Raw genomic sequence first — 57,671 nt, forward strand, 5'->3', positions numbered from 1 at the left:
AGACCAAGATAAAAGAGGGCGAGAGCGGCAGCAATACCGTTGCCAAGACAGCGGTATACCGAATCCGCATTGATTTTAATGTGGCGACAGTTACCTATACGGAAATCAAAAGCATGGGTGTTTATTTCTCACCTTCCGGAGCAGTAGTACTGGATCTTCCTTATCAGGGTAAGGGTATTTGGTCAGCGACGGGTGTCATCAATTTTAAGCAGGAAAGCTGGGGGCGCGACCAACGGTATAAGTTCCAGATGGAAACGGTCAGGGCAGGAAAGGCAGAGACCATACAATTGGGAACCCAAAATGGTACCGATAGCCCACCAAACGGTTCATCAGCTCCATCGTATTACTTTGTGCGTATATTACCAAATCTTTCGCAATGGGATGACAAATGGAAATTTGTGGATGCTGTAGATGGACGTCCGACCAAAATCTCCATGATTTTGCAGGGAGACAAAGATTATACACATACCGTTGTTCCAAATTAAAGGGAAGAAATAATGAAGAAAATAGTGATGATCTCATCCATGCTGTTTTTACTGTTTGGGTGTACAAAAGTAGAAGATACCTATCTCTACGATGATACGATTCAGGAATCCTGGGCGGAAGTGGCTACGCAGGTATCCGATAAAATGATCTCCGGTTTCTGGAATGATGCGGGGTATTTCAACAACGCTATCAATCAGTCAGATCAGGGATTTCAATACTGGCCCAACGCCCATGCGATGGACGTCGTTATCGATGCCTACCTACGGACGAAGGACGCCAAATACAGTGCCTATTTCAGCAAATGGTTTGAAGGTGTCAAAGTGAAAAATGGCAACAGCTACTACAATGTGTTCTACGATGATATGGAGTGGAATGCACTGACCATGCTGCGGTTATACGAGACCACTAAGGAACAGAAATATCTCGATGCCGTACTGCTTTTATGGACCGATATCACCAAAGCCTGGAATGAGCAATATGCTGGTGGAGGGCTGGCTTGGCGCAAAGACATGTTATACAGCAAGAATGCCTGCTCTAACGGACCCGCCAGTATCCTCGCAGCTAGGCTTTATAATTTAACAAAAAATGAAAATTATCTGACCTGGGCCAAAAAGATCTATGAATGGCAGAAAGCAACCTTATATAACCCCTCATCGGGTGCTGTGTACGATAATGTTAATGGGGAGACAGATGCGGTGGACCTCACCACGTTGACCTATAATCAGGGAACCTTTCTTGGCACAGCCGTAGAGCTTTTTAAGATTACCAATGATCAGATTTATCTGGTTGATGCCCAGAAAATCAGTTACTACACCATTACCCGCTGTATCGATGTAGGGAATAATATTCTGCGCGATGAGGGAAATGGCGATGGCGCACTGTTTAAGGGCATATTTATCCGGTATTTTATTGAATATCTCAACCTGGAAGGGATCGATGCAGCTTATCGCGCCAAGTTTGAGAAGTTTTTGGTCAATAATGGCAAAATTGCCTGGACCAAGGGAACCCACCTTCCGACGCTATTGTTCGGTTCTTCCTGGGCACAGCCACCGATCGGTAATAGTGAGATTTCAGCCTACGCCAGTGCAGCGATGCTTTTTGAAGGACTGGCGCGCTATCAACCTAAATCAAAATAATACATTGGAAATCCTGAAGCCATTGGACGCGCATTTGTATCCGATGGCTTCCTATAAAATAATAGATGCAGATGAAACAAATAAATTGGATACGGACGATATCTCTATTGACAGGATTATATTGTCTGACGGTACAGGCACAGGTTAAAAAAGAAACGTTTTCTGATCGGGCGCAAAAGAGCCTAGATGTGATCTATGAAAAATATGGATCCACTGAGAACAAATTATTAATAGAAAAATACCCCTTTGACGAAAATTTTAAAGCAGACTATCTGAATAATAACGAGCAAGCGGCACAGCAGAAAAAATATGCCTATCTCTGGCCTTTCTCGGGCAGCTTCTCCGCAGTAAATGCGTTGATGGAACTGTCAGCGGATAAAACCGGACAACAGAAGGTATTGGATCAACAGGTGCTAGTAGGACTACAGGCCTATAGGGACGACAGACGCTCACCGGTGGGCTACGCCTCTTATATCAATTCAGCACCGGCGTCAGACCGTTTTTACGACGATAATATATGGTTGGGTATTGATTTTACCGACAGCTATTTGCAGACAAAAAAAGCCGATTATTTACGACATGCAAAGGAGATCTGGGATTTTGTGAAGAGCGGTGAAGACGATAAGCTTGGCGGTGGAATCTATTGGTGTGAGCAGAAAAAAGAATCCAAGAATACCTGTTCCAATGCTCCGGCAGCCGTGTTTGCCTTAAAACTGTTTGAAGCGACCAAGCAGCAGCATTACCTCAATGAAGGCCGGCGTTTATATGAATGGACAAAAGCAGGCCTGCAAGATCCGGATGACAAGCTGTACTGGGATAATATACAGTTAAATGGCGGGATAGGCAAAGCCAAATATTCCTATAATTCGGGGCAGATGCTGCAAGCTGCGGTATTGCTTTATAAACTGACGAAAGAAAAAAAGTATCTGATAGATGCGCAGCAGTTGGCTGAGGCCTGCTTAAGTTACTTTTTTCAGCGCAGGGAGGGAATAGATTTTCCAGTATTAAAGAATAGTAATGTATGGTTCCACGCTGTGATGATGCGGGGCTATATCAGTTTGTTCGAACAAACTGGCGATAAAAGATATATGGACATTTTTGCGAAGAATCTTGAATGGGCATGGCACAAAATGCGTGATCAGGATGGATTGTTTGATGCAGATTGGACATTGGAGAAACCTAAAAAATCCAAGTGGTTACTGGACCAATGTGCTTTTGTGGAGATGTATGCGCGCTTGGCAAAATTTGGATATTAAATGTTCTTAGCTTGATCAGCAATGCAATAACAGGGATGGCGCTTAACTTTTCTTGTCCTATGGCAATTGCCAAAACATGATTAATCCATAATTTTATTTTCATCGAATTACTGGGGGATAGGCGTGCTCACTCTTATCCAAAGGTTGTACATTATAGGGAGTATGTTATGAGAAAGATCATTGTCTTAAACTGGGTTTCACTGGATGGTTTTATTGCAGGTAATCAGGGGGAAACAGATTGGTTTCCCTGGGATAGCGAGATTGAAGATTATTACGAAGAGCGGCAGGATAGGGCTGATACTGCTATTTTTGGTAGGGAGACTTATGAGGTAATGTCCCAATACTGGCCTGATCCAACCCTGACCATATCTGACCGACCCGGAATTATTGATTTCATGAATAATGCGACAAAGATTGTTTTTTCAACATCACTTGTAAAGGCCGACTGGAACAATAGCCGTATTGTCAACGCGATTGATAGGTCGGAGGTGGAACGGTGGAAGCATTCCCCGGGTAAGGATCTTCTTATCTATGGCAGTGGGACTATTGTTTCGCAATTCTCCGAATTAAAATTAATCGATGAATATGCATTGATGCTTTATCCTATTGTTCTAGGCTCCGGCAAACCTTTGTTTCCCAATATCTCGGAAAGGATCAAACTCAATTTGATAAGCAGCAGACTATTTGCCTGTGGAAGTATACTGCATACCTATTATCCGGAAAACTAATTTTGAATAGGTTTGATCTTTTACAGCTAATATTGTGTTGTAATCCCGCTATTACATTTAGTCCAAGACACCTGATTTTTTAGGGTTGCAATGCATAATGCAGGAGAGGATGGGGCAGCTATATGATCGCTACTGATTTTCGGTCTTTGTGTCCGGAGGAAATGCTTTTGAATTTGCGCTCGAAGGAAATGCTTTGAAGCGGAAAAGACAATATGTACAACCGTCGTTTGGGGATAATTGTTATTTTCGTATAAAGGAGAAAAGCATGAGTATAGCATTGATACTGAATAGTGGTCGGGCGGAGGAGTGGAAAGCCGAAATCAATAAACATTTGCCGGAAATTAAGGTCGAGGTCTACCCGCAGATTGAAAATTATGATGAGATAGAGTTTGCACTTTGTTGGAAACCTGAGGAAGATTATTATGCCCATTTCCCCAATTTAAAAGTTATCCAGTCTGCAGGTGCAGGGATAGATCATTTATTTCCCAAATCCATACCAGCACATATCCGTACCTGCAGGATCGTGGATCCCATGCTTAAAAGCGATATGTTTGAGCATGTTTTGACCTGTCTGATGCATTCAATGAAGAATTTTTCAGCTTATGCAACCGACAAAGCGAAAAAACATTGGGAGCCGCTCGTCTATAAATCCATTGCCCAGACCAGTGTCACAATTTTGGGATTAGGTGAAATTGGCGGTTATGTGGCCGAGCGATTGGTGCAGTTGGGATTCAAGGTAAACGGCTGGTCCAGTTCGCCCAAAAGTCTTCAAGGCGTAAACGCTTTTACGGGAATTGGAGGACTTGGTTCAGCAGTTGAAAACACGGACTTTATAGTGAATGTTTTACCATTGACAGATTCGACGAGAGGAATTCTAAACCATGAGCTTTTCAATCTGTGCGCGAAGGGAACTGTTTTGGTTAATGTGGGGCGAGGTGAACATCTCGTCGAAGAGCATCTGTTGGCAGCAATCGCTAGAAAACAAATTGCTCATGCCTATCTCGATGTATTTCATCAGGAGCCGTTGCCCGTAGATCACCCATTCTGGAATTGCAGCGCTATTTTTATAACACCCCATGTTGCCAGTAGGACAAACATTGGTTCTTCAGTGATGCAGGTGGTGGACAATTATAGCAGAATGGCTGCGGGCCGGCCATTACTTAACGAAGTTTCTTTGGAAAAAGGGTATTAGAAATCTGTGCTGGGGGAGAATTATGTGCCAGAAAGAAACATCTTAGGGCTTAGTAAATCGCATTGTTTTCCCTGTATTTAGTTGGGCCTAAATCTCTATGATGTTATCAACGGTAAACAAATTATTGCGATTTTCGGTATTCCTTTCTTACCGCCTATTTAAATATTTTAATGCAATTCCTTTATCGCTTTATCAGATAAATTTGTTCCAGGAACTTTCTCATCAGCCTAATTAAGCAGGTTATGAAGTAAAAGTGAATGTTTATAAATTTTGAAAAGCCTTCTGCTTGTTGCTGTATCAGATGTAGAGAATACGATATAAGAAAACTCAGTGGTTAATGCTTTCATAGAACGGCCCGCATAAAAATAGACGATCAAAAATAGGTGTTTTCAAAATAGTTGTTTAAAAAAATGGATCAACATGGAACGATTAGATATTTTAGAAAAATTAGTTATTCCCGTTGTCACGGGGATTGGTGGTTATTTTGTTGGGAGACCTAAACAGAAGGCGGAAGTTGAGGCGACCAATGTTGAAAATGCTGGAAAGGTGATCGATAAGTGGGCAGCCTATGCTGAAAGACTGGAGAAAACTATAGAACAATTCGGTATTGTCATAGAAGATTTGAACGATGCGCTCCAACTTGCCAATAACGAACGACTAGCTTGTGAGAAAACCTTGGCCAAATTGAAGACTAAGTATCATGATTTAATGCAACTCTATAATGAATTACTGCTCGAACTTCAGGAACTCAAAGGCAGGCAACATAAAAAATGGATAGGATAATATTGTTCGCCAATGATGGTTATATGAAGTCAGGAAGCCTTATTATTCCCATTGAGGTTTTTTCTTGGTACTAATTATCAAAAGATTCCTGCCGTAAAATAAACAAATTGACTCAAAGAGTCCAGTATTTTTATACTGGGCTCTTTTTATTAATTAGCCTTACGTTTCCCTTCCTACATAAGTTTCTTGAGACTTTTCGGTAGATCATAGATACCGAGAGAAAAGGGCTTTTTTCTCACCAAAACCCATGCTTTCCAAATGTAATTTTGTCTTGTTCCCTTTTGAAATATATGTGCCACAGCAGTTTTAAGCCCTTTTTTTAAGGTTTTTGGAGGCTGCTTGGCAAAGGCTAATTAAGAGAACAACGGGTTCGAACACCGTGAAAAGATAGATGTCGTATTACAATAAAAAGAAGATGAAAAATGAAAAGAATAAACGAAAATAATATAAACCATAAAGTTGCAGGAATTGGATTTGCAGCAAAAATAAAACCTGTAGTAAACAAGGTGAATCCAGATGATCCCGCTGGGAGACGAAGAAGCTTTACGAGAGATTACAAGCAGAAAGCAAAGATTAAAGATAACGCCGTTCAGCAATTGATGGATTAAAATTTATAAACTAAAGAATAACGTTATGTCACAAAATACATGTATACAGACCAGCAGGTTTGGCATTGGTGGTGAAACTCTTTTCCCGGGCACAGCTTTTCAATTTGAAATTCAATTTGCCAGTCCTGAATTAATGGCTTCTGACGTACTTGCCTGTGAATGGTTTCTCGATGGTATACTGGTTGATAGTATCAATAGCTTGGAATTCACTGGACAAGGGTACTGTGGTGATCATATTGTCGCCGTGCGAATATTGACTGCGGATGGATGGTCTGGGCTTAAGACAATGGCTTTTGCTAATTGTAAATCCATATTGGCTTCACAGATTGACTGGCCCACATCTTTAAAGGAAGGGAGTTCGTCACCATTCAACGTGTTTAGGACTTTTACCGATGGGACTAAGTTTGATATTTCGGCTTCCTGTACCTTCACCGTTAGCGACGGTGGATATTTTGAAGGCAATATCCTCCACGTCGATTATAGCCCAAGTTTGGCCCCGGTAAAAATGGTCGAGGTTACAGCTCACACTGCTGACGGTGAAGTGCTTGGACCGAAGCAGGTTGCTATTACAAATATTGATAAACCTGTGATTTTCATTGAAGACTTTGATTACATGGTCGTTCGCTATAGCTGGCAGCATGGTACCACCTTGGGGCTGGATGTTGCGGTGGGGTTTGAAAATACCGATTCCGACGTCAATAACCAATATGTTGGCTATGGTCAATTGGGTGCCTCTGTTCCTTTCGGGCGGAATCTGCAAGATGCCTATCTGTATTGGCCAAATGATAATACAAAGGATTCTGGTGAAGAATCTGTACTGATCAATTTGAAAAAATTTACACAAGATTTTGCCGCAAATGACATAAAAGGAGATTTCTCCTACATTGATTTTGCAAGGTCAGATTTTAGTGTGGATGATGTCAAAAATCTCGGCGATATAGGACTATACGCTATTTGGCGGGGCAAATCGGGGCAATCGGAGCTTTTTAAAGTACAGGTGACGACCTATAAGGGGGGTACTATGCAGCTACAGGGATCGCAATTTGTGAATCAAACCGGGGTAATGCTTTACAATGATGAGTATACCTTCTCCACAAAAAGAACAAATAGCAATCAGCTCGACGCATATTATCGTCTTGGTAAGCTTCGCTTCAATAAAGCTACTAAACGGTCAACCATCGAACTCTATGATGGGGTCTCTAATTAATTTTAAACGAATAGCAAATATTATATGTCAACAAATAGCATAAACAAACGTTACTATCCGTCGCTAGCGGAAGTAATTACTGTAGATGACTTGCCTGAGTTCTTGCAATTTGCAGAGGAGGGGCTGGGTGGTTTGCTGGATCGCATCCATTATAAAAATCTGCAGTATTCGAGATCACCGCGGGGCGATTCAGCTTATTATAGCCTGGATGTCATCGCCAATAATATTGGGCTTGGCTTGCCATTCGGTATGCGGCTTGTCCTGAATCCAGATGAAGATGGCAACAGTAGCATCTCCTCTTTTCCTGTGTCGCTGCAGTATCAATGGGAGATGCTCGCTTATCTCAGGTCTTTCAGTACGCAGCAGTTTGCCTTTACGCCACAGGCATTTTTCGATCTGGGACTCCAGATTTTTAAGATCAATGAAGACGAGGCAATCGCGCATATCATCAACAATTTTATCGTGTCGGACACTGGTATTCAGAACAAATTTGTTCAGCTCGTGAACGTAATTAATATCGCTTTCCCTGAAGCTAATTTGGTCTTACCTGCAGATGAGGAACCTACAGCGGCAAGCCTCGCCGAACTGATTAATAGCAATAGTCATATCGATCAATCTGTATCAGCTGTTCTGTTTGATACTTACATCAGTGCTGATCCAAGCCGTGCCAAGGAAAACCTGGATAGGTTTTATCAGGATATTATACCAGTGGGTATAGAGGAGTATATCCGCGGTTTGATGATACCCAAGGTAAGGGCAACGGTAAAGCTTGCTGCAGGAATTGAATTCCCGAATAACATTCTTAAACCTGTAGATGCTCGCGGTGTGGAGCTACCGGATCGACGGGCGCTTTTTAAATTTGCCGAAGCAACTTTCTATGCCGATACCGAAGCTGGTATTGGTTCGGATATCGAATTGGTAGGTTCGTTGGAGCCCGGTCCATGTATGATCGGCAATACTGGATTTATTGTTGAATTTGACCGTGCTAAATTGGATCTCAGCAAACAGCGAAATATTCCCGAGGCGGATTTGGCTGGCTATGGCCCTGATTTTAACGGTTTATACATCAGACGGGCGGGTATCAAATATATGGGGCTTGGAGAGGGCGATGCTGGATCCCTGGCCATTGTAGGGGATGAACTCTTTATCGGTTCGGGAGGTCTTTCCGGTCGTATCGCACTTGAATCAGATGGTGTTCTCAGGCGCAAGTTTGGTAGCTTCTCCCTTGCATTGGATCGTTTTGCCGTAGATTTCAATAGAGGCAAAATACGGCAATCAGCTATCTCGGGTACCTTGACCATAGATAAATTTCGACAAGGTTCGGATGCATTTGTCATTGCTGTTGACGCTCAGATTGAAGATGACGGCAACTTTAGGGTGCTGGCGAGAACAGCGGAAGAGCCAATAAAAATTACGATGCCCAATGTGCTTGAAATTAAGATCCGCAGCTTGAAGTTAGGCCGGGAGGATCGCGGTTTCTATGTGGAACTAGCCGGCACTTTGGATTTTTTAGCCGATGTTCCCGGATTGGGCAAAGTGTTGCCCAGAAATATTGAGGTCCAGCGATTCCGTATTTGGCAAGATGGTGATCTTGAATTTGAAGGCGGAAGCTTTATGGTTCCTCAGGCTATTTCCCTCAAAGTAGGCCCTGTAAACATGGAGATCAAAGAGATCAGCTTGGGGTTCTACGCAAGGCAGCATCGCGGTATTGAACGCAGGTATCGGTATTTTGGGTTTGATGGGATGATCAATACCGGCCGTGCTGGAGTGAAGGCCACTGGAGATGGGATTAAATATTATTTTACTGTCGATCACAATGATACAGATAAGCCATTTGACAGCTTTACAAGCGTTGACGGTATCGGTATTGATCTGACTATTCCGGGCAATGTGAGCAAGGAGAATGCTGCATTTATCCTGAACGGGTATCTGAGCATGAACAATCCCGATCCGAATATTGAGGCATCCAATGCGGGGACAGAATATACCGGGGCTGTGAGCTTTGCTTTACCGAAGTTGCGGCTGAGTGGTTCCGCCGCTATGCGTCTTAATCCCAAAGTCCCTGCATTTATTGTTGATATTGGATTGGATCTTCCTTCTCCAATTCCGCTGGGGCCAACCGGTTTGGGGATCTATGGCTTCCGCGGTTTGATCGGGCAGCATTATATGCCATCGAAAAAGGCTGTTACGCCGGCGCTGTCGGAGGAAGCAACCTGGTGGGATTATTACAAAGCTAAAAGTAAGATTACAGGCCGCGAGGGCATTGAAATCGATAAGTTTGCTAACGAACCGGGCTTCTCGGTTGGGGCTGGGGCGAGTATAGCGACGACCTTCGATGGTGGTTATACGTTCTCTTCCAAGTTATTTCTGATGCTGGGACTGCCCGATGTATTTTTATTGCAGGGACAGGCAGGTATACTGCGCAAGCGTCTTGGACTTAATCAGGATGTTGATCCACCATTTAGCGCCATGATTTCCATTGATAGCAAATCTGTCATGGCCAGCTTGGGTGTAAACTATAGATTACCTGAAGGTGGACCACTGGATGGAAAAATCCTCAGTGTACAGGGTAAGATGGATATGGCGTTTTTCTTCAACAATGCCTCAGGTTGGTACATCAACCTCGGTAAGGACCAACCCGAGTCTGAACGTGTGCGGGCAAAGGTGCTCACGCTGTTTGAGGGACATTCCTATATGATGCTCTCAGCCAAAGGCTTTAAGGTGGGCGCGGGTGCCAGATTTGATTTTCAGAAAAAGTTTGGCCCAGTGGCCGTAGGCTTGGGTGCTTATATTGACCTGGCAGGCTCAGTCAGTTTCCGCCCGATCCAATTAGGGGCGCAGGCTAGGTTTGGCGGCTATGCATACCTGAAGGTCTGGAAGTTTAAGTTCGGACTATCTGTGGATATTGTGCTGGGTATAGATGCGCCCAATCCATTCCGAATTTATGGCGCCTTGGGTGTCAAGCTCAATCTGCCTTGGCCGATCCCAGATATCAAGTTTAAACTCGCTGTTGAGTGGACATTCAATAATAATAGACAACCCTTAGAAGAGCCTATTGAGATCCTTAGGTTGCCAAGTGAAACGGAAAACTATATGCCAGCTGCGGCGATTAATATGTTATCCGAGGAGAGCTTTCCGATCAACTTTGTCGACCGGATTACAAGCGGTGTGATTGCCGAAATTCCGGCACCGGGAGCTTCAGGTTGGCGCTACAATTTTACTTCCGAGCAGGAGGCCAAGAAGGTGACCATTCCATTGGATAGTTTTATTGATATCGATTTGTTGAGTCCCGTAAAGCCATATGCGGCGGCGCGTCTTGGAGGGGCAATGAATCAGCTCCCCGAGGGTTACCTGCAGATGGTACCGCCCGAACGTGGACTGAGTGACCAGGTGAAACATGAACTGTTGCTGACAGGCTTTGATATTTTCTGCTGGGCCGACAATAGCTGGAAGCCTTATCGGGTCTACGATGCTGTTACCGCAATTGTCGAAGCCAACAATGGTGTCGTTGACCTGGGGACACTAAAAGATGGTTATTGGCAATTTGAGGAACCTAATAAGTATAAGAAGATCCGTCTACTCTCCCAGCATATGTTTTCAATGGCTAAAGAGGAGGTATCAGTAGCTCGGGATATGGACGCACTGAATTTCAAACGCAAAGACCTGTTCTGCTTTGAAGATGCGGTAAAGAAATACCAGGTTGATTGGAAATATTTGCCATCCGGGCTTATTTACAGTTCAGGTCGCACTTTCGAACGTGAGGGATTTAAATTTTCGCTCCAGGGTATTTCCGCTGTTATTGCTTCTGATATCAGCACGGTGAACAACAATTTCCGTTTGCGCGAAAATGGGGGAAGCCTGATCATTCGGCTACCAGAACCGCTGACTTACTTTCAGTTACGGGTTGCAAAAAGTGAGAATACAGGAGAGGTTCAATTTGTAAGCCATCAGCCTATGCCGACAACATTCGGTGAGACAATTGTTGAGCCAATTGTGGTTCAAACGATAACACTGGAGCGGACTGATGATGTGCAAGAACTTGTTTACGAAAATCTGGGACAACCGATTCATGAGGTTATTATTAAGCTCCATGCTAAACGTGTACTTGGGTTTGAAGGTAACCTAAAGATCGGTGGTTACGAAAGATTGCCATTATCAGCAGGTATAACCACAGTGCATCAATACGAAACCAAGAAAACCATTGCAGATGTTGTCCTTTTGAATCGGGCGCTTGAACCAGCGGAACTACTTACATCCGATCTGGAGATATTGCCCGGTGCAGTGGGTAATTGGAACGGTTACGAACGTTTGGATCATATTGGTGGTCATCATGCTGTTCTCAGCAATGCACCGATCCTCATGGATACCCTATGGCTGAAGCCTGCTTCTGATTCATTGATGAAGCTTTCGCGCAACTTTACCTATCTCGCTAATGCAGATAGTCTGCAAGTGATGGCTTCTCCAGATTTGAACGTAGAGGAAGGTGATTTTTCGATCGCAGTAACAGCGATGTTCAGTGCCCTGGAAACAGGCGTCAGTACGTTGGTATCCAAAGTATTTACACATCCTGAAAGTGGCGATAAAAAAGGTTATGCCATTCATTTGGTACGTCAGGAACGGATTGTGTCCGATCATGATTATCGGGGTGATCAGGCCTTGCCAGTTTACGATGTTGTTTTTACAAGTTATCATGACCAGCAGGCCGGCAGTATTGTTGCAAGCGCTGAGATGACAATGGATTGCAGTAGTGGCATTATTCCGGTGACACAGTATGCACAGGTGGTCGTCACCGTATCGAGAGCTCAAAATCAGGTCAAGATCTATGTGGATAAAGAACTCAAGGCAACAGCTCCCATTCCCGCGGAGTTACAGCTCGATCCGCCGCGTAATTTTGCAACTGATATTGCCGAATTGATTTACATGACCGAAGCAGTACATCGCCGTGTTGAGGAAAGTGAGATGACACGTGAAGGGTTCATTGAAGAAAACAGGGCCATTAGCGCCAATTTGAATCAGACCATTCAACCTGTATGGCGACCAGATACAATGTATGCTATCGTTGTAAAAACCAAGGATGTTGTGAATGACGATGTCGCAGGTGCTGCAGAACAGGCTTTTATTTATGGTTTTAAGACAGCTGGCCCGATCGGACATTTCCACAAAGAGAGTGCGGTATATGAAACATTGGCAAGTCAGGATCAAACAGCATCGTTCAAGCTGGCTAATCTGAGACATTACATCGACTACGAGCGCTCATTCCCGGATGCGATGGGAAGACAAGACCGGAGCAAACCCCTCTTTTATGAAGAGGCCAAAGTTCGATTGCTCTTTAACAAAGACTATCTCAATGCGATGTATAGTGATTGGGACAATTATCAGGGACGACCCGCTGTTCAGAGCCGTTTGGATGTCAAGCTGGTAGATCCGTATGGACAGATTTATCAGCAGCAACTGGTCTGGGAAGAGCTGCCGGAGCAATCCATTGATGATAGCAACTTCCGCAATTTGCCCCCTGACCAACAGCGGATTTACCTTCTTAACCGTGCCGCATTTCAGGATGCTTGCAATGCGAGTGACATCGCTATTGTTCGCAAGCGTAAGCGAGGAGAATATCAATTTCCACATTTACTGCCCAATCGATTGTATACAGCATTGTTTGAATCTGTTTACAAGCCCGACGGCCGTCCTGCCCAGCAGGCTGAGGTACACCGCTTTGGCGTCATGACCTCGCGTTATGCAAATTTTCACGATCAGGTTAGCAAAGGGTGGTCTGTCGATCCAATTGTGCTTGAAATGGCCGACACGGAGGTGAATGGTCTGCTCAAAGATCTTTGGAATGGAAATTATCAGGGCGATGATGCCCATATTCTCCGGTATACCGACAGTTTTGAGCGGGTGGTCTACGGAGGTTTGCAGATCAGACAGTTACAGCAGTATCAACATACTGTTGTTCAGCCAATCGTACAGCAGGATCCGGCTACCAAGATGCAAAAGATTATTGCGGTGCTGGTGCGTAATCCAGAACCGTTCAATCACCCCAATCTGCCTAAAGAGCAGCTGTTGGATACCTTGCAATGGGGTCAGCTACGGGAGGATGGCCAGTTTGAAGCCAATGACGCTATCAAAGCCCTTCATTCCGGCAACCTTTCCGCTGCCTTGCTCAGCAATACGGATCTGTCGATCGTCCCGGCGGACATCCATTTGCGCTTTGTTTTCAAGGAATTTGATGGACAGGATTATGTGGCTTCAGCGGAAGTTATCCTGCCGCTGAGCTTGACCGATCAGATCGATAATGGGACTACATCAAGTTATAATTCAAGAATCAATCTTTAGATAAAATAAAAATGACCAAAGTAATAAATTACCATGCTTACCATGCAGATTATAGCGCTATCGCTGACTGCCTGGATGCCATTTACCAGCTCGAAGGAGCTGGTAAATTTGACAACAATGGTGCATTGTTGCAGCAACTGCGCCGGTTGGAAAGTGAAGTACTGAAAAAATTGTACACCCGGGCAATCTATCTTTATGCCGAGCTTTCTGGAGTGGCTCCCGAGTCCTCACCATTGCCAGACGATTATTTTCACGGCGATTTTGACCAGGAGGATTTTCTCTTTGACGACTTTTACGTAGGTTATGTGGATTTTGACAGTACTTCATACCATGTGCTTTTCCGTACGATCCTGCTTATTTTTCAAGAAATAAAAAACCGTGGGTTTAAACTTGACGAAGAGACCCAACTGCCTTTGGTGGATGCCGATCTTGTTGCTTTTCTGACCGCTTTTTGGCAGATTCAGGCGAGTATAAAGGCAATGGGAATAGCTGTCTGTATTGACGGGGAAAGTAGTCCCTTTAACAATGCTGTCGGGCTGATGCTCCAAACGTCAGGTGCAGATGGAACCCAAGGGATCGTCCCAGGGGTACACCTACGTTGGAGCTTTACGGGCGATCTTGGACATCAGCATCTGCCCAAGGGCAATTATTTTGACCACAGGAACGTTCCCCTACAGGGATACAATCAGGCCGATGACTTTGTCCATATCTATCGTACCCCCTATTCGGCGGACAACACACTGTTTGTGGATTTTCTTATCCATCGTCCTGTGGTGCTCGCAGCAGAAAGGACCTGGATCTATACCATCAACGAAACAATAGGTAATCAATTAAGGACAAGTCACCTACGTATTGTTTTTGAAGATGAGGAAAATTATGATCAGCTTTTGGGACCTTACGACCCTGTTGGGGATCCGCAGGGATTTATCGATCAGTATCAAGGAGTCTTGCGCGTTGATGTCTATGGTAAATCTTATTTCCAGCTTGGATTAGCGGTTTCCAATAGCAGTGATGCTGCGCAGCCCATTAAATTGGAAGGCATTTCGGGGCTTACCACTGGGAATATGGCAGCAACTGGAGACCTAAGCAGCTATGCGACCGAAATCATTGATGCTGAGCGAAGCCGTACGGTGCTGTTTATGGCAGAAAACCTCAAATATGTACGGATCAGAAAGGCGCAGCAGATTATCCTAAAGGGACTACAGGTGGACACTTACGAAGGACTGTTGGCAGATCGTCAACCGGAGGACTGGACTGAGGTGGGCGAGGGCTTTGCATTGTCATTGGATGATGTGGAAGTACTTGCCCGGCTGGAAAGCCCCCAAAAGCCTATCGACAATCTCTGGCCACATTTTAACGAAGGAACCCGGCTCCGTGCGGCCAATTATGTCGATAAATGGCAATATGGCGATGCCGACGATCCCGCCCTGCGCAATCTTGTAAGCAAATTTCTAACGCTGTCGGAGACAGATCCGCGTGCCATGGAAGAACTGCAACGTGATGAATCCGTAACCGAAGAAGTGGAGACAGTGCGGGTGAGCTACCTCGATGTCATCAATCTGATCGCTATGGATTATCATTTCGCAAGGATGTTGGGTTTGGGGCATATTGATCAGGATCTGGAGACAGATTTAGGTAAAAAATACATCTATCAGGCACGCTACAGCAACAAAGTGGCTGAGACAGGTGTCATACAGGAGTATCGGTATACCAGTATTCCTGCATCCCGGCTTGACGACCGTAAACCCGAAAAGCCGCTGATGCGCCCATTGACCTATACCTTCCCCAATAGCATGGGGACACTCAACGATATGCTGGATACCCAAGGTTACCATAAAACCGAGCGTATGCGGGTAATCAATATCGGCCGTGAAAAATATTATGCGGAGGAGCAAGGGCATAACTTCTTTGCAGACCTCCATGCCCGGGTCAATCACAATCCAGCTTTGCAGCCAAAGCCCGTTTATTACGGTATCGAATACCGTAAATGGACTGACGAGCACTATGTCAAACCAGAGATTACCTATTCGCTTGAATTGGGGGGTAAAGATTATTATGACTATGATGACAGCCATTCGGAGGGCGTATTGGAGACTGTTCCCGTTTTGGACAATGCCGAAAGTCTATATACCCACTTTATCACAGCGAATGGAAAGCATGTCTACGCTATTTATGGGATAGACTGGTTTGGCCGGGTGTCAGAAGTCAGTACAGAAGTATCGTCAGATGAGACTGTTTTTCCTGCGATCAATAAGCTGCAGCCACCGAGCAATGTTGCAGTACAGTACCTACAGGAAGAAGACCCCCTTATTTTCACGACACAAACCGAGCAAGATTGGTTACGGGGTCGTAAGCAGGCTTTCCCTGGAGGCGACATCGGGATCACGCGTGTCACCTTTGATTGGTTGGATATGGTCGATGTTTCGGATCTCTCCTCAACTACGACGGATGAACTGGGCAGTATCATCAAAGCAGATAAAGCACAGCCGCTTTTTTTGGATCGCATGCCGCTACAGCTAATTGGCCAGATCAAGTCAGTAGAAGAAGTCGAAGGGGAGCCCACATTGTCGCGCATGACCACGGCACCACATATCCTGATTGATGGTAGCCAAGTTGTGCCCCAGCTTCCTGCAGCAGACTTTGATCGCTTTCGGGATAGTATTCTTACAACTGCTGATGGCAATTTCAGGATACATTCCCTCTTGAGTGGACAGCAAGGGGTAGATATTATACTTTATAAAAGAAGGTCAGAGAGCATTGTTTCCGATGAGGAGGAGATTCCGGCTTACGGTACAGCAGTACAATGGCAGTTGCCAAAAAGTGGCGATAAGTTTACCACGGTCGAAAATTTGGGGCAGCACAGCAACTGGACACCGGTACAAGCCACGGTATCATTGGTCGATTTTGCAAACCCCCAGCAGCCGGTAATTGAAACTACAGTGGACATTGAAGGCAATCGCAGTCAGGTCTGGGTAGGAGGCATTACCGAGGAAGCTCAGGTCAGACCATTATTTGGGCCACAGGTGGGGACTGACGAGCAGCTGCTCGGTTATTACGAGGTCAGCATACCACATTATACCTTACAGGCCCACCCGCAGGTGAATATCCCTTATCAGGCCGGTCAGCCTACAGGTAATTCTCCAGATCAGGTCAATCCGGCCCACGTGGAATGGTACCGGGGGATTATCCGTATGCCGTTGGCCGGGGATACGGACCAAAAATACAAAGAACTGCAGGTTGTGCGGATTGAATCGCAGGATCCTTTATTGCTGTATGTGGTCGATCCCGGTTTTGCAGATAGACCGATCGCGGTGCCAGCTGTTCCTGGGGATACTGTGAAGGTCAACTTTCACCCGGGATATCGGGCTTACTTCTTTAATGAGCCAATGCCGGGAGAGTTTCATAAAGCCACTATTGAACCCGCTGAAGGAGCCAATGACCGCAAGACGCTCCTGACCTTGTACAGTCAGGATACGGTACATGAAGGTTTTACATCAGGAATTGCTACCCCAGCAGTGCTATTGGCTTTGCGGCATGATGAGCCGCAGGATCTTGAACCTCCGGTTGCATTGGGTGAGGGTGGTGCCGCAGCACAAGGGCGGGCAAGATTCAGTCGTGCTTTCGCACAACCGATGGGGGCGCAGAAAGTTCGTCCGGATTCGACTGGTATGGGAGCCTTTACATTTGATCTAAAAATTGCCCCCGACACAAGTGGAAAGGCGCGCAATCCTTTTGGCCATGTTTTCTATCGTACAGATGAGGACGAACTGCTGGAGGCCTTGTATAAACCGGAGACGGTACAGGCGATTCGGACCTCGCTTTCCGCGCTGACCGCCGATCCCTATTATTATCAGCGGTTCCATGAGCTGGCCAACCAGATTTTTCCGTCTGCAGATGCGGCAGCCTACAATGTGTTTGAGGCAACACCACAGCCCTATGGTTTCCCTGTCCCTGATAAATCGGGCTTGAATTTAAGTTCAGATCCGCTGGCAGTCAAAAAGCTTAAATATATCGGAGCAATCCAGTCTGTGCTGATGCCGATAACCGAACAACCTGTGATTTTTAATTACGTTAAGGAGGGGCAGCGTACAGAGCATACAGTTCCTGTTATCCGAAATATAGATGGACAGCTATTGGATCCCAATGATGCGACGTTCAATCCGTTTCCCATGGTACGCAAATTTACCGATCCGCAGTTGCCGGATACCTGGTTCCTACGTTTTACGGATTACAACCTGAATAGCAATTCACAGAAACTCTATTTCTATGCTGCGGTAGAGATCAATGCTAAACTGCAACCAGGCAACCTAAGTCCTTTTGCGGGTCCTGTTGTGGTGATGCAGACAGTAGCAACAGAGGCGCCCAAGATCAAAGGGTATGAGTTACTGCGCAATGAAACCATGGAGTCCAGGTTGCGGGGCATTAGTCTTACCATTGGTGGTTTTTCGGAGGTTGATAAAATCGCGAAGATCCGTCTCTATCGCTTTGCAACATCCGAACAAGCGGGACGACTTTCGGGCTATCAGGCGGAGATTGAAGAGCTCGTGGAGGGGACAAGCCAGCAGGTTTACAGTGTTGTCGATACATTTTCAGCTGTAGACGGAGCGGCTTTTTCCGGAACGACCTACTATTACCGTGCTGTTGGCGTGCGTACAATTGTCAATGAACAGGGGGGATTGGAAGAGGTGTTGACAGTTCCATCCGAAATTATTGCGGTAACGATTCCTGATGTGAGGAAGGTGGCATCACCTGTATTGAACTATGATCAGACAGCATCCAAATTGACCTGGCAGCCCATAGGTACTGATTACGGTTATTACCTTTTCCGACTGAACAATCAGGGAAATTGGATCAAAGTCGCTGGATTTGAAGCACCCGAATCCAATCAGGAGATGAGTTATCATCTTAGGACCAGTGATTATCCAAAACAGGATGGAGATGGCAGTCCATTGTACTACCGATTTAAGCTCACTGCCGCCAACACCTTGGGTGAGTATAGTATACAAGAAAGTGAATTAACAGTGTAAATAAATTTTAAGAACAATTTAAAAATTACAATTATGGCAGATATTATTAGCAAAGATCCCATTAGCAATGAATATGTGGATCGGGTTATCAAGGCAAATGAAATCCTTGATGAAAATTCGGCGAATACCCAGGGTGTACAGCTTAGGCAATTAGTGAAAGACCTTCGTGACCGGCTTGAGACAGAGGTAGAAAAAAGCAATGCGGCTATTACTGGCAAAGTGGACGCTGTAGCAGGCAAGGGATTGTCGACATTAGACTTTACACAGGCGGATAAAGATACCATCGACAATTTTAACAATTGGTCCGATGATATTGCGTCGAAAAATTATGTCGATCTTAAGATTGCACCACTACAGAGTAGTATTGACAATCTTAACACTACTACCAATGGTATCGTTAAACTCTTGGACGCTCCTTTTGGTAAATTATTCAATAATCAAAGCGTAAATGAATTTGCTTATCTCCGTTATGAGGGATCAAACGGAGCCCAGGCTTATCAGATAAACATACCTGCAGAATTCTATTCCGACTTGAATGGAAAGGGATTTGTACGCCTTAAATTTTTCCTAAAAATAGTACCTAAAGAGAATGGCATTGTGAATGTTAAGACAAATTTCTTTGGAAATGGTGCACGTGGTTTTGGGATTGTATCAGAGATGATGTTAGCATTTCAGAAAAAAGAATATCTCATGGAACTTTTGGTGAAAAGGGGGATAGATGGTACTGAAATATTTGTTTTAAGGGACGCCCAACAAATTTTGGATCAGCATTCGACGACTGATGACGGTACGGTGGAAATAGAGTGGGCAGATTTTCCAAAACGAATTGACTATATGATGTTCTCAAGCTCCGCGGGTACAGGTCGTGCAGATGTGACGATCTCAGGCTTGACCGTGGAAATTGCAAGTCTGACGAACTAATCATTTTTGATAAAATACATAATAAAAATTAGGTGAAAAATAATCAAATAACGGATCAATACATCCAGGATGTCATTAAATCCAATCATATTATACAATCCCAATCTCAATAAGACAGATGGGGAAAATTGCGGGAACTCATTAAGTTTTAAATTTTGATTGTCATATTCTTCGGAGCTCCAGGTACGATATCTGGGGCTTCGTTGTTTTTGAGCCGATTTTTGAGCAGCTTCTTTCTCATAAGAGACAGGATTGATGCAAAAAAAAATTACTGATGGGGAAGCTCAAATTACTTAGAAAATATTCTCACCGGCTTTATGCCTTTCGATACGGCTATAAATATGACCGGATAACGTTTCTGCTACTTTAAAATTCCAGTCGGGATAGGCTCCATCTGTTCCTTCGTATACTCCGCCATATACGGCAGGGTCATCACCTTCATCCAGGCAGACATAAAAGGCCTGAATTCCTCCATACAAGTCGATCGCGAAAAACGGTCGGCCAATATCGCGATTATAATCGGCAAGTTTCTCCCGCACATACTCCTGCATTTCATCCATCGAATCAAAAACACTATAATCGAACACATAGCAAGACTCACCTGCCAAATAGAGCAACTCGCGTAGCACTTTAGGAAATGGCTTACTGTTGTTATACTTTTGTTCTAAAGTTTCGATTTCTTCCAAATTTAAAGGCCTAATTTCATATTTAAACTTACTATTAGGATAAGCCTCCGGATTATCCCTTAAATGTTGCAAATATTGTATTTCCATGTTTTTATTTTTTTAAGTCTTCTAAAAATCCATATTTATAGCTTTCGGATTCGATATAATTTCATATTCAATTTTAACACAGCTTGTTCCGGTTACAAACAGATTATACAGAACGAACTGCAAATAAAATTATTGTTTTTTGGAATAAAGAAGGAAAGAGGGAATGTAAATTGATTGAAATAAAAAATTCCCAACATGGTACCGTTGGGGAAGCTCAAATTACTTAGAAAATATTCTCACCTTTTTTAGATCGTTCTATACGGCTATAGATATGAGCGGATAACGTTTCAGCCACTTTAAAATTCCAGTCGGGATATGCTCCACGTGTTCCGTGGTATACTCCGCCGTATACGGCAGGGTCATCACCTTCATCCAGGCAGACATAAAAGGCCTGAATTCCTCCATACAAGTCGATCGCGAAAAACGGTCGGCCAATATTGCGATTATAATCAACAAGTTTCTCCCGCACATACTCCTGCATTTCGTCCATAGAATCAAAAACACTATAATCGAACACATAGCAATCCTTACCCGCCAGGTAAAGCAACTCTCGTAATGCTTTAGGGAATTGTTTACCATTATTATATTTTTGCTCTAATGACTCAATTTCTTCTAAACTCATAGGTTTAATTCTGAATTGATATTTGCTTTCTGCGTGCGGATTCCGCATTGGGTTATCCTGTAAATGTTTTAAATATTGTATTTCCATGTTGTAATCGTATTTTTATTTCAAATTTTTAATATCCCCGACTGTAATCATATTAGGGGTTGCTATAATTTCATATTCTAATTTAACACAGCTTGTTCCGCCTAGCAACAGATTGCACTGATCGAACAACAAATAAAATTATTGTTTTTATGGAATAAAGAAAAGGAAAAGGGGAAACGTAAAATTGATTGAAATAAAAAATCCCCAACAGGGGACTGCTGGGGAAGTTTTAAATATTCCTAGAAAATATTCTCACCTTTCTTAGACCGTTCTATACGGCTATAGATATGTGAGGATAATGTTTCTGCTACTTTAAAATTCCAATCTGGATAGGCTCCATCTGTTCCTTCGTATACTCCGCCATATACGGCAGGGTCATCACCTTCATCCAGACAGACATAAAAGGCCTGAATTCCTCCATATAAGTCGATCGCGAAAAACGGTCGGCCAATATCGCGATTAAATTCGGCTAAACTTTCCCGCACATACTCCTGCACTTCGTCCATCGAATCTAACGCATTATAATCGAATACATAACAATACCTCCCCGCTAAATAAAGTAACTCGCGTAAAGCTTTGGGGAATGGTTTGCTATTATTATATTTTTGTTCTAAAGCTTCGATTTCTGCTAATGGCATAGGCTCATTTTCAAATTTATATTTGATTTCCGCGTGTGGATTCCGCATTGGGTTATCCTGTAAATGTTTTAAATGTTGTATTTCCATGTTGTAATCATATTTTTATTTCAAATTTTTAATATCGCTGACTATAATCCTATTCGGGTTTGTTATGATTTCATGTTCAATATTATTAACGCTGCTTTTCGGCTGTCAACAAGCTCTGCTGATCGAACTGCAAATAAAATTATTGTTTTTATGGAATAAAGAAAAGGGGCTATTTCTATAAATAGATTAAAATAAAAAAATCCCCAACATGGTACTGTTGGGGAAGCTCAAATTACTTAGAAAATATTCTCACCTTTCTTAGACCGTTCTATACGGCTATAGATATGTGAGGATAATGTTTCTGCTACTTTAAAATTCCAATCTGGATAGGCTCCATCTGTTCCTTCGTATACTCCGCCATATACGGCAGGGTCATCACCTTCATCCAGACAGACATAAAAGGCCTGAATTCCTCCATATAAGTCGATCGCGAAAAACGGTCGGCCAATATCGCGATTAAATTCGGCTAAACTTTCCCGCACATATTCCTGCATTTCGTCCATCGAATCTAACGCATTATAATCGAATACATAGCAATCCTTACCCGCCAGGTAAAGCAACTCTCGTAGTGCTTTAGGGAATTGTTTACCGTTATTATATTTTTGTTCTAATGACTCAATTTCTTCTAAACTCATAGGTTTAATTCTGAATTGATATTTGCTTTCTGCGTGCGGATTCCGCATTGGGTTATCCTGTAAATGTTTTAAATATTGTATTTCCATCTTGTAATCATATTTTTATTTCAAATTTTTAATATCCCCGACCCTAATCATATTGGGATTCGATATAATTTCATATTCAATTTCTTTGCCATATTTTCTGGCGATTTTCTTTAAATACCAAAGATAGGTTTTACAGCTTGAACAGACCGTCAAGGTCGAGGTGATTTTGACCCGAAAAAAATCGCTTTTATTCCAGTTGTTTAATAAGAAATCAAAAATAAACTTCAGTTCACTGTCGTATTTTCTTTGGCGTCCATCGCCATAAGCTTTTTTGTTGAAAATCTCAAAAAGTGTTAGCCCTCTTACTTCGGTCAGTTCAATTGGTAAAACTCCTCCTTCAAAATATTTTTTTAAATCCTTACTTTTTCCCAAAAATAATTGCTTCTGAATAGGTAGGCCGGAACCAACAGCTTCTACTTCCGTAATATTCTTATTTGCTGTTCTAAGCTCCCTTCGGGCTGTACTGGTATCCTTTAATTTGCTGGCAATGGATATAAAATCAGGATGGGTAGAATCAAATAATGAAATCAGCATTTCATCAGAAATCAAGGTGTGCCTGGAATTTCGATCAAATAAAGCGATAGCTTCATCAATACTACGTCTGTTTTTATCGGTAAGCAGTTCTACCACATAAGGCTCAAAGTTAACCCGTATAATATTAAATATTTCTTCCACAGAATATTTATCTGGAGCATTGCCTGCTTTGTACTTCCAAAAATGGGATTCCATCAGATCTATATACACCTGTGGTGACGAGGCTATATTGGCCAGTATGGTATCTCTATCTATCCCCTTTATGTCGTATTTATTTATGTTAAAAGCCTCGAAGAGCCTGGTCCACATCGCAGGGTCTATTTTTTCAAAAGCCTGTTTTGAACCTGTCGTCGCATAAAAGCCAGCTACTTGATTTAACAGTTGAGGATCAGCACCTATTGCTGTGACAAGTTTTATATTGCCCGCAATACGGTAGGCGCTCATATCGATCAGACTGTCCAATGTCGTAACATGTTGATTGAGCAGTTGGATTTCCGAGGTTGTTGCCGATTCAAAGGTGTCGAGAAACCAGCGCTGTTTTTCCTTTTGTAGACTTGTACTTCTGAACCAGTTGAGCAGTTCGCTTGCTTCATTGCCCATACCGGACAACTTCCCTTCGAAGTTGGCAATACGGGCAGGTCCTTGCCCTACAATGGCATTGATGAGATCCGTCGTGCCTGCGTCGACTTCATTTATTCCTGTTGGTGCTATGGACAGTATATTCAATAGATCTTCAGATAGACTGTACATACGCCACTGTGAAAAGAAACTGGCACCAGCAGAGGCTAGCGTTAGAAACGAAAAGAAATGCTGCATCTTTTTCCAGGTCTGCGATAGTATAATATCATTATCTGTGGTTGCCAGATATTCGCCGATACCCGCCAGCAGTCCAGCGGACACAGACACGGCCTCACTTCCTGCACCGAGACCAGCCCAGACTTTTACAGCCTCCGTCGCGATGAGCTCACCTCGTAGAGCTCTTCCAAGCTGTGTGGTATACCTCAAATAGTTCAAATAACGTAAGGATCCCAATCCGCCAAAGGCAAAAAATAAAACGAGATCTGCTCCAACATTGATCCCCAACGCTATCAGCGCATCGTAATCAGCAATTTCATCATACTCTTTGATAAAATGCATGATAAAGGCCGGACAGGTCAGTGTCTGCGGGATGTCCAGATTAAGATTGCCTTCATAATTTGTGAGAATCACTGGCTGGAAAAGGTGGAACTTCCCAAGATCTACCAGTTCCGGAGGTACCTTGACGGGAAACTCATCCGTAGGCTTGATCACCGCATAAACCGTTTCCGTTCTCTGTAATTTTAGATCAATATAGATCCCCTCGAGGTTACTTTTGTAATCATAGGCCTGCTGCCTCTGCTTACCCGCATCGTCTTTGGACTGGAACTGTTGCGAGCGGATAAAGTTTATCGTATTATTCTTATTTAAGTATTTTTCCCCATCACTTAACCAATATAACGAGAGAAAGTCCTCATCAGTCACGGGTTGCTGCATCGGAGGTGGATAAAAGTCCCAATTGTATTTGGAGTATTTCCAGATCTTGAAAATGGCATAGCTGAAGTATCGTTTATTTTCTTTTTCTTCCACAAACCAGTTAACGATCGGATAGCGTTCTTTTCGGGCGTCTGTCAGTAAAGAATAGAGCTGTTCGAAATAAGTTATATTAACCTTACCGATATTGTCCACCGTGAGCAGGAATTCCATAAATTCTGTTTCATGTCCATAGGATTCGGCAATGGCAATAATAACCTTGACCAGCACCTGCTGTTGCTGTTGATCGATCTTTTTTAGGCTTAAAAAATCCTTTACCACATTCAGGAGTAAGTCATAATCTAAAAATAGATAGGCTGTATCAGGCAGAAAGTAAAGTATATCCATAAGCAATACAGCGGTATTGTAACGGTGATAATTGCTTAGGTCGAAGCCGTAGAGTGTCGTATAGAACCGGTCGAGTGCAATTAAATAAGCTGACAGCTCATCGTTGGAACGCGTATGCAGTATTGCCTCCGGCTTTGATTTAAATATATACTTCGGATCAGCATTTAAATCGTAATAATGACACCATGAATGCTTCATTAAAAAGACCAACTTGGCGATACCCGGTGCTGCAATCGTTTCAAATGCCTGCTGGGATTCCGCGGTTTCCAAAAATTGTTCCCATGCGGAGAGATTGGTCAGACCTTCTAATCTGGAAAAGATATCTTTATTGATCGCATAGATCTTTAAACATATACCTGTCATAAGCTCTTTGCGCCTAGCCCAGTAATTGGAACCAAATGCGTTATCTGCACTGATTTTGTCGCCAAAATTATGGGCATAGAAATAGCCGTCGGGCTGTGTTTTATTTTCTGCCGTATAACTTTTTAATGTCTTTTGATGTACCGTGGGAATTCGTATTTCCCTGACTAATGCATTTTTGGTAAAAGATTCTTTCAGGTAATTTGCTGTTCCGGTGCCCGATGGCGCGGCCTCCAATGTGAATTTGTAGTTTGCAACATTGTAGTAGTCTTTATAAGGTTCGCCCTTATCCAAGATTTCAATTTCAATCTCCAGTCCCGGTGAAGCGATAAAAGCACTATGATCGAAACGACGGATTTCGGTAACTGCCCGTGTTGAAGCTATGTATTCCATATAATCTGCGACATTGAAATACCCCATACCATTTGAGACTGCATGTCTGTCTTTCTCTCTAAAAAGGTCATTGGCCAAATACCTATAAGCTGTTTTTTTCTCTCCATTTTCGGAGGTTGTTCTATAAGTAAATCCTTCCAGAAAGCCATTGACATCGAAGAGAAGTTCTTGGGACGGAAATTGGTCATCCGGCAATTGTATCGGAATGCCATTGTATAATATTGCTAGTTTCATAATAAATTTTTAGTGGTTTGAATCTGATCAATAAATGTTCGCTTCGGCTCAGTCATATGTTGGCTATAGGCCTGTGAAAAATGATAATTATTGTCCAATGAATACATAATGATATCCTGCTCCGGAAAGATTAGCTGTAAATTGCCGGCGGCATCTTCGCCTGTTATAGCCAATTTATATTTTCGATAACTGACATTTTGTGGCGATACAACCGTATTGTTGAGTGGATTGAATTCTGTCATGAAAATCCTTGGCTGAATGAGCTGGTACTGGTTTATAGTTGCCAATAAGCGCTGATTTTCTTCGTCCGATATACCCAGAATAATTTTTAGGGGCAGACTGTCATTTGTAGCGTGCAGTCTCAAGCCCTTGATTTTTTCAATTCCATCGGTAAAATTATCGATAGAATAAAAATATGGGTCAGGTAATTGATATACCGTTGATGACTGTGTACTGGTTGCTGACGCGGAGCTACCTACACCTTCAACAGTTAAATTGTCAGCGTATTCAACTACACTATGCAAGAGGTCGACCTGCTCGGTCAAATAGGTAACACGGCGTTGTGTCTCCCCACTTATATCATCATTAATGCTGTCTTTCACCCGCAATGTCTGTACGGCAAGGATTCCATTTTTGCTGCTGTTGATCTCGTATCTAAACAACTTGATCTGTTGTGATGATAAGATTTCAAATTCAGATTGCGTTTGATCAGCAAACAGTGACTTTGCTTGCAGCTGGTCAAATGTGTCATCAAAAAAATCCCTAAAGTAAAATTTATCGACGATCAATTGAGGGTTGGAACTATCTTTCACCATATAATTAAAAGAGATCCCCTGATAAACAAGTATGTTGAATGAGGCTATCAATTGCTTATTATTGTTTCCCGTAGCGGGATTCTCCAGTAATAAATCAGCCGAATAGGTTGTCCCGGTTTGACTGTCGTTTGTCGGCAGAGCCTGTAGCGCCTTTGCGTCCATGAAATTGTTTTTAACGGCATTTACCAGATGACCGCACCTTACATAGAGCATTGCTTGCGGGTTATTGTCAGTGACGAGTTGTATTTTAGTTTGGCTGTTGAGCTGATTGTGCTGCTGACCTGAGGTAATGATATGTATTGGCCACCCTAGGGTACCGTAATTTGTTTCTATACCATCAATTTTGATATTATTGGTATTCTGTGACTGTAGATTGTAGTGCCCATAGTAATTATAGGATCTGCCACGATCAGATTGAATATAGAGATATAGCTTATTTTTGGAGTCGAACTTAGAAACAAGTTGATCGTAGATGCTAGTTCCGGTTAATTTACTCTTTACGGTATTAATTTTGGTGTTCACTTGCCCGCTAGTTACGTGGAATCCATAAAATGCTGCGACATCCAGAAACTGCGATGCCTGTTCTTTGATTCTTTTCCGCTGCGCCTGGTCTGTCACTGCGTCTAGTTCTATTGTTGCATAATTTTTTCTTGCATAGGCCAGGTCAAAGGCAAACTGATCTGTTATATTGTCCGATGCAAAATCTCCATTTCCTAATACGATGTCAATTCCACAGGAACCTGCATTGAAGAAACCTAAGCTGTCACCTGCCTGAACTAAAGGAAGTTCAAAGGCATTTTTTTCGAGATCATTTTCCGATAGCTCACTTACTTTGAAAAAGTAATTATCGATTGTGGTGTTTTCAGGCTGATTTATCGGATCGAATCCGATGAATTTTGCAGAAAAGGGAGGTTTATTGCTTTGATTTTGATCATAAAAGTTATTAAATGACTGATTTATTTTACGGATAAAATCGGTTTGTGCCGACGTTTCTGGCAGAACCTGATCACCTAGGAAAAAGTCCTGTTTCCGTAATCCGCGATAGACAATATAGCGGATATTGAAGCCTGTGATAGGCTGTTGATAGGGTCGGAGAATGATATTGACCAGCTGGTCATTACCAGATTGCGGTTGTATAAAAACTATGCTTTTGCATAAAGCATAGGCCATGGCACCTGTACTGGTAAATCGTGAAGTTACCGCAAAACGGTTTTCATCAATTGCACCAAATGACTGTCCCGGAGACTGAGCGATGCTTTGAGGCTCAGTGAAAAAATGTGATATTGGTGTAAACATAATACTAAAATTTTTGTGCGCGTTGTTTTACTATTTGTAATCCATGGATATTTTTCAATTGATCCGGCGCGATACTGTCTAGAGATCTCATTATAGCTTGACAGATGTGCAAAGTCAATTGGGATATACAAAAGTACCCAAGTGTGCTACCTGGCTAGGGAAGGAAATTGTTCTTTTCTCTCGGTAGTTGAGAATTACCGAAAAGTCGTGATTACCTAGGTTATATTATTTTGAGAATATCAGTTTAATATGTGCTATTTGTTAGGGCAACCAGCAGATTATGGAGGTCAATATCAATGGTCAGCAGGAAATGGCGATACCCTTGTTTTATCTAAAATACATAGATGATAAAAAGGCGACCGATAATCTGGTGACCGGTATACAGATCGGTGTCGATATTGCTCTGACGTTAGCGCCGATAGGCAATCTTAGTAAATTGAAACATATAAGCAGATTGACAAAGTTTGGGCGTGCAATAGCAGGAAAAACAATTGTTGAGGGACCGGGAGAGGTTTTGTTACGGCTTGAGTTGGCGCAGGGAGTCGTTTCGGCAGTCGAGATCACAGCCGGATTGGCATCTATCTGTTACAATTATGCGAAACAAGTGGAAGAGGTCTGTGATGTGACCAGTTCGCAATATGATCAGGAAAAGATAAAAAAGCAGCGATCCAATTTGGATCGCTGCGGGTTTATAAACTGCTTTTGAGCAGGACTGTTATAGCAATTCCCTCAGGTTTGCTTCAGGTGTTGTTTCTGAATAATATTCATTGTCACCTCCTGCTTCCGCCGTCGTGTAGGGTCTGTAACTGATTCTTGAGATCTCCAGGTTTAAGGTGGAGAAATCTGCAGGATGCCCTGCCCAAGCTCGGTTAGGATCGTATAACCATGGTGTTTCTGATGACCGCGCAAATGCCGACGGAAACCAGGCTCCAAAGGTTAGCCGGCCGGGAATATAAGGTACAAAGGTCTGGTTTTCCCTCACCAGCACATCGTCAATCCAGAGTTGTGTTTTATCCTTAAACCATTTAATGGTCCATTTATGAAACTGCTCATCGGCATAATTGTGCTCCGTCTTGGTTAGTAAAGCCAGGTATTCCTCATAGACATCGTAAGACGACTTGTCTGAAGAGAAACCCTTACCCGAATCTTTTTCACCGATCCAGTTGTTAAACTTCAGGTTCGAATAGGAGGGTTGATCATTCGGCTCCCAATCATCGGATACCTTTACCCACGAACTTCTTTGATTTGGCAGACTCGGATCGATCAGCCTAAAAAGGCCTATGTCATCGGCAGTAGCTCCAGCTTGCACTGCGATGTGAAACTTGGTATCCATAGCTTTTGGATCAAAGTAACAAGTTGCCAGTTCGACCCAGCTTTCGACAACCCCCATGGCCAGATGTGAAGGTAACTCCATATCAATTTCATGGTTGATGACCATGTAGCTGTCTTCTCCGCCATAGGGTTTTCCGCCCTTATCGATCCAGTGTTGCCACAGCGGATCAGCCGGGTAAAATTCCTGGTAATGAAAGATCCATAAAGCCAGACAGTAGCCGTAGGATTCCTTCGGGATTTTCATCCAGGTAGACCACTCGCCATAGCCACAATAAGATTTACTCACTGCAACTGCACCAACACGTGTCTTCCAGGCTTGTCCATTCAGGGGATCTTCGGGATGATCGTGCAGCTTCGGTAGGCCATAGCCTGTATTAGAGGCGTCTCTTGCTTGTTTGCCGACTCCTTGTACTTCGCCATTATAGCGATCGCCATGGGCCTCGAATTGAACAGTCCTATTGTCGGGATTAAAATAGATCAGATTGGCATTAACACCACCGTTTGCTCCGCCCCATTGCCCATGAAGTCCGTAAAACGTGTTTTTAAATTCATTGACCCGATCTGCAAATGCACCCTGGGAAAGATCGATGTCAAACCCCGTTGTAGCCTTATTAAATTCTTGTATTTGGATACCTGTTTTTAAATTGAGTTTGTTACCCTGATAGTTCTGTATCCAACAATCGTAGCTACCTGCAACCAATGTTGCATCCGAAGGTACAGTAAACGAAAGTTGCAGGTCATCCAGTTTTTTACGCCAGATTTCGGGCAACTGGATTACTGTGCTCTCCCCATTTTTTTGAAACATGACTTTCGGTGTTTGACCCCATGGATCGGAAAGCTTGTTTAAGTTTTGGTTAGTCATCGTCGCCGACGGACTGTAGAAAAATCGTGACACCAGAAGGCCTGCCGTCGTTACGCCGGCTGTAACATCCCTGCCTAGATAAATGGTTGGTTCAGCCGTCGTGACCATCGAATGGGTGATTTGGCTGATCGTAGGGAAATTGATATTGCCCGTAGGGTGGTAGAGATAGCCGGTATTCGCTGTAGGCGTCCCCGGAGATATCTTGATACCCAGCATATACCATCGGCCCTGTACGACCTGACTGCCACTGCTTGCAGTATTGGTAACACCATTCTTCGTCACCGAAACAACAATGTACCGCCCTGTATGGCTAATCTTAAATTCATTCTGGGCATCATTCACGGTATGGAGAATAACTTTGTCATTTCGGTCTTCCAGATGAAAGAAAAAGAAGATGGAATAACTCTTGTCCGAATTATTGCCAAAAAGGTCATTGGCACGGATCTGTGCGTCTCTATTGGTATGATCGTCGTTAAATTTGGCATATTTGCTGCCATCAAAATAGAAGCCCTGTAGCTTTCGGTTGCTGAGGGTCGCCTCGGCCACCGCTTTAAAAGATATTCCGCCAACAGGAACCATATTGCCGAAATTCTGTTCCACTTCCCGATAATTTCCATCAAAATTAAAGAAGAACCCGCCTTTGGTATCAGCAAGGGTAGCTTTCATCAAACCTGGATAGTACCAGTCGATGGTTTGCCCCTTAAAGAAAATCTTGTCTAAATACGGGTTGTTACCACTGGAGAGATTGAGGGCAGTCCGAAAGTTTTTTGTGAATACCTTCTCTGGATATGCCTTATTGGTGAAACGGAGACTATAGTCTGTGTTTTCTGCCAATGAAGGAATCATAAAACCATCGGTATTATTCCCTTCGGTATCCGTCTGATAGTTCGGATGGATAATCGTAAACGAAGAGTCCGGCTCACTTGCCAGTTTGAGTTCCAGTATAAAAATCTGGGGCGTTGACGCTGGACGGTCAAAGCTGAGTTTGGGAATTGTATATTTTATCCCTATTGTTTCAATTGCCATGATGCGTTTTCTAAATGTTGTTCGAAATTTTTATTATTTAAACGTCCTGATTTCGGCAGCCAGGATATTGGGGATGACAAGTTCATCGGGGAGTACCACAATGGGGATCTTGATCCATTTACCGGCTGGTAGCTGTATAAATTGGCTTTTCTTCGCCAGATCTACGATACAGGTTCCTACCGGTAGTTGCCCAAAATGTTGGTCGAAAGCCGTATTGTTCTCGTCAGGTGGGGTGGCTTCGACCCGGAGTGCCATTCCTGCCGTTAGCCCGGCCAACTTTTCCTTTTCAGCGGGTGTAAAGTCTGATGTGGAGAGCCCCTTCCCAGGGATCTTATCGACCTTTTGTTCAAGTATCAGCGCTTGTTCTGCAAGTTCCTGCTCGAGGCGATCGCGCAAGAGTTTGATCAACTCGCGCAGCTTTTTCCCCTGTGTCTTATTCAAAGCAGGGTTGTAAGGCAGATTGGATTTGATGATCTCATCAATATAGTGGTCATCAAGAGGTGCTATCTGTTCCATAATTTATCAATTTTAACTGTTTTGTAATCTTACTTTTTAATTGTTAATCTCGGTGTGCACGGAGGTATTGACCACCGTATCCCTGTGTTTTATAAGCCATATTTTTTAATAAAAGAGATTGTCTCCTAATAAGTTATTTGTCATATAGGCAAAAGTAGGCTCGTTTGGGAGAGGTTAGCTCGAAAAATGACCTTATGTTATCGGTAGGTGATGTTTACCGAAAAGTAATTCGGGTAGACTAATTTCTTTCTTATTATTTTCCTGCAAAAGCTGTTGCCAGTAGGACAAAAATTGGTTCTTCAGTGATGCAGGTGGTGGACAATTATAGCAGAATGGCTGCGGGCCGGCCATTACTTAACGAAGTTTCTTTGGAAAAAGGGGATTAGAAATCTGTGCTAGGGGAGAATTATGTGCCAGAAAGAAACATCTTAGGGCTTAGTAAATCCCATTGTCTTCCCTGTATTTTATTAGCTTTTCATTCAAAAGTTTCAATAGCTCTTTATGGCTTATATTCATATTCCCGTTGCTAATGCTGTAGGGGGAACCATAATTCATATTAAACTGCATCATTTTCTTTTTAATCTTATTGGTCTCCTGATTTAATACTGCATCGCTATTTTTGATCAATATAATGATAATCGGGCTTGAATAGATCGCAATTTCTTTAAACCCGGTAATATCTTGCCATTCGATAAATGTTTTGAATTTATCTCCAATATCAAGCCCCTGATCTGTAATCTCGAGCAAAAGACGGTTTGAGAATAAATATCGGATGGACAGGATCGCAGCGAAACCAAAAAATAATATACATATGATGCCGAGCACTATCGTTAATGTAGGTTCTCTGTCGAAACTCTCCGGATGCATAACGAAGAAAATTCCTCCTGCAACAAATAGTAGCGATCCGAGTAACATCAATATTGACTTTCCTTTGTTGCTATATATGCGCGTTGGCTCTTCTAATTTGTTCATTTTTTATACTATTATATTTTCAATTTGTGCTATTGATCAGTAAGTTTCGTTTAGGCTATAAGGTTTTTTGCCCATGATATCTACTGGCCGCTAGTTTTTTCTTCAGGGTGCATTTCCTGTATCAATTTAAGCGCTTTTTCTTTCCAATTGCCTGTGTTAGGTTCTAGGTCAGAATAGCAATTTTCAAAGTTATAAACCCATTCGCCATTTTTCGCATCGGGTATAAAAATTGAAAGGTAAGTCTGCTCATCACCCTCGGTTTTATACGCGTAGACCAGATACAGTTTGTTCTTTTCCGTCAGCTCACCTAAATAATCAACTTGTGGCAGCGATATATCCCACTCAGACTCTAGGTAGCCGCTGACGACAATTTTTCCGATTTCGGTTTGTTCCTTGTATTTCGCAGGTATCAGACCTTCCATTTTTTTCTCTTTCAGCGCGTTCATCAATACCGCACGTTGCGAAATATGGGCATAGATGCTATCGATTAGCTTTTGATCCAGCGGAATGCCCAACGCTAAAAATTCAGCTGCGGTAATAGCGCGGAGATACCCCGTTGGCCTATCGGCGAGCAGCTGTTTCTGAAATCTTCGAAGCGGATCTTTTTGCTCATATAGTGCGAGTAATCTGGAGTAATCTGCTATGGAATAAACATTGAAGCTGGCCACCGTTTCCTGCCCCGAATCCAGTTCGGATAAATCTGACGCTAAATATTGCGTTATACTCGGTAGGTAAGCCTGCATGGCTTTTCTTGCCTGGAGCGCCGTGCTGTCCGCAGCGATTTTTAAGAAGATATTCAACAAGGTCGGCCTGTAATTAGCGACCGAAAATAGCGGAATAATTTTGTCTAGATCGAGAGCCACATAGTTTTGGGAAGCCCTAAGCGGCTGCAGCAATTGCCATGCTCGGTAATCGGCGTCAGGTCGGTGTCGGTTTAACTCCTCAAGATACCAGCCGAGTTGTGTCGAATCTATTTCGCATACCGTCGGCAGGATGGCGATTTTGATTAGATCTGTTGTCGTCGGATCCCGTAGTATATTTTTTAAAACAGGTACACTACGTTCATCATGATTTTTTATCAGACTATAGACCAGGCTTCTCCGTAGTCCAGCGCTCTGGTCGTCATCGCTCTGCTTTTTTGCCAATGTTTTATAGATCAGCGGTAGATCATCTTTGCTAAAGCTATAATTGTGCGCCAATATATTTCTCGCCTGTCGGGCGACGAGCGTATCTGGACTGTAAATATCGGTAAAAAGCATTGCTGCTTTTGAGCCATATACATCAAAATTTGTGGGGCTTTCCGAATAACGGACGGATTTAATGATCCTTTCGATATTCATTTGTTCAATGGCCTCCTGTGTACCTATCACATCAATCCCATAGGACATATTGCCTCTTATCCAAATGATTTTTTTGTGATAGTTGGCCGTTAGGGAATCCATACTTGTATAGATTGCGGCAGTTACATTGTCCGATATCAGCGTGTCATAACGCAACAACTTTTCAGATTGTTTTTTTGCGCCACTGTGTATTTCTGAATATAGACTGTCGCTTTTTGCCAGTCGATAGTATTTGGGCAATTGGGCTATTTCCAAAAGGAGAGCTGTACTCGAATTGCTATCCGTTGCTGCATATATATGACCTTCGCTATCCGGTTGTTCCCCGGTATTCACATCTTTTATCTTTATCAGCGAGGTGACAGGGAGTTTTAGCTGTATATTATTCAGTGTAAAATCTTTCCAATCTATATTTTTAAAAGGAATCATCCTGAAGGAGCCGAAAAAAGCTTGATCTTTTTCTTTATTGTTCTTATCCAGATTTTCCTGCATGACCTGATAAATCCGGTTTCCCCGGACCCATACTTCTGCAAATAGGTTTGATTTGTCCAACTGGGCCGTTATTGCTGTACCGATCACATCGCCCTTTTCAAGTGGTTCGACAGAGGTGACGTTGAGTGACGGATTTTTTTCGAGAATTCCGCTTATGGCTTGCAGCGCCAATGACCTGTCGATCATGGTATAACCGATTGGATAATCGTGATATTCGACTATGTAATTTATTTTTCGGGTCCTATCCATCGAAAAATAATTGTATATGTTATATCGCACCGTGTCATTCCCGATCTGCTCTGTGCGAGTCTGGTAGATATATTGAGCCGGAGGCGGTATTTTGACTGCAAAAGCACCGATGTCATAAATAGATTCCGTCAGGTCAGCGGATACTTTTAGACCGGAAATTGCGAACCCTTTGAAAAAACGGTCTGAAAGATATGCATCCAACTGTCCACTGTTAGTAAAAGCTAATAAGCTATACAGCGTATTGTTTTTTAGCCAGAATTCCCATTTGGATAGCATATTGTTTTGCAATGTAACTACTTGCATCCCCTGTGCACCATCCTTTTCAAGAAATTGCTGGGATACAATCCGATGTTTGCTCCTGGCGGACCTTCTTTCGTATTCCTTGGAAAAAATTCTTTCGTTGTCAGCCCATGAAGTTCACCTACAAATGCTGCTGATACGATCAGTTCTGTTTCTGTGCTCAGATCACCGTACATCATGCTGGTTCCGCCGATAATATTTGTCTTGTGGACATATCCTTTTGGCATGGACACGGCAAAGCCATAGACTGAATCCTGATGAAGGACCCATTCCATTGTACTGTAATCTATTTTATATTTGGAGGCAAGATTCGTTTTTTTCGTTTTGACGGGACGGAGTTTATAGCCGTTATTCCGCAACAGTTGGATGAGACCGAAGTCCCCTGGCAGGTGTGAGGCACCCACAACAGCAGAGACTGTACTCTTGTCCAATTGTGCCATGATGTTTTTTAGCATGGTATTATTCCTGCGTTGCATTTCCCCGCTATTAATATACGGCGAGATGGTATTCCATAATCCATCTAGGTTTCCGGTACTGTAGAATTGCAACAGTTGCTCAAAACGCTGATAGTAAACACTACTGTCCTTTTTGTTCTTTAGATGGACCAATTCATTCGCGCTTGTCTCCAGCTGATCTTCCATGGGCTCCAGGCCAATAATGTGCTTTCTCTGCGATTTGGCCAGACCATAGAGATACGCATCGAGTACAGTGGTAATATCGTCTTGTTTATCGTGACTCGGATTCAAAAAGTACTTTACGATATGCGGAGACGCCATTTGTTGCGAATCAGGCATTACACCATGTAACTTTTGATAGCGTTGTACGAATTCCTTTTTTTGTGCATCGGTAAGTTCAATTTTTTTGGACGCGGGTTGTTTGTTGAACCTGATATTCCAGATTTCTTTATAAAGACTGTCGGGGTGTATTTCCAGGGCAAGGGCATCCGTATTGGCGATAGCAATAAATAATGAATCATTACTGTTGATTAGACGTCTATCTTTTAAATGCGCGGAACCGAGCAAATAAGAAGGTTTTTTCAGACCATTTCCGCTGATTTCCCATAAAAAACTCGGGTATTTTATTTCCTGGGCATTGGCCCTTTGCAGCACTAATAAGAAGCAGCAAACAACAAACAGTGATAGCAGCAGTTTTCCCGATTTTGTAGTTTCAACAGATTTATACATTTGATCAATAGCTAACAGTATGGTGGCAAACGGAGATTAAACGTTTAGTTGGCTCAATCTTTTTTATAACTAGAAATTTGAATCAAATAATGTAAGGTCAATATCAAATCTTGCCTATTAAAAATAGATAAATTTTAATAACTGTACAAGAGTACATTTTGTCTAAATTTCAACAGTACATCGGTTTGTGCAAGCAGATCGAGGAAGGGTATTCTTTACGTCAAAAGGGCCTGATTTCTCATCAGACCCTTTCTCTTAGCGTTTATTTGCACAGTAATTTTTTGTTTCCTATCGTTTCCTCTTTTTTGTTTCGTCATCCAATGTTTTTAAAGCAATTGGATTTTTACTGTACGACGCCAATTTTTATGTTGTTCCTTTCTTTCGAAAGGAGGGTATTAGCCGTTTTGTATAGTAAGAACAACAGTCAATTTGAAATAGTTTTATTGGTGTTGTTTTTTTTTTGATAACTTGGACAAGCCCCATAAAACGGTATATCGGCCATATGCTACAATTGAGGGATGTTTTTATAATAGTTTTAATGGATCGTTTCAAACTGGTGCTTTGCAATATTTTAATAGCGGGCCTTGTCATCGGAAGTATTTATTGGTTGGCGAAAACAAGTGAAAAAGAAAAGGCTATAAGGATTGAAACGGTCAATAGAAACGATCGGTATGTAAAAGGGATTGTTACCCAAATGTTTTATCATAAAGGACTAAGTATTCGTGTAAAATATATTGTCGATAATAGGGAATACGAAAATAGCAATGGATGGTCTATTAATCCTAATAATATTCACGAAGGAGATTCAATATGGCTAAGATATGCCATTGAAGATCCAAACTTATTCATTACCGAATTGGAAAATGAATATTAGTTAGCCAAAATATCAAAGCCTTCAATGCCCAGTATTATAGTCGTGAGGCAGTGATCAATTCCTTGAAAAAGCAAAAAGGTGAAAAGTTAAACTGTGCCGTAAATACGGATATGCTTGAAGAGTCAGCGGATTATTTGGTTGCTAAAGTGACGCTGAAATTTGAGAAGTTCACTAGAACAGATCTGGTAACATTGGTATGGGAAGGGGACAGCTGGAAGGTATCCAGATCGATCAATTCGTATAAAGTATAAATAAGAGCTATTTCAAATAAATAAGTTGTGAAGCCACGTCCTGAAACGTGGCTTTTTTACATCAAGCTGACCCTAGGCCCTGCTTAAATTTTTGAATCTGTAATTCGATTGAAAGTCATTTTAAGACTATATGCCTAGTTCGCCACTGGCAAGCATATGTCTATAGACCGTTCTGCAGGTGTCGAAGAATCCTGAGCAGGAATTTTCTACATAGGTTTGCGAAGTGAAGGTGTCAATCACTTGACCGCTACTATTGTAAACATTTAGCGTGTAAACACATTTTGTCAACATGCTTTTGCTTTCCTTTGACGCTTCGGTAACTTTAACCTTAGCGGTGTTTTTGCTTAGCTTGTAATTGACTGTTTTTACATTTGCATTTCCTTTGGGAGCTTTTGCACCCGTTCCAGCAAAGGCCGTAGTTGATAGCGCAGCTACGGCGACCAAACTCATTACTAATTTTTTCATTTTTTTTACTTTTTTTGTTTAACCATGCATGCCTGTTTAGGGCATACTTTAATTATCATATTCTAAAAATAGAGCTAGGAATTGAATTGATTTTGGCCGTTTGGTATTCGCGCGGGTTGAAACATTATTCGCTATTACTTATTTGATTTTTCGTTTTTGTATAGCTTACTTATTGTATAGCTTACTTATATTGTAATACTGATGCTATTAACCATCCTACGCTGATGATTTTAAAGTCATGCGATCAGAAATCAGTATTGTGTAAGGTCAGGCGCAGAGTGGGGTAGGTCCTAACACATAAAAAACAAATACAATGTGACGAAAACATGTAAATTTATTCGTGAAAAAACAATAGATAATTCAAACTAAACCCTAATCCATAGTTTTTCTGGAATGAGGAAGGGAGCCAAATGTGGTTATATGGTTGCATAGAGATGGTTGCCATTTAAAGGATAGGAGAATTTTTTCGATATTGGTACTAACGAAACTTTGAGACGAGAAATATCCTACTGTGCCGGCGAGCCGCGGACAATAGCGAATAGATGTATTTGACAGCCTGAACAATTTAAATTACTCGTGAACATCGATCGGAGAGAACGTTTGGAATTTTTTGGAGAATAAAAAAGAATATCATGGAATCAATTCTAGCAACACTACTATTTATATCATTGGAAATACCTTACTTGTCTGGCGTTGTTATAGGAGGCTTTTTGTCTTTTGTTTTGTTTACTAAAACAGAGAAAAAAGTAACAGATTACATGCTCGCGTGTTGGCTGACTGTATCAACAATAATGCTGCTATCGATTTATCTGCTTAAGTCAGGGCTCTACCTCCAACACCCAGTATTATCAATCCAGGGCTTATGGATGCCATTGGCGCAGGGGCCGTTCCTCTACCTCTATATAAAATATCAGACACGCCCAATCCCCTTTCAAAAAATAGACCTATTACACTTTTTACCATTTATTCTGGGCTATCTGCTTTTTTCTCAATTTTATTGGCTTTCATTTGAAGATAAAGTGAATGTGCTTAAAAATGGTTCCATGGGATTCGAAACAGAAAATAGATGGCGGATTGTTTTAATATATCTCTCGGGCGTTATCTATATTCCACTATCTTTCTACAAGCTGTTATTGTTTAGGAAAAATCTTAAATACCGATTTTCAAATATTGAAAAAGTAAATTTTCTATGGCTGCTTTATTTGGTCGCGGGTATGGCGGCAATCTGGATAATTGTCCTCATCTTTCATAAAGATCATCTTGTTTTTTCTGCTTCTGTAATCTATGTATGGTGGATGGGCTATTTTGGCATCAAACAGGTAAATGTGTTTAGTCAGAAGCACATTGAGGACGCGAACCTTGCTAATTATACCGAGATCGTTAATAGAGAAGAACAACCATCGGAAAACAGTCCGTATCCGCCTAAATATGCAAAATCACTTCTGGAACCAGATGCTGCGAATCGGATATACGTAAAACTACAAATTGTACTGGAGCAGCAAAAACCATATCTAAACCCAGAACTCACCCTTAACGACCTCGCAGCGATGGTTGATACGCATCCCAATTTGTTGTCACAGGTGATCAATTCCGTGATCGAAAAAAATTTTTACGAACTGATAAACGAGCTACGTGTGAAAGAGTTTTTACAACGGATGACCTTACCTGCCAACAAAAAATATACGTTGCTAACAATTGCGTATGACTGTGGGTTTAACTCAAAAGCTTCTTTTAACCGAAATTTTAAAAAGTACACAGGCAAGTCTCCCCAGCAGTACCTCAAGACAGATTTGTAAAAGACTCAATCTTCAAAAAGCGGACTCATTCTTCATAATAACCTGTAAAATAGGTTTATATCGTTTTATTCAAAGAGGTGTCAACCTGTCGGATGAGCCTTTATGAGCTTATATATCGCATACTTTTGTATATGCATTAAGCTATGCAATATAAAAGTGCAATATGAAAATGTTCAATTGGATAAAAAAAATAGTCGTTATCATTATTTCTTTCATCGCTTTAGTACTACTGGCAGGTTTCATATTTGAAAGCTGGTCTCGTGCAAAAGCTGAAAAGATTATTCCCAATGGTCAGTTCGTCGAACTGGACCGTTGCCGACTTCATTACCTGAAAAAGGGAACAGGTGGGCCAACAATTGTCTTTGAATCGGCATTATGCTCGGAAGGCCATTTGCAATGGTATTCTATTCAACAGGAATTAAGTTTACATACAACAACCGTTTCTTATGACAGGGCTGGTATACTTTGGAGTGAAAGAGGGGAAAATCCAAAAACCGGAGAAAAAATGGCCGAGGAACTATACTTGCTGTTAGAGAAATCTAATGCACCGAAACCTTACATCCTCGTTGGACATTCTATGGGAGGTATGCTGGTCCGAATTTTCGTTGATAAATATCCGCAGGATGTAGCTGGAGCCGTATTGATCGATAGCCAGCATCCGGACAATAAAAAATACCTTTCGCCGCGACTTTATAAATTGGTGAACAAGGGATTGCCTGCTGAATTTTTGAAGTTTGCGAATGCATTTGGTTTGGCAAGACTGATGTTCAAGGATATGTTTCCTCCTTCGAAGCAATATCAATATCAAAACTCTTTAATGCCTGCATTATTATATAAAAGCGCTGCTGCCGTTCTTGAAGAACAAGAGCAGATGGCCGCTATAAAGAATGATGCCGCAAAAATAATATCCTTTGGCAATATTCCTCTCTACGTTATAAGCGCGACGGATACTTCCCGTTATGATACATTGTTTAAGGAAAAAAGACTACGTGCCGAAATGGTAACAGCCTGGGATAATATGCAGAAAAATCTTTTGTCTCTTTCTACGAACAGTAAACATATTACGGTTGCAGGCAGTGGCCACTACATCACCCTGGACCAGCCGCAGGTTATTGTCAGTGCAGTAAAAGAACTGATTCTTCAATTCCGTGACCCTTCTCCCGTAAAAGAGAGTCGATAGATCGGAAAGTTAAAGACCTGTTCCGATTCGATATTAATACGATTTTGATTTTTTTAACTTTTAAATGTATAATCATGAAAACAAAATGTATCCTATTTTCTGGGTTGATTGCAACAATGATCTTTGGCTCGGTATCCTGTGGCAAAGACGATGGACCAGATGAAGGCTCAGACAAGGGCTATCCAAAAAATGTAACCATTGAATACAAGTTTACTGTAGCTTCGGGTACGCCGAACAAGGTGGAACTATCCTACACGAATGAAAGTGGAGGAAGGGAAAACGTGAAAGATGTCATACTACCATATTCGAAAAAAATAAGTCGTACTGTAAATCCGTATGATGATGCATATGCTCATTTTTCGGCATTCGGTCCAGGGGGAATAAAGGCGGAGGTTTACATAGACAACAAATTAATAGGCACTAAAACTGCGTCCTCAAATTCTGCGACGGCAAGTTTTAATGATGCAGTTAGTTACATATGGCGGTAGGTTGCAGACGCATCCCTGAAAAGTGCTTCGCTTTTCAGGGATACGTCTCAAATTTCACCATCTAATTTCCTTTATTCACCGAATTTTCCTGTCCTTTAGTCTAAGTCCATAGATCGGGCGACTAAGCTATCTTTAAGTAAATATATAAAGGTTAAATGCCATGTCGTGAGGTATGGTTTTAATTTTTGCGTATAGATCTAAATAGGAAAGAAAGAAATAAAATGAACAAAAATGGTTATTTTAGAGAAAAGGAAATTGTTTACGATCTCAATAAATAAACCCCTAAATCATGAAAAATCTTTTCACCGTTTTATTGCTTTTCATTCTATTGCCGCTGTCGGCACAACAGGCGCTTTTTAATCCCCAAGAAATCATTTCCCCCGAAATCCACGAAGACAAATCAGTAACATTTAGGGTTTTTGCGCCCAATGCCCAAAAGGTGGAACTCTCCGGCGACTGGATGCCCCGCGAAGGATGGAATATTGTCCCTAAAGCTATGACCAAAGGGAGAGACAGTGTCTGGACCTTCACCAGTCCTCCCTTACCTTCGGAGTTATATAGTTACAATGTAATTATCGACGGAGTGAAAACGACCGACCCCAACAACGTATACCTTATTCGGGATGTGAGTTCTATTTTCAACGTTTTTATTGTGGGCGGAGGCAAGGCTGACAACTATTCTGTTAACAATATCCCCCATGGTACAGTGGCCAAGCGTTGGTATGATTCTCCCGGAAATAAAATGAAACGCAGAATGACTGTTTACACGCCTGCAGGATACGAAACGAGTCGAAAAGATTACCCTGTTCTTTACCTCTTGCATGGAATGGGCGGCGATGAAGAGGCTTGGATGGATCTTGGTAGAGCGTCACAAATTATGGACAACCTCATTGCGCAAGGAAAAGCCGAGCCAATGATCGTCGTGATGACCAACGGTAATGTTTTTCAACAAGCTGCACCAGGGCAATCGGACAAGGGGTTTTATAAACCTACGATGGCCCTGCCACACACCATGGATGGCCAAATGGAAAAGACTTTCGGGGATGTGCTGGAATTTATCAATAGCAATTACCGCGTCAAGAAGGGGAAAGACCACACGGCCATTGCAGGGCTTTCCATGGGTGGTTTTCATTCGCTCCATATTTCCAGACACTATCCCAATACCTTTGGATATATGGGCTTGTTCTCGGCTGCCGTTATGCCACGATCTGAAGTACTCCCTGAGTTTTACCAAAATTTAAATGAAAGTCTTACCCGCCAAAAAGAAAATGGTTATCAGCTTTATTGGATTGCCATGGGCAAAACCGATTTTCTTTACAATGAAATAAAACAATACAAGGATAGGTTGGATCAACTCCATATGCCTTATGAATATCACGAAAGCGAAGGCGGCCATATTTGGGCCAACTGGCGGGATTACCTTACTCTTTTTGTGCCTAAGTTGTTTAAAGCACCGTAAGGGAAATATAAATAGTATCCAATAACTGTTATTTCGGTTATTCTAAAGACTGACTGCTAGTGTATTATAAGTTATAAGCTTTATACAATAGCCAGGTCTCACGACCTGGCTATTTAGGTGATTACATTAAAAAGCATCGTTCTTTAATTGATCAGTTTCCTAAAAGTTGACTTTTCGGTTTCACAAATGCTACAACAATATGTTGCAGGTAGGTTTTCAAATAGTGTTCCAGCGGCGACATGCTGTGTACTATCTCCCCAGATGGGATCATATATTGTCTGACAAGCCGGACATTGATAAGTGACCCTGACCGGATCGGATTTTTCCGTTGTAGCCTGCGTAGGAAGATGATGAGGTTCTTGGGCCACTGTTCTACCTTGAAGTTGATAAAAATCTTCACACAATGCCAAAATCACATTGATAAGTTCTGCTCGTTCCACGCGTTTTCGATAAGTAACAAAATCTCTTGAATTAGGGTTAAAATCTGGTGTATGTTGCACTTGAAACCAAGATTTATCTCCCTTAGATTCGATAAAACGCAAAATTACAGATCCCCAGATTCCACTCTTTGGTTGCATTTTAATACCAAAACAAAGTTTGTACGTGCGGATATCCAACCAGTTCATATGGTGCACCAATTCCTGCTTAAGCGCTAATGCGATGGGATCAAAATCTTCCGTCATCCAATTGAGTTCGTTTAGGGCATGCCGGAGGTTGATTCGATGTCGGTCTAAGACACTATCCCAATCAGCTCTTGTTGTAGGTTGAATATCTTTAATAATAATTGATTTCCAGGGCGTAGTGTACAATTGGCCTATCCTGTGTCGCAGACAGAGATGACATATGTCGCGTAAAAAAGCGGTCGAAAAGGTTTCGGAACGTCGGTATACGCCCAGCCATAGTCTATCTTGGTAGCTATTAAACCCCTCATAATAAGGGAGCTTAAACGCAGGCTCCATAAAGGGCTGTTCTGTCGGCTGGAAAAGAAATTTTCCGGAGGCAATAGCCGATGCTTCTAACTTCTGTCCCAACGTTTGTCCTTCGCTTGAACTTGCAACCAGCGTCCCGATCATCATGAGCTCCAAAAACAGCGTTAGTCTCGCAATATCGTCTGTGTTTACAAGGGTAGACCAGGTATAAAATAAGTTACTTTTGGGAAATCGGAGCTGCAGGTGCCAATAATTGCTAAATTCCGAAGTGATGAAATTTAGATTTCCAGTATAATAAGGTACCAAAGACTGTGTGCAGTCCACAACATTCACTTTTAATTGGGGATTGAACTCGAAACTGTCCAAAACATCTTTGTATACGCCTTCACGTACCCATGGCCCCTGATTAAAAAGCCCGTCGGCTACATATGAACTCACAATGTTTGGATATATATCTTCACCGATTTCATAAGCAAACTCCTGATTGATGAGTATATATTCTAATTCTTCGAGTTGCGTCTCGTTTACCCTAAAATATAATTGCTGTCTACTACCAAATTTAACTTCCGTAATACCCACCTCTTCCAAAGGAATCAATAAGTTGACGAGCTCTCCTGGAGAGATTGCACCGCCAGAAAGGTTAACCTTGATAAACTGTCCTTTTTTTATCGTTTTACTCTGCATAGGATTTTACCTCCTTATCCTTTTCTATTACGTAGTTTTCCAGAATACGTTTAACTTCGGGTTTACAGGATCCACAACCTGTCCCAGCGCCGGTGGATGTACATAACTCCTGGAGGTCGGCACATCCATCACTGATACATCGTTGGAGATTTCCCTCGCCAACTTGGCTGCATGAGCATACCAATCGCCCGACGACAGCTTCCTTGGCCGTTCCGCTTCGTAGTAGCTGCAGTCGTTTTTCACTCAATTCGATCCTGTTTGCGATCAGGTTTTTAAACTCAAGAAATTCGTTCTTGTCTCCGATCAAAATGGCACCAACAAGTCTATCCTGATAGATAATACATTTTTTGTAATAGCGTTTGGCCTTGTCGATAAAAATAATCTCTTCATAGTCCTCATTTGGTGTTTCTGTAAGACCGATGCTACAGAGGTCAAAACCTTGTATTTTGATAATATTCATAAACAGGCTTCCCTTATAATGGCTGCTGATATCTCCCTGAAGATAATGTGCAACTATAGCAGCCTGTTCTTCGGCAGCTGCAGTGATACCGTAAAGTGTCCCTTCGAATTCTGCAATCTCACCGATGGCATAAATAGCAGGGTCGCTGGTGTTCATATGATTATCCACGACCACACCCCGTTGGCAAAGTAGGCCAGCATCCCTGGCTAATTCGATATTGGGCGTAGTCCCTATCGCCAGGATGAGGGCATCGCATTTGATCTGTCGTCCACTCTTTAATTCGATCTTTGTCAGTTTATTGCGGCCACAGTATAGTTGAACTTCGTCGTTATAGAAAATATCGCAGCCGAGATCTATCATTTCTTCGTGAAGCAATTGGCTCCCAAGTGGATCCAGCTGCCGATTCAAAAAACGCGAAACACGTTGAACGATGGTGATTTTTGTTCCATTTTCACGAAGGGAAGCGGCCATTTCCAGCCCTAATAATCCTCCGCCGACGATAACGACATGTGCCTGCTTAGGAAGGTATCGCTTCAATAGGTCGGCGTCAGTCCGACGTCGCATCGTAAAAATACCAGGTAGCTTCGGCACATGCTTTGGCAGGCTGGGCCGGCTGCCTGTCGCGAGAATTAAGATATCATAATATGTTTTAATACCGCGAGAGTCCATGACATATTTGTTGCTTCTGTCGATTGCCGTAACCTGGACGGCACGTATATGCCGGATATCAAGTAAAGGCTCCTCTTCGTCTTTCATTTTAACCAATTGCTCCCATTGAAGCTCGCCACTGACATAATGTGGTAGCATGACACGATTATAAAAAGGCAGATCCTCATTACTGAAAATAGTAATTTCATCGGTCTTGTTCAGTTCCCGAAAGGAGCGGACAAAACCATGCGCTCCGGCACCGGCACCGACGATGACGATACGTTCCTTGCGCTTCACATGAGGTTCGACACGTACTGCGCAAAATTTAAAGTCAGGCTCCTTTGAAATAGGATCCACCAAATCATTGGTCAGATTATTGGCACGATGGAGATCAGATCCTAATATCTTGCCCCAATGCATCGGTAGAAAGACGACTCCAGATTTAATTGTCTCGCTGACCCGTGTTCTGACACGAACTTCACCCCGTAGCGAATAAACATTTGCCAATTGCCCGTCAATCAAGTTCAGTGCTGTTGCATCGCTTGGATGGATTTCCAAGAATGCAGTCTGAATATGTTGGTTCAGCTTACTTACCTTGCCAGTTTTAGACATGGTATGCCATTGGTCACGGATGCGTCCTGTAGTCAGGATAAGCGGGAAATTTTGGTCAGGCAGTTCGCTGTGATGCTGATCCGGCGGGCTGTGTAATTGCGCCCGCCCACTTGGCGTAAAGAATTTGCGATCCTGAAAAAGTCGTGGGCTGCCTTTTCTCTTTGATCGATCAAAAGGCCATTGCACGGTATTTAGATTGTCAATAAGTTTATAATCCAACCCAGCAATATCAATATTTGTCCCGGCCGTTAACTGGACATGTTCTTTGTAGATGTCCTGTTGTGTAGGATATGAAAAACCTTTAAAACCCATTTTTTGTGCAAACCTTGCAAAGATTTCGGCATCCGGAAGAGCTTCGCCTGGCGGGTCAATAGCCTTATGCAGGTGACTGATCCTGCGTTCTGAATTCGTCATTGTACCTTCTTTTTCAGCCCATCCAGCTGCAGGAAGAATAATATCGGCAAAGTCCAAGGTCTGGGGCTTGTTGGATATCTCCTGTACGACAACGAATTTAGCCATTTGCAAAGATTTTTCCACCAGCCTTGTGTTTGGAAGGCTGGTGAGGGGATTGGTGCAGAGAATCCAGATCGCCTTCAATCGTCCGTCGGCCAAGGCTTCAAACATTTCGGTGGCTGTGAGCCCTGGTTTGCTGCTCACGGTAGTCCCTGACCAGAATTGTTGGATTTCATCGCGATGTGTTTTATTATCCAAATCACGGTGAGCAGGCAGCAGGTTTGCAAGCCCTCCAACTTCTCTTCCGCCCATAGCATTGGGTTGTCCAGTTAGCGAAAAAGGACCACTTCCCGGTTTTCCGATTTTCCCTGTAATCAGGTTGAGATCAATTAGGCTCAGGTTTTTATTAACCCCCACTACGCTCTGATTCAATCCCATAGTCCACATAGTCAGAAGGCTATTGGATTCGCCAATATAGCTGGCTGCGCGTTCAATGTCTTCCGCCGGGACACCACATATCGCAGCGGACTCCAATAAGGTACGTTCGAATACCCGTTTTTTGTACATTTCATAGCCTTCGGTATGATGGTTTATGAAATCAAGGTCTATGTCTCCTTGTTCGATAAGCAATCTTCCCAGCGCATAATTGAGCGTGATGTCTGTCCCTGGGTTAATCTGCAAATGCAGGTCAGCCAACGCGCAGCTGTCCGTGACACGAGGGTCGACAACAATAATTTTGGTCGCTGGATTTTTAGCTTTGTGCGCCTCTACACGTCGCCACAGGATCGGATGGCACCAGGCGGGATTGGCACCTGCGACCAAAAAGCAATCGGCAAGCTCGATATCGTCGTAGCATATGGGTACACTGTCTTCCCCTAGGGTCTTTTTGTATGCCGCCACAGCACTGCTCATACAAAGACGTGAATTGGTGTCAATATTGTTCGTGCCAATAAATCCCTTAACCAGTTTATTGAGAATGTAATATTCCTCTGTAAGGCATTGTCCAGAAGCATAAAATGCCACAGCATCAGGACCGTGTTTTGCAATTAACGTGCGGAAGACCGCTGCTGCGCGATCCAACGCTTCATCCCATGAAACACGTTGCAACGGACTGGATCTATGGTGCCTCATCTGGGGATAGAGCAGCCTGTCTGAGCGATCATTGACTGTATATTGCAGATTCATGCCTTTGCTACACAATTTGCCTTGATTGACGGGGTGCTCACTATCGCCGCTAACAGAAATCAGTTGATTTTTTTCGACCGATATCTTCACGCCACAGCCCACACCACAGTAGCAGCAGGTACTTTTATATACATTGTTCGACTCTTTATTCATAGTAAAAGGGATACTAATTCTACACTTCTAATGACACATTTTGAACGACAGTTTCAGTTCGAGGATGAAAACGCACGAGGAGGACAGTGAAACCTATCAGAAAAACGCCAATACCGATATATTGAAAGGCATCCGCATAACTGAGCGTTTCGGATTTAAAAAGAAATCCGACTAACATTGCTCCAATATTTCCTCCGGCACCGACGATTCCGCTCACACTGCCAATGTTATCTTTATTAATGAAGGGGACGATACCATATGTACAACCATTTGCCATCTTGAGGAAGAGTGCAAAAAGCAACATGGTGATAATCGCTAGAAGTAATGTGTTGGAAGTGGCGAACAGACTTATGCCGATTCCTTCCAAAATCAATAGTATACCGAGAATTATACCCTTACCTTTAATGCCGTAACTTTGTCCTACTTTATCACTTATAATACCGCCAAGCGCACGGGCGAATAGATTCATGCCGCCAAAGATACTGGCAAGGGCTCCCGCCAGGATAATTCCGGTATCAAAACGATCGATAAAGAAGGTAGCAGCGACGTTGTCAACCGTGATCTCTATCCCGAAGCAAGCCGCATAGGCGAGTGTAAGGATCCAGACACGATAGTCCTTTAACGCGAGCAAAAATGAACCATTTTTCTTGCTATTGATTCTCCCGCCTTCGGAGAGTTTTTTGAAATTGCCTTGCGGTGTATCTTGCGTATACCGATAATAGATGTATGCCATAATGAGAAGGATAATACCGGGAACAACCATGGCAACCCGCCAAGAATCCGACTGGCTCACGAAGCCCATGCCGACGAATGCCGCAGCAATGAGCGGCATGACCAGATTAGTAACCCCTCCGCCAAGGTTGCCCCAACCTCCAGTTACGGCATTGGCCGTACCAATAATATTGGGTGCAAACATCATTGAAGTATGGAACTGCGTAATCACAAAAGACGCACCGATGATACCGATGAAAAAACGAAATAACAAAAAAGACTCATAACTATTACTCAGTCCAATAAATAAAACAGGAATCGAACCTGCGACCAACAAAATCGTGTAAGAGATCCGTGGTCCTAGGGTATCACACATCTTCCCGATAAATAATCGCGCAATAATTGTTGCTGAAACAGAGGCGATAATGATATTTCCGACTTCACCTTTAGTCAATCCGAGTTGTTCCCTAACCAGTGGCATAAGCGGGGCGACGCCGAACCAGCCAAAGAAACAAAAGAAAAAAGTGATCCATGTAATGTGAAAAGTGCGCATCTGTACACCTTTAAAAGATAAAATACTAAGCTTTTGGAGAGGTTGTTCTTGTGCATTCATGAGGAATATTGTTTGGTTGATGATTGAAATAATTGTCAAATGTTCAAGACCACTAGGATTTAAGCAATCCGTTGCGAGCGTTTCGGTCTGTTTGATCTTGTTTGTCGTGTCCGTAGAGGCGATGATCCTCTCTGGGCACTTGTTGCAGCCTGTGATACAATCGGCTTGCTTATATAATAGACCTTTGTGCGACCGCGAGGCTGTGTGCATGCTGCAGATCGACGACATCACCGATAACGATAATGGCTGGATGGCCAAGCTCATGCTCCTTGCTTGCCCTGACAAGGTCTTTGGCTTTGCACAATACCTGTTTTTGCTGGGGCAGGCTCGCATGCTGTATAATAGCCGCCGGGGTTTCTCCTTTGCCATACAGTACATAGGTACGTGCTATCTCGTCGAGTTTGCGCATGCCCATGTAGATCACGACAGTGGACCGGCTCTGGACAGCCAAAGGGAGATCCGCCGATAGGCTACCATCTTTTTTCATCCCCGTCAGTGCCCATACCCCTTCGCTGATACTGCGGTGGGTCAAGGGAATATTGTTGATGCCTGCGCCTTGCATGCTGCTGATGCCCGGAATGTAAGAAACCACAATATTTTTCCCCTGTACGGTAAGCCATTCTTCAAAACCACGCCCGAAAAGATAGGGGTCGCCCCCTTTTAACCGGACCACGCGGTCGTAGCGTGCACAATAATGTAGGATAAGCTCGTTTATTTCTTCTTGAGGGACGTATTTTCCATAAGGATGTTTGCCAACATAGTGTTTTGTACAGTTTTTATGTGCTATTTGAAGGATTTCTTCATTGATTAAGTTGTCATAAAGGATAACTTGTGCATTTTTTATCGCTTTATAAGCTTTTATGGTTAATAATTCTGGGTCTCCAGGGCCAGATCCTACAATAAATAACGATGTTTTGCCTAATTTTTTCATGTTATTTTGTTTTTGTGTTCATTTTATATGTAAATCTATTAAAAAATCTGACATAAATCATTAAATATTGGATTTTAAATGATTTTTATTTGAAAAAATATTATAAAAATCATATTTATTTTGATTTTTTAATTTTTTATTCCATAAATTAGTGATGTTTAAATATGAAAAATGATTTTTTATCAGAAAAAACAGTAATTATGGAAAGAAAAAAGATTGTTATTATCGGAAATGGTATGGTTGGTAATAAGATTTGCGAAAAATTAAAGCATAAATCTGATATTCTGGATATAATTGTGTTTGCCGAAGAGCCAATTCGGGCCTATGACCGGGTGCATCTGACCGATTACTTCAAAGTTTCATCTATAGAGGAACTTTTCCTGTCAAAAAAGGAGTGGTACGCGGAAAATAATGTGAAAATCCATTTAAATGATCCGATTGTTGATGTAAATCGCTCAAAAAAAGAAGTACGTTCATTACAAGGGCTTATTGTTCCGTACGACTATCTGGTCTTTGCGACTGGTTCAGCTGCTTTTGTGCCACCTATTCCAGGCGTGGAAAAGGAGGGGGTATTTCTTTACCGGACGATTGAGGATCTGGATCTGATCAAAGCTTATGCAGCAAAAGTCAAAAAGGGTACTGTTATGGGCGGCGGACTACTGGGCCTGGAAGCGGCCAAAGCGCTGGTGGACCTCGGCTTGGAAGAAACGGCAGTGATTGAATTTGCGCCCCGCCTGATGCCGCGTCAGATTGATGACAGCGCCAGCCAGCTCCTGCAAACCAAGCTGGCAGCAATGGGGCTGAGTTGTTTATTGCAAAAATCAACAAGTCAATTGCTGGGGGAAGAGCGTCTGATGGGAATCGCTTTTCAGGATGGTTCATCGATCGAAACGGATCTGCTGGTAATATCGGCGGGCATACGGCCGCGGGATGAACTGGCCAGGAAAATAGGGCTGGCCATCGGCGAGCGTGGCGGGATTGTGGTCAATCCACACATGCAGACCTCAGACCCTGCCGTGTATGCCATCGGCGAATGTGCACTGGTCAATGATATGATCTATGGCCTGGTGGCACCCGGTTATGAGATGGCTGAAATAGCAGCCGAACATATCCTGGGGGAAGAAAAGTCTTTTAAGGGATTTGACATGAGTACCAAATTGAAACTGATGGGGGTAGATGTGGCCAGTTTTGGAGATCCCTTTATCAGTGAACCTTATGCGCGGACCATCTTACTGGAGGACCGTAACAAAGGGGTCTATAAAAGGTTGAACGTCAGTACCGACGGTACGCGCCTGCTCGGAGGGATACTGGTAGGGGAAGCCACAAGTTATAATATGCTCTTGCAGATGGTCAACAACAGTATGCCCCTGGCGGAACATCCTGAGCTGCTCCTGATGAGCGAGCAGGGGCAGAACAAATCCGCTTCTTCGGGCTTGGAAGCCTTGCCCGATGGTGCCCTGATCTGCAGCTGTGAGGGGGTGACCAAATCGCAGATCTGTGATGCGGTGATCAATGGGAACTGTGAAAATGCAGATGGAGTAAAAAAATGCACCAAAGCAGGATCGGGCTGCGGGGGCTGTGTGCCGATGGTGAAGGACTTGGTCAATTACACGATGAAACAGCAGGGTAAATATATCCGCAGTACCATCTGTGAGCATTTTGACCTGAGCCGGCAGGAACTCTATGACCTGATCAAGATCCATGAACTGAAGAGTTATGATCAGGTGCTGGATGCGCTGGGCCGTGGGCACGGGTGTGAGGTCTGTAAGCCGCTGGTGTCTTCACTGCTGGCCAGTCTCTGGAATGAGATGATCTTGAGCAAGGGAAATGATGTGGCGCAGGATAGCAATGACCGGTACCTGGCCAATATACAGAAAGGTGGTACCTACTCGGTTGTTCCCCGTATCCCTGGTGGGGAGATTACGCCGGACAAATTGATTGTTATTGGCCAGGTGGCCAAGAAATATAAGCTGTATACAAAAATTACGGGCGGGCAGCGCATTGATTTGTTTGGTGCACATCTCAATGATCTCCCGCTTATCTGGGAGGAACTCATTGCAGCCGGATTTGAAAGTGGACATGCCTATGGCAAGGCCTTACGGACGGTCAAAAGCTGCGTGGGCAGTACCTGGTGCCGCTTTGGCCTGCATGACAGTGTGTCCTTCGCCATACAAATAGAGGAACGTTATCGTGGGCTGCGTGCTCCGCACAAGATAAAGTCAGCGGTGAGCGGCTGTATCAGGGAGTGTGCCGAGGCGCAGAGCAAGGACTTTGGCATCATCGCCACCGAAAAAGGATGGAACCTCTATGTCTGCGGCAATGGTGGCAGCAAGCCACAGCATGCCCTGCTGTTGGCGGCTGATGTCGACAGTGAGACCTGTATCCGTTATATCGACCGTTTTCTGATGTTCTACATCCGTACAGCCGACCCTTTGACCCGTACCGCTACCTGGCTCAATAAAATGGAGGGCGGAATCGACTATTTGCGGAATGTTGTGGTCGAGGATAGCCTCGGTATGGGGGAAACCTGGGAGCAGGATATGCAGCTGCTTGTCGACAGCTATCGCTGTGAATGGAAAGTTGCCGTGGAAGATCCGGAGATCCGCAAACGCTTTGTCCATTTTGTAAATGCGCCGGAGGAGCGGGACGAGTCGGTACGCTTCGATACCATGCGCGGTCAAAAGAAAGCCGCTGACTGGAATCTGAAAACCTATTAAAAGACCATGGTGTAACATCAATGACTGATAAAATCACTTACATAGAATCGCTAAACCTTTAAAATAAAAATCACATGAACACGCAAATTGACACACAAATCGACCTGCAATGGCTGAAGGCCTGCCAGATCGAGGATGCTATTGAAAACGGTGGTGTCTGCCTAAAGTTGAATGACGAACAGGTGGCCCTATTTTATTTCGCCCGTCGCAATGAGTGGTATGCTACCCAGAATGAATGCCCCCATAAGCGGCAGATGATTTTGAGCCGTGGGATGTTGGGCTCCCTGGGAGATACCCCAAAAGTAGCCTGCCCGTTTCACAAAAAAACCTTTGCATTGGATACGGGCGAATGTCTTTCGGGTGATGAATGTGCGATCAAAACGTATCCTGTGAAGGTGGAGAATGGGACGGTATATATTGGAATGACAGCTTAAGCCCGAGCCCTATAATTGAAATAAGAACCTTTTAAAGCAAATAAACGATGGATTATATTAGCCCCAAAGAGGTAGCCGGTGTGATGATGAATACCGCTATCTACAAATCTTCGCTCCCGATCAAAGACCTGCTGATTCGGGGGGCATTGTCAGGAGCCTTACTGGCGATTTCTGTAACGCTCGCACTCTTGGCTACGGCGCAGACCGGGCTGGGGCTTATCGGCGCATTTGTTTTTCCTGTGGGCTTTGTGATCATTGTTATCCTGGGCTTGGAACTCGTTACAGGAAGTTTCTCCTTGGTGCCCCTGGCCTGGCTGGAAGGGAAGATCAATTTTAAGGTGATGGCCAATAACCTGCTCTGGGTTTTCCTGGGTAATTTATTGGGCAGTGTGCTCTTCGCGCTTCTGTTTTGGGCTGCAAGTACGGAAACTGGGCAGGCTAGCCAGCTTGGGAATATCGAGCAGAGCCTGATTGTCATCAGTGAAAAGAAAACCCTGGGCTACGGCAATCATGGTGCTGCCGGGTTATTTTCAGCCTTTGTCAAAGCCGTTCTCTGCAATTGGATGGTCTGCATGGGGGTGGTGATGTCCATGACATCCAAGTCTACCTTAGGCAAGATCCTGGCGGCGGGAATTCCCATCTTTATGTTCTTTGCCTTGGGCTATGAGCATGCGGTGGTCAATATGTTTGTGATCCCTGCTGGGATGATGTTCGGTGCCAAGGTGACGGTGTCGGACTGGTGGCTGTACAATCAGTTGATCGTGACGGCCGGTAATATTGTTGGTGGCTTGTTGTTTACGGGAATGGCTATTTATTATACTTATCACCGGAAAGAACAGGTATCCACCTCTCAAAACTAGCTATTATGCAACGAATTGAAAATAGATGTATCTGGAAAAAGCGGGTCGGGATAGTGCTGCTCCAGCTGCTTTTTTCGGTAGTTTTTTACCAGGCCTATGCGCAGCAAAAAACAGTGAAAGCGAGTTTGTTCGAAGGTGTCGTGGTGGCGGGCTATACCGACCAGGGGGCCTATGTCAACTGCACGGGGCCAGCGATTAAATATAGTTTCGCCCCGAAGGGAAATATCCTGTTGGGCTTGCTGCCGAGCCTCAAAATAAAAGAAGATCAAGTGGAGGAAGGGAAGCCCAAGAATGCCTGGATCACTCCGACACTGGGCGTTGGCCTGACTGCGGTGTTCAGACATCTCGCTGTTCAGCTGCCTGCTTTCTACAGCCCGAAGACCAGTACCGCAGACGGTAAGTGGAAGCTTGGGGTCGGGCTGGGCTATAAATTTTAAATTGACGTATTTTTAGGGAAATATTTACGTTGGGGAGCTGGTATGCCAGGATTGGTTTGCTTTACTCCCCATATTTTTCTGTTGCCAACTTGTTTAATAGTTCCTTGTTTTTGAGGAAAATCTTCTTTTTGTCGACTGTTATCGCATTCGAATCAGCAAGTTCGGCAAGCATGCGGTAGACGGTCTCATAGGTGGTGCCTACATAGGCTGCGAGATCCTTTTTGCTCAGTTCAAGACCGATGTACCCCTCCTCTGTTCCTTCCGCAAAAACGCGATGAAGCAATAAAAGGCTCCATGCTAAACGGTTTTTGACGGAAAGCTGGGCCAGGTTGGCCATCTTCTGCTCCGAAAGATGCAATTCATCGGCAAAAAATAGCATCAGGCGATAGCTTAATTCGGGATTGATGCGCAGCGTGGACAAGAAGAAGGGTAAGGCTACAAAACATAGCTGCGTTGCGGCAAGTGCCGTGGCCGAAATAGGGTAAACACTTTGTTCGGATGAAATACCGCGATGGCCTACCATTTCTCCCTTTTTGGCAAAACGTACGATGGTCTCCCGGTCCCCAAGATTGCGGTGGACTTTGACGAATCCCGATTGGATAAAGTAAATACCACGAACCGGCTCGCCTTCACGGATAAACTGTTCGCCTTTTTTTAGTTTGATATTTTTTCGGTGGAGGTCGATTTGTCCAAGCCACTCTTGCATAACATAACGGCACATCAGGCAGGAGTGGTCACAGGCATTTGCTTTCTTCGTTCTCATCGGAATCAGTTTCGTATGGTAAAGTCTTTTTGTCTGACCAAAGGTATCACCTATTCATTTAATATCCTATTTTGTTTGGTATTAAAAGCAGGATTGGACGATAGGTATTTCTTCACAAGTTCACTTTGCAAATGATGGTCATCGAAATAGCGCAAGAGGCTATTTTTAGAGAATTTGCGCCATGGCTATTAATGCGCCATGGCTATAAAATGCTTAGATTCCTCTCCGCATCAGCAACCTTATTCGTTGTGGTGACATATTGATCTCTTTTGGCACCCCACTTTTCCGGAAAATAGCATATTGAATCGTTTGCCTAGTGAAAATATGCAAAATCATACTGAAATAGATTTTGCTTTCAGCGCCCTCGATATTATGGATATTAATGTTAATTTTATATGAAATTAACATCTGTTAGGTTAATTTGCATCAATTAAAAATACCGAATTCATGATCGCTGGGCTGAAACATATTTCCATATCAATGGACGATTTCCTCTTATTACAAGCCGGAGATCAGTCTATTTTTGGTATTGTGTTCAATTATTATCAGCCGATTATCTATTTTAAAGTCAGGCAGCTCTGTAAAAATGACAGTGATGCAGAGGAGGTCACACAGGAAGTTTTTATTGAATTTTATTTAAAAAGAATGCAGCTTTCCGGTCCGGAAGCCATTTTCCCCTTTCTATTTGCTATTTCAAAAAGAATGGCCATATCCAATTTCCGTAAATCGCTGGTCCGGTCCAATTATCTACAGTCGCTTCAGCATACCTGGCTTGAAAATTCCTTTTCGCTGCAAGATGAACTGGATGGCAAAGAACTGCAGGTCATCCTGGAATCCATTATTGAACAATTGCCGCCACAGCAACAGGCAATTTACCGAAGGAGCAAGTTTGAAGATCAATCTTATCAGGAAATTGCCGATGAGGAAGGACTCTCCAAAAATACGGTGCGCAATCACCTCAGCCTCGCCTCGAAATTTGTGCGGTTCAAGCTGGACAAAATCCTGTCTATCTTTTTTTTCTAAGCAGCTCAACTTGTGCATCGATTTTTTATTAGCTCATTTAACAATCCCGGGGGCTAAAAAACGGCATCTATCATCCTTTTCTAAAAAAAAATATTTTTCTATTGGTACTTTTTCTGGGTTCGCGCGATTATGTAGGTGAAATCGATCCAAAGGAATGAACCAAATTGAACAATACAGCCAATTAATACGTAAATATCTTGCTGATCAAGCCAGTAAAGAAGAACAGGCACAGCTTCAGGAATTAATGGATGATCCCGTATTTCTTCAGGCTTGGGAGAAAGTCTGGCGGGATAACTCGTATCCCGCACATCCCACAACATACCCTGATCCACATCGGATGCTGGAAAATATACTGGCTGATCCCCGAATTGCAACAGCGGCATCTACTCCCCAAAAAACTACAGATGGACATTTTAATTTCAGGAGAAATTGGTGGCAGGTTGCGGCAGTCTTTCTTGCGTTCTGCGGTGCAGCGCTATGGGGCTACTATAATTTTTATACCGTGGATACGCCACCGAAAGAGCAGCTATCTAATGTGTCGATCGTACCGGGTTCTGATAAAGCCATGATCATTCTTGAAGATGGAAAACAGATTGACCTCAGTTTGCTCCGTGCGGATACGGTACTTGACCAAGGCGAATATTTGATTACCAAGGATAACAAAGGTCAAATCAGTTATAGGCTAAAAGACAGCCAGGCACCAACAAATAATATCGTCTACAATACCATCATTACACCCCGGGGCGGGGAATATACGCTGAGGATGGCTGACGGGAGCCTTGTGCAGCTCAATGCGGGGAGTAGGATTAAATATCCCGTAAAATTTGATGCGAAGTTGCGGTCGGTGCAGCTCGAAGGGGAAGCCTATTTTGAAATAGCCAAAATGGACGTTAAAGGCCAAAGGGTACCTTTTATTGTGCAAAGTGGAGGACAGACACTCGAGGTCCTTGGAACACATTTTAACATCAAGAGCTTTGGGGATCACATCGTTACCACCTTGGTGGAAGGTAAAGTCAAGCTCTCTTTTGCCGATGCTGCCTTGAAAGAACAGCTGCTTGCACCCAATGATCAGGTCGTTTTCGATAAAAGCCGCAAGAATGTAAAGAAGGAGCAGGTGGATCCCTTCTATAGTCTCGCCTGG

Annotated in this window: 41 protein-coding genes (2 of these 41 running past the window's edge); 24 read left to right on the forward strand and 17 right to left on the reverse strand. The window is 43.1% G+C overall.

The features are described from left to right. The 11 genes from BWD42_RS22275 to BWD42_RS22325 form a co-directional block, all read left to right on the forward strand. A protein-coding gene (locus tag BWD42_RS22275) for a SusE domain-containing protein (protein ID WP_175992129.1) crosses the window boundary here: on the forward strand, positions 1-485 show its 3' end. 658 nt of this gene lie to the left of the window's left edge; the window shows 485 of its 1,143 coding nt (coding positions 659-1,143); the start codon falls outside the window, past its left edge; the stop codon is at positions 483-485. Positions 486-497: 12 nt separating this feature from the next. After that, complete coding sequence (locus BWD42_RS22280; protein WP_077438618.1) at positions 498-1,622, forward strand: glycoside hydrolase family 76 protein; 1,125 nt, start codon at positions 498-500, stop codon at positions 1,620-1,622. 71 nt (positions 1,623-1,693) lie between these two features. Next, a complete protein-coding gene (locus BWD42_RS22285; protein WP_217700117.1) occupies positions 1,694-2,878 on the forward strand; it encodes a glycoside hydrolase family 76 protein in 1,185 nt (394 codons plus the stop codon). A 167-nt stretch (positions 2,879-3,045) separates the two neighbouring features. After that, complete coding sequence (locus BWD42_RS22290; RefSeq protein WP_077438620.1) at positions 3,046-3,606, forward strand: dihydrofolate reductase family protein; 561 nt, start codon at positions 3,046-3,048, stop codon at positions 3,604-3,606. Between the two features lie 265 nt (positions 3,607-3,871). Further along, positions 3,872-4,798, forward strand: coding sequence for a 2-hydroxyacid dehydrogenase (locus BWD42_RS22295; RefSeq protein ID WP_077438669.1), 927 nt, complete (start codon positions 3,872-3,874; stop codon positions 4,796-4,798). Positions 4,799-5,218: 420 nt separating this feature from the next. Further along, positions 5,219-5,581 (forward strand): hypothetical protein, encoded by a 363-nt coding sequence (locus BWD42_RS22300; RefSeq protein WP_077438621.1) that lies wholly within the window; start codon positions 5,219-5,221, stop codon positions 5,579-5,581. 422 nt (positions 5,582-6,003) lie between these two features. Further along, positions 6,004-6,189, forward strand: a complete 186-nt coding sequence (locus BWD42_RS22305; RefSeq protein WP_077438622.1) for a hypothetical protein — start codon at positions 6,004-6,006, stop codon at positions 6,187-6,189. A 25-nt stretch (positions 6,190-6,214) separates the two neighbouring features. Next, on the forward strand, positions 6,215-7,396 hold the full coding sequence (locus tag BWD42_RS22310) for a hypothetical protein (RefSeq protein WP_077438623.1): 1,182 nt from the start codon (positions 6,215-6,217) through the stop codon (positions 7,394-7,396). A gap of 24 nt (positions 7,397-7,420) precedes the next feature. Further along, positions 7,421-13,729 (forward strand): hypothetical protein, encoded by a 6,309-nt coding sequence (locus BWD42_RS22315; RefSeq protein WP_077438624.1) that lies wholly within the window; start codon positions 7,421-7,423, stop codon positions 13,727-13,729. Between the two features lie 11 nt (positions 13,730-13,740). After that, the gene (locus BWD42_RS22320; RefSeq protein WP_077438625.1) at positions 13,741-18,756 is read left to right on the forward strand and encodes a hypothetical protein; all 5,016 of its coding nucleotides are present in this window, start codon (positions 13,741-13,743) and stop codon (positions 18,754-18,756) included. A 33-nt stretch (positions 18,757-18,789) separates the two neighbouring features. Continuing rightward, on the forward strand, positions 18,790-19,677 hold the full coding sequence (locus tag BWD42_RS22325) for a hypothetical protein (RefSeq protein ID WP_077438626.1): 888 nt from the start codon (positions 18,790-18,792) through the stop codon (positions 19,675-19,677). Positions 19,678-19,970: 293 nt separating this feature from the next. On the opposite strand, the gene BWD42_RS22330 is transcribed toward BWD42_RS22325, so the two are convergent. The 6 genes from BWD42_RS22330 to BWD42_RS22355 all read right to left on the reverse strand — a co-directional run bounded on the left by BWD42_RS22330 (position 19,971) and on the right by BWD42_RS22355 (position 28,134). After that, a complete protein-coding gene (locus tag BWD42_RS22330; RefSeq protein WP_077438627.1) occupies positions 19,971-20,450 on the reverse strand; it encodes an SMI1/KNR4 family protein in 480 nt (159 codons plus the stop codon). 223 nt (positions 20,451-20,673) lie between these two features. Further along, entirely contained in the window at positions 20,674-21,072 is a 399-nt protein-coding gene (locus tag BWD42_RS22335; RefSeq protein WP_139351253.1) for an SMI1/KNR4 family protein, read from the reverse strand. Between the two features lie 326 nt (positions 21,073-21,398). Continuing rightward, positions 21,399-21,884, reverse strand: a complete 486-nt coding sequence (locus BWD42_RS22340; protein WP_077438629.1) for an SMI1/KNR4 family protein — start codon at positions 21,882-21,884, stop codon at positions 21,399-21,401. A 236-nt stretch (positions 21,885-22,120) separates the two neighbouring features. Beyond that, a complete protein-coding gene (locus BWD42_RS22345; RefSeq protein ID WP_139351254.1) occupies positions 22,121-22,519 on the reverse strand; it encodes an SMI1/KNR4 family protein in 399 nt (132 codons plus the stop codon). Between the two features lie 102 nt (positions 22,520-22,621). Next, the gene (locus BWD42_RS22350) at positions 22,622-26,023 is read right to left on the reverse strand and encodes a hypothetical protein (protein WP_077438631.1); all 3,402 of its coding nucleotides are present in this window, start codon (positions 26,021-26,023) and stop codon (positions 22,622-22,624) included. Continuing rightward, positions 26,020-28,134 carry a hypothetical protein gene (locus tag BWD42_RS22355; protein ID WP_077438632.1) on the reverse strand — a complete coding sequence of 705 codons (2,115 nt, stop codon included), beginning with the start codon at positions 28,132-28,134 and terminating at the stop codon, positions 26,020-26,022. Before BWD42_RS22355 ends, BWD42_RS22350 begins: the two co-directional genes overlap by 4 nt. Before the next feature lie 280 nt (positions 28,135-28,414). On the opposite strand from BWD42_RS22355, the gene BWD42_RS22360 reads away from it, so the two are divergent. Beyond that, a complete protein-coding gene (locus tag BWD42_RS22360) occupies positions 28,415-28,840 on the forward strand; it encodes a hypothetical protein (protein ID WP_077438633.1) in 426 nt (141 codons plus the stop codon). Positions 28,841-28,849: 9 nt separating this feature from the next. Here the strand turns inward: BWD42_RS22360 and BWD42_RS22365 are convergent, their stop codons facing one another. The 5 genes from BWD42_RS22365 to BWD42_RS22385 all read right to left on the reverse strand — a co-directional run bounded on the left by BWD42_RS22365 (position 28,850) and on the right by BWD42_RS22385 (position 36,404). Beyond that, positions 28,850-31,354, reverse strand: a complete 2,505-nt coding sequence (locus BWD42_RS22365) for a hypothetical protein (protein ID WP_077438634.1) — start codon at positions 31,352-31,354, stop codon at positions 28,850-28,852. Between the two features lie 33 nt (positions 31,355-31,387). Further along, entirely contained in the window at positions 31,388-31,870 is a 483-nt protein-coding gene (locus BWD42_RS22370) for a hypothetical protein (RefSeq protein WP_077438635.1), read from the reverse strand. Positions 31,871-32,305: 435 nt separating this feature from the next. Beyond that, positions 32,306-32,842, reverse strand: a complete 537-nt coding sequence (locus tag BWD42_RS22375) for an STM3941 family protein (protein WP_077438636.1) — start codon at positions 32,840-32,842, stop codon at positions 32,306-32,308. Between the two features lie 80 nt (positions 32,843-32,922). Beyond that, positions 32,923-35,223 carry a hypothetical protein gene (locus BWD42_RS22380; protein WP_077438637.1) on the reverse strand — a complete coding sequence of 767 codons (2,301 nt, stop codon included), beginning with the start codon at positions 35,221-35,223 and terminating at the stop codon, positions 32,923-32,925. Continuing rightward, the gene (locus tag BWD42_RS22385; RefSeq protein WP_077438638.1) at positions 35,214-36,404 is read right to left on the reverse strand and encodes a TraB/GumN family protein; all 1,191 of its coding nucleotides are present in this window, start codon (positions 36,402-36,404) and stop codon (positions 35,214-35,216) included. The genes BWD42_RS22380 and BWD42_RS22385 overlap by 10 nt, the downstream gene beginning before the upstream one ends. A 502-nt stretch (positions 36,405-36,906) precedes the next feature. On the opposite strand from BWD42_RS22385, the gene BWD42_RS22390 reads away from it, so the two are divergent. Together BWD42_RS22390 and BWD42_RS22395 are read left to right on the forward strand one after the other, a co-directional pair. Then, positions 36,907-37,278, forward strand: a complete 372-nt coding sequence (locus BWD42_RS22390) for a hypothetical protein (RefSeq protein ID WP_139351255.1) — start codon at positions 36,907-36,909, stop codon at positions 37,276-37,278. A 62-nt stretch (positions 37,279-37,340) separates the two neighbouring features. Then, positions 37,341-37,529, forward strand: coding sequence for a hypothetical protein (locus BWD42_RS22395; RefSeq protein WP_139351256.1), 189 nt, complete (start codon positions 37,341-37,343; stop codon positions 37,527-37,529). Positions 37,530-37,655: 126 nt separating this feature from the next. On the opposite strand, the gene BWD42_RS22400 is transcribed toward BWD42_RS22395, so the two are convergent. Beyond that, on the reverse strand, positions 37,656-37,994 hold the full coding sequence (locus BWD42_RS22400; RefSeq protein ID WP_139351257.1) for a hypothetical protein: 339 nt from the start codon (positions 37,992-37,994) through the stop codon (positions 37,656-37,658). 632 nt (positions 37,995-38,626) lie between these two features. Here BWD42_RS22400 and BWD42_RS22405 point away from each other — a divergent pair. From BWD42_RS22405 to BWD42_RS22420, 4 genes are all read left to right on the forward strand, one after another. Beyond that, positions 38,627-39,790 carry a helix-turn-helix domain-containing protein gene (locus BWD42_RS22405; RefSeq protein WP_077438642.1) on the forward strand — a complete coding sequence of 388 codons (1,164 nt, stop codon included), beginning with the start codon at positions 38,627-38,629 and terminating at the stop codon, positions 39,788-39,790. A gap of 163 nt (positions 39,791-39,953) precedes the next feature. Continuing rightward, entirely contained in the window at positions 39,954-40,970 is a 1,017-nt protein-coding gene (locus BWD42_RS22410; RefSeq protein ID WP_077438643.1) for an alpha/beta fold hydrolase, read from the forward strand. 74 nt (positions 40,971-41,044) lie between these two features. Beyond that, complete coding sequence (locus BWD42_RS22415) at positions 41,045-41,458, forward strand: hypothetical protein (protein WP_077438644.1); 414 nt, start codon at positions 41,045-41,047, stop codon at positions 41,456-41,458. Between the two features lie 289 nt (positions 41,459-41,747). Further along, entirely contained in the window at positions 41,748-42,917 is a 1,170-nt protein-coding gene (locus tag BWD42_RS22420) for an esterase (RefSeq protein ID WP_077438645.1), read from the forward strand. A gap of 143 nt (positions 42,918-43,060) precedes the next feature. On the opposite strand, the gene BWD42_RS22425 is transcribed toward BWD42_RS22420, so the two are convergent. The 4 genes from BWD42_RS22425 to cobA all read right to left on the reverse strand — a co-directional run bounded on the left by BWD42_RS22425 (position 43,061) and on the right by cobA (position 50,296). Continuing rightward, positions 43,061-44,530 carry a rubredoxin gene (locus BWD42_RS22425; protein ID WP_077438646.1) on the reverse strand — a complete coding sequence of 490 codons (1,470 nt, stop codon included), beginning with the start codon at positions 44,528-44,530 and terminating at the stop codon, positions 43,061-43,063. Further along, the gene (locus tag BWD42_RS22430) at positions 44,520-48,041 is read right to left on the reverse strand and encodes a nitrate reductase (protein ID WP_077438647.1); all 3,522 of its coding nucleotides are present in this window, start codon (positions 48,039-48,041) and stop codon (positions 44,520-44,522) included. The genes BWD42_RS22425 and BWD42_RS22430 overlap by 11 nt, the downstream gene beginning before the upstream one ends. A 19-nt stretch (positions 48,042-48,060) precedes the next feature. Continuing rightward, positions 48,061-49,365 (reverse strand): MFS transporter, encoded by a 1,305-nt coding sequence (locus BWD42_RS22435; protein ID WP_077438648.1) that lies wholly within the window; start codon positions 49,363-49,365, stop codon positions 48,061-48,063. 169 nt (positions 49,366-49,534) lie between these two features. Continuing rightward, the gene (gene cobA, locus BWD42_RS22440) at positions 49,535-50,296 is read right to left on the reverse strand and encodes a uroporphyrinogen-III C-methyltransferase (protein ID WP_077438649.1); all 762 of its coding nucleotides are present in this window, start codon (positions 50,294-50,296) and stop codon (positions 49,535-49,537) included. A gap of 200 nt (positions 50,297-50,496) precedes the next feature. Here cobA and nirB point away from each other — a divergent pair, with 200 nt between their 5' ends. From nirB to BWD42_RS22460, 4 genes are all read left to right on the forward strand, one after another. Beyond that, complete coding sequence (gene nirB, locus BWD42_RS22445) at positions 50,497-53,013, forward strand: nitrite reductase large subunit NirB (RefSeq protein ID WP_077438670.1); 2,517 nt, start codon at positions 50,497-50,499, stop codon at positions 53,011-53,013. Between the two features lie 74 nt (positions 53,014-53,087). Further along, on the forward strand, positions 53,088-53,447 hold the full coding sequence (gene nirD / locus BWD42_RS22450; RefSeq protein WP_077438650.1) for a nitrite reductase small subunit NirD: 360 nt from the start codon (positions 53,088-53,090) through the stop codon (positions 53,445-53,447). A 47-nt stretch (positions 53,448-53,494) separates the two neighbouring features. Next, a complete protein-coding gene (locus tag BWD42_RS22455; protein WP_077438651.1) occupies positions 53,495-54,307 on the forward strand; it encodes a formate/nitrite transporter family protein in 813 nt (270 codons plus the stop codon). 5 nt (positions 54,308-54,312) lie between these two features. Then, positions 54,313-54,744, forward strand: coding sequence for a hypothetical protein (locus BWD42_RS22460; RefSeq protein ID WP_254846304.1), 432 nt, complete (start codon positions 54,313-54,315; stop codon positions 54,742-54,744). A gap of 61 nt (positions 54,745-54,805) precedes the next feature. Here the strand turns inward: BWD42_RS22460 and BWD42_RS22465 are convergent, their stop codons facing one another. Continuing rightward, complete coding sequence (locus tag BWD42_RS22465) at positions 54,806-55,507, reverse strand: Crp/Fnr family transcriptional regulator (protein ID WP_077438652.1); 702 nt, start codon at positions 55,505-55,507, stop codon at positions 54,806-54,808. A gap of 480 nt (positions 55,508-55,987) precedes the next feature. Here BWD42_RS22465 and BWD42_RS22475 point away from each other — a divergent pair, with 480 nt between their 5' ends. Next, a complete protein-coding gene (locus tag BWD42_RS22475; protein ID WP_175992130.1) occupies positions 55,988-56,530 on the forward strand; it encodes an RNA polymerase sigma factor in 543 nt (180 codons plus the stop codon). Positions 56,531-56,684: 154 nt separating this feature from the next. After that, positions 56,685-57,671, forward strand: the 5' portion of a protein-coding gene (locus BWD42_RS22480; RefSeq protein WP_077438655.1) for a FecR family protein. 225 nt of this gene lie beyond the right edge of the window; 987 of the gene's 1,212 nt are visible here — the first part of the coding sequence; it begins with the start codon at positions 56,685-56,687; the stop codon falls past the right edge of the window.

Origin of the sequence: Sphingobacterium sp. CZ-UAM (assembly GCF_002000245.1) — a bacterium.
Classification (GTDB): Bacteria; Bacteroidota; Bacteroidia; order Sphingobacteriales; family Sphingobacteriaceae; genus Sphingobacterium.

Bases quoted from the DNA above. Each gene is read 5' to 3' on its own strand.
- BWD42_RS22340 (WP_077438629.1), bottom strand. From the start codon at position 21,884: ATGGAAATACAACATTTAAAACATTTACAGGATAACCCAATGCGGAAT.
- BWD42_RS22325 (WP_077438626.1), top strand. From the start codon at position 18,790: ATGGCAGATATTATTAGCAAAGATCCCATTAGCAATGAATATGTGGAT.
- BWD42_RS22280 (WP_077438618.1), top strand. From the start codon at position 498: ATGAAGAAAATAGTGATGATCTCATCCATGCTGTTTTTACTGTTTGGG.
- BWD42_RS22375 (WP_077438636.1), bottom strand. From the start codon at position 32,842: ATGAACAAATTAGAAGAGCCAACGCGCATATATAGCAACAAAGGAAAG.
- BWD42_RS22455 (WP_077438651.1), top strand. From the start codon at position 53,495: ATGGATTATATTAGCCCCAAAGAGGTAGCCGGTGTGATGATGAATACC.
- BWD42_RS22290 (WP_077438620.1), top strand. From the start codon at position 3,046: ATGAGAAAGATCATTGTCTTAAACTGGGTTTCACTGGATGGTTTTATT.
- BWD42_RS22435 (WP_077438648.1), bottom strand. From the start codon at position 49,365: ATGAATGCACAAGAACAACCTCTCCAAAAGCTTAGTATTTTATCTTTT.
- BWD42_RS22415 (WP_077438644.1), top strand. From the start codon at position 41,045: ATGAAAACAAAATGTATCCTATTTTCTGGGTTGATTGCAACAATGATC.
- BWD42_RS22360 (WP_077438633.1), top strand. From the start codon at position 28,415: ATGGAGGTCAATATCAATGGTCAGCAGGAAATGGCGATACCCTTGTTT.
- BWD42_RS22335 (WP_139351253.1), bottom strand. From the start codon at position 21,072: ATGAGTTTAGAAGAAATTGAGTCATTAGAGCAAAAATATAATAATGGT.
- BWD42_RS22400 (WP_139351257.1), bottom strand. From the start codon at position 37,994: ATGAAAAAATTAGTAATGAGTTTGGTCGCCGTAGCTGCGCTATCAACT.
- BWD42_RS22315 (WP_077438624.1), top strand. From the start codon at position 7,421: ATGTCAACAAATAGCATAAACAAACGTTACTATCCGTCGCTAGCGGAA.
- BWD42_RS22345 (WP_139351254.1), bottom strand. From the start codon at position 22,519: ATGAGTTTAGAAGAAATTGAGTCATTAGAACAAAAATATAATAACGGT.
- BWD42_RS22460 (WP_254846304.1), top strand. From the start codon at position 54,313: ATGCAACGAATTGAAAATAGATGTATCTGGAAAAAGCGGGTCGGGATA.
- BWD42_RS22380 (WP_077438637.1), bottom strand. From the start codon at position 35,223: ATGCAAGTAGTTACATTGCAAAACAATATGCTATCCAAATGGGAATTC.
- BWD42_RS22350 (WP_077438631.1), bottom strand. From the start codon at position 26,023: ATGAAACTAGCAATATTATACAATGGCATTCCGATACAATTGCCGGAT.
- BWD42_RS22330 (WP_077438627.1), bottom strand. From the start codon at position 20,450: ATGGAAATACAATATTTGCAACATTTAAGGGATAATCCGGAGGCTTAT.
- BWD42_RS22430 (WP_077438647.1), bottom strand. From the start codon at position 48,041: ATGAATAAAGAGTCGAACAATGTATATAAAAGTACCTGCTGCTACTGT.
- BWD42_RS22295 (WP_077438669.1), top strand. From the start codon at position 3,872: ATGAGTATAGCATTGATACTGAATAGTGGTCGGGCGGAGGAGTGGAAA.
- BWD42_RS22390 (WP_139351255.1), top strand. From the start codon at position 36,907: ATGCTACAATTGAGGGATGTTTTTATAATAGTTTTAATGGATCGTTTC.
- BWD42_RS22425 (WP_077438646.1), bottom strand. From the start codon at position 44,530: ATGCAGAGTAAAACGATAAAAAAAGGACAGTTTATCAAGGTTAACCTT.
- nirD (WP_077438650.1), top strand. From the start codon at position 53,088: ATGAACACGCAAATTGACACACAAATCGACCTGCAATGGCTGAAGGCC.
- BWD42_RS22305 (WP_077438622.1), top strand. From the start codon at position 6,004: ATGAAAAGAATAAACGAAAATAATATAAACCATAAAGTTGCAGGAATT.
- BWD42_RS22385 (WP_077438638.1), bottom strand. From the start codon at position 36,404: ATGTATAAATCTGTTGAAACTACAAAATCGGGAAAACTGCTGCTATCA.
- BWD42_RS22285 (WP_217700117.1), top strand. From the start codon at position 1,694: ATGAAACAAATAAATTGGATACGGACGATATCTCTATTGACAGGATTA.
- BWD42_RS22420 (WP_077438645.1), top strand. From the start codon at position 41,748: ATGAAAAATCTTTTCACCGTTTTATTGCTTTTCATTCTATTGCCGCTG.
- BWD42_RS22410 (WP_077438643.1), top strand. From the start codon at position 39,954: ATGAAAATGTTCAATTGGATAAAAAAAATAGTCGTTATCATTATTTCT.
- BWD42_RS22320 (WP_077438625.1), top strand. From the start codon at position 13,741: ATGACCAAAGTAATAAATTACCATGCTTACCATGCAGATTATAGCGCT.
- BWD42_RS22355 (WP_077438632.1), bottom strand. From the start codon at position 28,134: ATGTTTACACCAATATCACATTTTTTCACTGAGCCTCAAAGCATCGCT.
- BWD42_RS22365 (WP_077438634.1), bottom strand. From the start codon at position 31,354: ATGGCAATTGAAACAATAGGGATAAAATATACAATTCCCAAACTCAGC.
- BWD42_RS22370 (WP_077438635.1), bottom strand. From the start codon at position 31,870: ATGGAACAGATAGCACCTCTTGATGACCACTATATTGATGAGATCATC.
- BWD42_RS22405 (WP_077438642.1), top strand. From the start codon at position 38,627: ATGGAATCAATTCTAGCAACACTACTATTTATATCATTGGAAATACCT.
- BWD42_RS22310 (WP_077438623.1), top strand. From the start codon at position 6,215: ATGTCACAAAATACATGTATACAGACCAGCAGGTTTGGCATTGGTGGT.
- BWD42_RS22300 (WP_077438621.1), top strand. From the start codon at position 5,219: ATGGAACGATTAGATATTTTAGAAAAATTAGTTATTCCCGTTGTCACG.
- BWD42_RS22475 (WP_175992130.1), top strand. From the start codon at position 55,988: ATGGACGATTTCCTCTTATTACAAGCCGGAGATCAGTCTATTTTTGGT.
- BWD42_RS22465 (WP_077438652.1), bottom strand. From the start codon at position 55,507: ATGAGAACGAAGAAAGCAAATGCCTGTGACCACTCCTGCCTGATGTGC.
- nirB (WP_077438670.1), top strand. From the start codon at position 50,497: ATGGAAAGAAAAAAGATTGTTATTATCGGAAATGGTATGGTTGGTAAT.
- cobA (WP_077438649.1), bottom strand. From the start codon at position 50,296: ATGAAAAAATTAGGCAAAACATCGTTATTTATTGTAGGATCTGGCCCT.